Source organism: Clostridium sp. HGF2, from assembly GCF_964240115.1.
GTDB lineage: Bacteria > Bacillota_I > Bacilli_A > Erysipelotrichales > Erysipelotrichaceae > Clostridium_AQ > Clostridium_AQ innocuum.
Map to the genome: position 1 here is coordinate 230,687 of NZ_CAXSSO010000006.1, position 57,671 is coordinate 288,357.

61 protein-coding genes and 1 pseudogene (1 of these 62 cut by a window edge) are annotated in these 57,671 nt (G+C 42.1%); 10 read left to right on the forward strand and 52 right to left on the reverse strand.

Going from position 1 to position 57,671, the window contains the following annotated elements; genetic code table 11:
- Positions 1–399 precede the first annotated feature (399 nt).
- Genes atpC through upp form a run of 11 tightly spaced genes read right to left on the reverse strand, consistent with a single transcriptional unit; the run spans position 400 to position 7,850 of the window.
- Entirely contained in the window at positions 400–792 is a 393-nt protein-coding gene (gene atpC / locus ACESPQ_RS12370) for an ATP synthase F1 subunit epsilon (RefSeq protein WP_002606934.1), read from the reverse strand.
- Between the two features lie 2 nt (positions 793–794).
- The gene (atpD, locus tag ACESPQ_RS12375; RefSeq protein WP_257271011.1) at positions 795–2,195 is read right to left on the reverse strand and encodes a F0F1 ATP synthase subunit beta; all 1,401 of its coding nucleotides are present in this window, start codon (positions 2,193–2,195) and stop codon (positions 795–797) included.
- Positions 2,196–2,206: 11 nt separating this feature from the next.
- Complete coding sequence (gene atpG / locus ACESPQ_RS12380; RefSeq protein WP_002606932.1) at positions 2,207–3,046, reverse strand: ATP synthase F1 subunit gamma; 840 nt, start codon at positions 3,044–3,046, stop codon at positions 2,207–2,209.
- Positions 3,047–3,049: 3 nt separating this feature from the next.
- Positions 3,050–4,570, reverse strand: a complete 1,521-nt coding sequence (atpA, locus tag ACESPQ_RS12385; RefSeq protein WP_373144415.1) for a F0F1 ATP synthase subunit alpha — start codon at positions 4,568–4,570, stop codon at positions 3,050–3,052.
- A gap of 12 nt (positions 4,571–4,582) precedes the next feature.
- A complete protein-coding gene (gene atpH / locus ACESPQ_RS12390) occupies positions 4,583–5,134 on the reverse strand; it encodes an ATP synthase F1 subunit delta (protein WP_373144416.1) in 552 nt (183 codons plus the stop codon).
- The gene (atpF, locus tag ACESPQ_RS12395; RefSeq protein ID WP_373144417.1) at positions 5,122–5,640 is read right to left on the reverse strand and encodes a F0F1 ATP synthase subunit B; all 519 of its coding nucleotides are present in this window, start codon (positions 5,638–5,640) and stop codon (positions 5,122–5,124) included. Before atpF ends, atpH begins: the two co-directional genes overlap by 13 nt.
- Before the next feature lie 45 nt (positions 5,641–5,685).
- A complete protein-coding gene (gene atpE / locus ACESPQ_RS12400; protein ID WP_002606928.1) occupies positions 5,686–5,931 on the reverse strand; it encodes an ATP synthase F0 subunit C in 246 nt (81 codons plus the stop codon).
- Between the two features lie 30 nt (positions 5,932–5,961).
- Entirely contained in the window at positions 5,962–6,669 is a 708-nt protein-coding gene (gene atpB, locus ACESPQ_RS12405; RefSeq protein WP_257271012.1) for a F0F1 ATP synthase subunit A, read from the reverse strand.
- Entirely contained in the window at positions 6,669–7,043 is a 375-nt protein-coding gene (locus tag ACESPQ_RS12410) for a hypothetical protein (RefSeq protein WP_373144418.1), read from the reverse strand. The genes atpB and ACESPQ_RS12410 overlap by 1 nt, the downstream gene beginning before the upstream one ends.
- Entirely contained in the window at positions 7,036–7,227 is a 192-nt protein-coding gene (locus ACESPQ_RS12415) for an AtpZ/AtpI family protein (protein ID WP_257271014.1), read from the reverse strand. The genes ACESPQ_RS12410 and ACESPQ_RS12415 overlap by 8 nt, the downstream gene beginning before the upstream one ends.
- Positions 7,228–7,229: 2 nt before the next feature.
- A complete protein-coding gene (upp, locus tag ACESPQ_RS12420) occupies positions 7,230–7,850 on the reverse strand; it encodes a uracil phosphoribosyltransferase (RefSeq protein ID WP_373144419.1) in 621 nt (206 codons plus the stop codon).
- 419 nt (positions 7,851–8,269) lie between these two features.
- Here upp and ACESPQ_RS12425 point away from each other — a divergent pair, with 419 nt between their 5' ends.
- Positions 8,270–8,962 carry a hypothetical protein gene (locus tag ACESPQ_RS12425; protein WP_373144420.1) on the forward strand — a complete coding sequence of 231 codons (693 nt, stop codon included), beginning with the start codon at positions 8,270–8,272 and terminating at the stop codon, positions 8,960–8,962.
- A 41-nt stretch (positions 8,963–9,003) separates the two neighbouring features.
- On the opposite strand, the gene ACESPQ_RS12430 is transcribed toward ACESPQ_RS12425, so the two are convergent.
- From ACESPQ_RS12430 to ACESPQ_RS12445, 4 genes are all read right to left on the reverse strand, one after another.
- Positions 9,004–9,315: a hypothetical protein gene (locus ACESPQ_RS12430; RefSeq protein ID WP_373144421.1), complete on the reverse strand. Its 312-nt coding sequence runs from the start codon at positions 9,313–9,315 to the stop codon at positions 9,004–9,006.
- A gap of 72 nt (positions 9,316–9,387) precedes the next feature.
- The gene (locus tag ACESPQ_RS12435) at positions 9,388–10,065 is read right to left on the reverse strand and encodes a PAQR family membrane homeostasis protein TrhA (RefSeq protein WP_373144422.1); all 678 of its coding nucleotides are present in this window, start codon (positions 10,063–10,065) and stop codon (positions 9,388–9,390) included.
- Between the two features lie 493 nt (positions 10,066–10,558).
- Positions 10,559–11,890 (reverse strand): sensor histidine kinase, encoded by a 1,332-nt coding sequence (locus ACESPQ_RS12440; protein WP_373144423.1) that lies wholly within the window; start codon positions 11,888–11,890, stop codon positions 10,559–10,561.
- A 2-nt stretch (positions 11,891–11,892) separates the two neighbouring features.
- Positions 11,893–12,609, reverse strand: coding sequence for a LytR/AlgR family response regulator transcription factor (locus ACESPQ_RS12445; protein ID WP_373144424.1), 717 nt, complete (start codon positions 12,607–12,609; stop codon positions 11,893–11,895).
- A gap of 187 nt (positions 12,610–12,796) precedes the next feature.
- Between ACESPQ_RS12445 and ACESPQ_RS12450 the strand changes: the two genes are divergently transcribed.
- On the forward strand, positions 12,797–14,545 hold the full coding sequence (locus ACESPQ_RS12450) for a hypothetical protein (protein ID WP_373144425.1): 1,749 nt from the start codon (positions 12,797–12,799) through the stop codon (positions 14,543–14,545).
- Between the two features lie 445 nt (positions 14,546–14,990).
- On the opposite strand, the gene ACESPQ_RS12455 is transcribed toward ACESPQ_RS12450, so the two are convergent.
- The 6 genes from ACESPQ_RS12455 to ACESPQ_RS12480 all read right to left on the reverse strand — a co-directional run bounded on the left by ACESPQ_RS12455 (position 14,991) and on the right by ACESPQ_RS12480 (position 19,620).
- Positions 14,991–15,674 carry an HAD family hydrolase gene (locus ACESPQ_RS12455; protein ID WP_373144426.1) on the reverse strand — a complete coding sequence of 228 codons (684 nt, stop codon included), beginning with the start codon at positions 15,672–15,674 and terminating at the stop codon, positions 14,991–14,993.
- Between the two features lie 290 nt (positions 15,675–15,964).
- The gene (locus tag ACESPQ_RS12460) at positions 15,965–17,239 is read right to left on the reverse strand and encodes a class II D-tagatose-bisphosphate aldolase non-catalytic subunit (protein ID WP_373144427.1); all 1,275 of its coding nucleotides are present in this window, start codon (positions 17,237–17,239) and stop codon (positions 15,965–15,967) included.
- Between the two features lie 38 nt (positions 17,240–17,277).
- Positions 17,278–17,706, reverse strand: a complete 429-nt coding sequence (locus tag ACESPQ_RS12465) for a hypothetical protein (protein ID WP_373144428.1) — start codon at positions 17,704–17,706, stop codon at positions 17,278–17,280.
- 29 nt (positions 17,707–17,735) lie between these two features.
- Positions 17,736–18,824: a PTS fructose transporter subunit IIC gene (locus ACESPQ_RS12470; RefSeq protein WP_373144429.1), complete on the reverse strand. Its 1,089-nt coding sequence runs from the start codon at positions 18,822–18,824 to the stop codon at positions 17,736–17,738.
- A gap of 24 nt (positions 18,825–18,848) precedes the next feature.
- The gene (locus ACESPQ_RS12475; RefSeq protein ID WP_002606910.1) at positions 18,849–19,163 is read right to left on the reverse strand and encodes a PTS fructose transporter subunit IIB; all 315 of its coding nucleotides are present in this window, start codon (positions 19,161–19,163) and stop codon (positions 18,849–18,851) included.
- Positions 19,164–19,176: 13 nt separating this feature from the next.
- A complete protein-coding gene (locus ACESPQ_RS12480) occupies positions 19,177–19,620 on the reverse strand; it encodes a PTS sugar transporter subunit IIA (RefSeq protein WP_002606909.1) in 444 nt (147 codons plus the stop codon).
- A gap of 278 nt (positions 19,621–19,898) precedes the next feature.
- On the opposite strand from ACESPQ_RS12480, the gene ACESPQ_RS12485 reads away from it, so the two are divergent.
- On the forward strand, positions 19,899–21,860 hold the full coding sequence (locus tag ACESPQ_RS12485) for a BglG family transcription antiterminator (protein ID WP_257335041.1): 1,962 nt from the start codon (positions 19,899–19,901) through the stop codon (positions 21,858–21,860).
- A gap of 253 nt (positions 21,861–22,113) precedes the next feature.
- Here ACESPQ_RS12485 and ACESPQ_RS12490 read toward each other — a convergent pair whose 3' ends face one another.
- Positions 22,114–22,944 carry a hypothetical protein gene (locus ACESPQ_RS12490; protein WP_233108897.1) on the reverse strand — a complete coding sequence of 277 codons (831 nt, stop codon included), beginning with the start codon at positions 22,942–22,944 and terminating at the stop codon, positions 22,114–22,116.
- Positions 22,945–23,149: 205 nt separating this feature from the next.
- The gene (locus ACESPQ_RS12495; protein ID WP_373144430.1) at positions 23,150–24,424 is read right to left on the reverse strand and encodes a cation:proton antiporter; all 1,275 of its coding nucleotides are present in this window, start codon (positions 24,422–24,424) and stop codon (positions 23,150–23,152) included.
- 103 nt (positions 24,425–24,527) lie between these two features.
- Here ACESPQ_RS12495 and ACESPQ_RS12500 point away from each other — a divergent pair, with 103 nt between their 5' ends.
- The gene (locus ACESPQ_RS12500) at positions 24,528–25,415 is read left to right on the forward strand and encodes a LysR family transcriptional regulator (RefSeq protein WP_257271024.1); all 888 of its coding nucleotides are present in this window, start codon (positions 24,528–24,530) and stop codon (positions 25,413–25,415) included.
- A 333-nt stretch (positions 25,416–25,748) separates the two neighbouring features.
- Here the strand turns inward: ACESPQ_RS12500 and glyA are convergent, their stop codons facing one another.
- From glyA to ACESPQ_RS12585, 17 genes and pseudogenes are all read right to left on the reverse strand, one after another.
- Positions 25,749–26,978 carry a serine hydroxymethyltransferase gene (gene glyA, locus ACESPQ_RS12505; protein WP_373144431.1) on the reverse strand — a complete coding sequence of 410 codons (1,230 nt, stop codon included), beginning with the start codon at positions 26,976–26,978 and terminating at the stop codon, positions 25,749–25,751.
- A 48-nt stretch (positions 26,979–27,026) separates the two neighbouring features.
- Entirely contained in the window at positions 27,027–27,401 is a 375-nt protein-coding gene (locus tag ACESPQ_RS12510; RefSeq protein WP_002606903.1) for a phosphate-starvation-inducible PsiE family protein, read from the reverse strand.
- Positions 27,402–27,417: 16 nt separating this feature from the next.
- A complete protein-coding gene (locus ACESPQ_RS12515) occupies positions 27,418–28,146 on the reverse strand; it encodes a phage Gp37/Gp68 family protein (protein WP_257335037.1) in 729 nt (242 codons plus the stop codon).
- Between the two features lie 11 nt (positions 28,147–28,157).
- On the reverse strand, positions 28,158–28,487 hold the full coding sequence (locus ACESPQ_RS12520; RefSeq protein WP_233105667.1) for a hypothetical protein: 330 nt from the start codon (positions 28,485–28,487) through the stop codon (positions 28,158–28,160).
- A 1-nt stretch (position 28,488) separates the two neighbouring features.
- The gene (rpiB, locus tag ACESPQ_RS12525) at positions 28,489–28,929 is read right to left on the reverse strand and encodes a ribose 5-phosphate isomerase B (RefSeq protein WP_038274267.1); all 441 of its coding nucleotides are present in this window, start codon (positions 28,927–28,929) and stop codon (positions 28,489–28,491) included.
- Positions 28,930–29,033: 104 nt separating this feature from the next.
- On the reverse strand, positions 29,034–29,510 hold the full coding sequence (locus tag ACESPQ_RS12530; protein ID WP_002606899.1) for a signal peptidase I: 477 nt from the start codon (positions 29,508–29,510) through the stop codon (positions 29,034–29,036).
- Positions 29,511–29,514: 4 nt separating this feature from the next.
- Positions 29,515–29,691, reverse strand: a complete 177-nt coding sequence (locus ACESPQ_RS12535) for a hypothetical protein (RefSeq protein ID WP_002606898.1) — start codon at positions 29,689–29,691, stop codon at positions 29,515–29,517.
- A gap of 14 nt (positions 29,692–29,705) precedes the next feature.
- Positions 29,706–30,275 carry a hypothetical protein gene (locus ACESPQ_RS12540; RefSeq protein ID WP_002606897.1) on the reverse strand — a complete coding sequence of 190 codons (570 nt, stop codon included), beginning with the start codon at positions 30,273–30,275 and terminating at the stop codon, positions 29,706–29,708.
- A gap of 16 nt (positions 30,276–30,291) precedes the next feature.
- Complete coding sequence (locus tag ACESPQ_RS12545; protein ID WP_002606896.1) at positions 30,292–32,322, reverse strand: hypothetical protein; 2,031 nt, start codon at positions 32,320–32,322, stop codon at positions 30,292–30,294.
- Positions 32,323–32,363: 41 nt separating this feature from the next.
- The gene (locus tag ACESPQ_RS12550; protein ID WP_373144432.1) at positions 32,364–33,302 is read right to left on the reverse strand and encodes a hypothetical protein; all 939 of its coding nucleotides are present in this window, start codon (positions 33,300–33,302) and stop codon (positions 32,364–32,366) included.
- On the reverse strand, positions 33,292–34,062 hold the full coding sequence (locus tag ACESPQ_RS12555) for a hypothetical protein (protein WP_002606894.1): 771 nt from the start codon (positions 34,060–34,062) through the stop codon (positions 33,292–33,294). Before ACESPQ_RS12555 ends, ACESPQ_RS12550 begins: the two co-directional genes overlap by 11 nt.
- Positions 34,063–34,073: 11 nt before the next feature.
- The gene (locus ACESPQ_RS12560; protein ID WP_373144433.1) at positions 34,074–34,676 is read right to left on the reverse strand and encodes a hypothetical protein; all 603 of its coding nucleotides are present in this window, start codon (positions 34,674–34,676) and stop codon (positions 34,074–34,076) included.
- Positions 34,677–34,882: 206 nt separating this feature from the next.
- Positions 34,883–35,359, reverse strand: a pseudogene (gene tnpA / locus ACESPQ_RS12565) (IS200/IS605 family transposase).
- A 163-nt stretch (positions 35,360–35,522) separates the two neighbouring features.
- Entirely contained in the window at positions 35,523–35,933 is a 411-nt protein-coding gene (locus tag ACESPQ_RS12570; protein WP_257377258.1) for a hypothetical protein, read from the reverse strand.
- A 5-nt stretch (positions 35,934–35,938) separates the two neighbouring features.
- On the reverse strand, positions 35,939–37,156 hold the full coding sequence (locus tag ACESPQ_RS12575; RefSeq protein WP_002606891.1) for a BTAD domain-containing putative transcriptional regulator: 1,218 nt from the start codon (positions 37,154–37,156) through the stop codon (positions 35,939–35,941).
- Positions 37,157–37,206: 50 nt separating this feature from the next.
- Positions 37,207–38,394 (reverse strand): AfsR/SARP family transcriptional regulator, encoded by a 1,188-nt coding sequence (locus ACESPQ_RS12580; protein ID WP_002606890.1) that lies wholly within the window; start codon positions 38,392–38,394, stop codon positions 37,207–37,209.
- Between the two features lie 184 nt (positions 38,395–38,578).
- Positions 38,579–39,193 carry an L-threonylcarbamoyladenylate synthase gene (locus ACESPQ_RS12585; RefSeq protein WP_002606889.1) on the reverse strand — a complete coding sequence of 205 codons (615 nt, stop codon included), beginning with the start codon at positions 39,191–39,193 and terminating at the stop codon, positions 38,579–38,581.
- A 215-nt stretch (positions 39,194–39,408) separates the two neighbouring features.
- Here ACESPQ_RS12585 and ACESPQ_RS12590 point away from each other — a divergent pair, with 215 nt between their 5' ends.
- From ACESPQ_RS12590 to ACESPQ_RS12600, 3 genes are all read left to right on the forward strand, one after another.
- Positions 39,409–40,833, forward strand: a complete 1,425-nt coding sequence (locus tag ACESPQ_RS12590; protein ID WP_065530417.1) for an APC family permease — start codon at positions 39,409–39,411, stop codon at positions 40,831–40,833.
- A gap of 284 nt (positions 40,834–41,117) precedes the next feature.
- Complete coding sequence (locus ACESPQ_RS12595) at positions 41,118–42,434, forward strand: M18 family aminopeptidase (protein ID WP_002606887.1); 1,317 nt, start codon at positions 41,118–41,120, stop codon at positions 42,432–42,434.
- Positions 42,435–42,440: 6 nt separating this feature from the next.
- Positions 42,441–43,097, forward strand: coding sequence for a hypothetical protein (locus ACESPQ_RS12600; protein ID WP_002606886.1), 657 nt, complete (start codon positions 42,441–42,443; stop codon positions 43,095–43,097).
- Positions 43,098–43,326: 229 nt separating this feature from the next.
- Here the strand turns inward: ACESPQ_RS12600 and ACESPQ_RS12605 are convergent, their stop codons facing one another.
- Entirely contained in the window at positions 43,327–44,301 is a 975-nt protein-coding gene (locus ACESPQ_RS12605; protein ID WP_373144434.1) for a PD-(D/E)XK nuclease family transposase, read from the reverse strand.
- Positions 44,302–44,482: 181 nt separating this feature from the next.
- Here ACESPQ_RS12605 and ACESPQ_RS12610 point away from each other — a divergent pair, with 181 nt between their 5' ends.
- Complete coding sequence (locus tag ACESPQ_RS12610; protein WP_257337957.1) at positions 44,483–45,289, forward strand: C39 family peptidase; 807 nt, start codon at positions 44,483–44,485, stop codon at positions 45,287–45,289.
- 212 nt (positions 45,290–45,501) lie between these two features.
- On the forward strand, positions 45,502–45,918 hold the full coding sequence (locus tag ACESPQ_RS12615; protein WP_373144435.1) for a YjdF family protein: 417 nt from the start codon (positions 45,502–45,504) through the stop codon (positions 45,916–45,918).
- Between the two features lie 78 nt (positions 45,919–45,996).
- On the opposite strand, the gene ACESPQ_RS12620 is transcribed toward ACESPQ_RS12615, so the two are convergent.
- Genes ACESPQ_RS12620 through ACESPQ_RS12635 form a run of 4 tightly spaced genes read right to left on the reverse strand, consistent with a single transcriptional unit; the run spans position 45,997 to position 50,063 of the window.
- Positions 45,997–46,359 (reverse strand): YbaN family protein, encoded by a 363-nt coding sequence (locus tag ACESPQ_RS12620; RefSeq protein ID WP_009270174.1) that lies wholly within the window; start codon positions 46,357–46,359, stop codon positions 45,997–45,999.
- Positions 46,356–46,676 (reverse strand): nitrous oxide-stimulated promoter family protein, encoded by a 321-nt coding sequence (locus tag ACESPQ_RS12625; RefSeq protein ID WP_002606881.1) that lies wholly within the window; start codon positions 46,674–46,676, stop codon positions 46,356–46,358. The genes ACESPQ_RS12620 and ACESPQ_RS12625 overlap by 4 nt, the downstream gene beginning before the upstream one ends.
- Entirely contained in the window at positions 46,676–48,331 is a 1,656-nt protein-coding gene (locus ACESPQ_RS12630; RefSeq protein ID WP_109770638.1) for an amino acid ABC transporter ATP-binding/permease protein, read from the reverse strand. The genes ACESPQ_RS12625 and ACESPQ_RS12630 overlap by 1 nt, the downstream gene beginning before the upstream one ends.
- Complete coding sequence (locus ACESPQ_RS12635; protein WP_118002415.1) at positions 48,324–50,063, reverse strand: ABC transporter ATP-binding protein/permease; 1,740 nt, start codon at positions 50,061–50,063, stop codon at positions 48,324–48,326. Before ACESPQ_RS12635 ends, ACESPQ_RS12630 begins: the two co-directional genes overlap by 8 nt.
- Positions 50,064–50,223: 160 nt before the next feature.
- On the opposite strand from ACESPQ_RS12635, the gene ACESPQ_RS12640 reads away from it, so the two are divergent.
- Entirely contained in the window at positions 50,224–51,852 is a 1,629-nt protein-coding gene (locus tag ACESPQ_RS12640) for a GGDEF domain-containing protein (protein ID WP_002606878.1), read from the forward strand.
- Positions 51,853–52,299: 447 nt separating this feature from the next.
- On the opposite strand, the gene ACESPQ_RS12645 is transcribed toward ACESPQ_RS12640, so the two are convergent.
- The 7 genes from ACESPQ_RS12645 to ACESPQ_RS12675 all read right to left on the reverse strand — a co-directional run.
- A complete protein-coding gene (locus ACESPQ_RS12645) occupies positions 52,300–52,548 on the reverse strand; it encodes an orotidine 5'-phosphate decarboxylase / HUMPS family protein (protein WP_002606877.1) in 249 nt (82 codons plus the stop codon).
- Between the two features lie 106 nt (positions 52,549–52,654).
- Positions 52,655–53,419: a glucosamine-6-phosphate deaminase gene (gene nagB, locus ACESPQ_RS12650; protein ID WP_373144436.1), complete on the reverse strand. Its 765-nt coding sequence runs from the start codon at positions 53,417–53,419 to the stop codon at positions 52,655–52,657.
- Positions 53,420–53,956: 537 nt separating this feature from the next.
- Positions 53,957–54,850: an AEC family transporter gene (locus ACESPQ_RS12655; RefSeq protein WP_373144437.1), complete on the reverse strand. Its 894-nt coding sequence runs from the start codon at positions 54,848–54,850 to the stop codon at positions 53,957–53,959.
- A 23-nt stretch (positions 54,851–54,873) separates the two neighbouring features.
- On the reverse strand, positions 54,874–55,275 hold the full coding sequence (locus ACESPQ_RS12660) for a PTS sugar transporter subunit IIA (protein WP_002606874.1): 402 nt from the start codon (positions 55,273–55,275) through the stop codon (positions 54,874–54,876).
- Positions 55,272–56,501 (reverse strand): neutral/alkaline non-lysosomal ceramidase N-terminal domain-containing protein, encoded by a 1,230-nt coding sequence (locus ACESPQ_RS12665; RefSeq protein WP_109770532.1) that lies wholly within the window; start codon positions 56,499–56,501, stop codon positions 55,272–55,274. Before ACESPQ_RS12665 ends, ACESPQ_RS12660 begins: the two co-directional genes overlap by 4 nt.
- 3 nt (positions 56,502–56,504) lie before the next feature.
- On the reverse strand, positions 56,505–57,311 hold the full coding sequence (locus ACESPQ_RS12670) for a PTS system mannose/fructose/sorbose family transporter subunit IID (protein WP_002606872.1): 807 nt from the start codon (positions 57,309–57,311) through the stop codon (positions 56,505–56,507).
- Positions 57,298–57,671, reverse strand: partial view of a PTS mannose/fructose/sorbose/N-acetylgalactosamine transporter subunit IIC gene (locus tag ACESPQ_RS12675; RefSeq protein WP_002606871.1) — the 3' end only. It continues 400 nt past the right edge of the window; only the last 374 of its 774 coding nucleotides appear in the window; the start codon falls outside the window, past its right edge — the gene reads right to left on this strand; it ends in the stop codon at positions 57,298–57,300. The genes ACESPQ_RS12670 and ACESPQ_RS12675 overlap by 14 nt, the downstream gene beginning before the upstream one ends.

A 57,671-nucleotide genomic window follows, 5' to 3' on the forward strand; every position in this document is an offset into this window, starting at 1 on the left:
TGAATATAGATACCCGTTTTAAGCTTAGGATATTGCTTATTGAACAGAGTGATATCCTTTTCAGTAAGACTGCTTTTCCCGGATATAAATACAGACTTCTACATTCCTTTCTTTTTTTGCGGGAGGATTCAGCAAACATACATCAACTTAATGAACAATCAATGCTTTTATCAGCGCTTTGCATGATATCCACAAACCTGAACGTATCATAAATCTGCCCGTCAAAGAACTCACTGCATTCTTTACCATAGAGTCTTATACATTGCCTATAGCCATGGCATAAACTATAATTTTGCAGGTACGCTGAAAAGTAAACAAATCATGAATTTTTATAATATATATTCAATTGCTTCATTTCACAAAAAAGAGATACCAGATGATTCTGATATCCCTATAATTTTAACCACCGTAAACCTTGATACGGTTAATTGCTTTTGCCAATGCGACCTCAGCACGTTTCATGCTGGTGCGGTTATCCATTTTCTTCAAACGCTCTTCAGCACGTTGTTTTGCACGTCTGGCACGCTCGATATCAATTTCCTCACGACCCTCAATCGCATCTGCAAGGATACGCATCTCATTGTCCGCAAACTGAAGCAGTCCGCCGGCAATTGCATAATCCTTATATTCACTGCCTTCCATAAGAGAACATTTGCATGTTGTCAGCATTGCAACGATTGGCATGTGGTTGGGAAGAATTGTCGTTTCTCCTTCCACCGTCCGTACATGCACGCCGCCGACTTCGCCTTCCTTGTAAAGACCCAGCGGCGTAATGATCTTGATTTTGATCATACTCAGTTTTCCAGAGCCTTGGCTTTCTCGACAACTTCTTCAATCGTTGATGCGAACATGAAGGCCTGTTCCGGAAGATCATCGTATTTCCCATCCAGCAATTCCTTAAAGCTGCGTACCGTATCCTCACGGGATACATAGCAGCCCTTAATTCCGGAGAACACCTCCGCAACATGGAATGGCTGTGACAGGAAGTTACGGACACGGCGGGCACGGTTGACAATAATCTTGTCTTCCTCACTCAGCTCGTCCATACCCAGAATGGCAATGATGTCCTGCAGCTCCTTATAGCGCTGTAAAATCGTCTGTACTCCGCGGGCAACTGCATAATGCTCTTCACCAACAACAAGCGGATCCAATATACGGGAGCTGGATTCCAGCGGATCAACAGCCGGATAAATTCCCAGTGCCGCAATATCACGGTCCAGAACTGTTTTCGCATCCAGATGGGTAAATGCGGTAGCCGGAGCCGGGTCTGTCAAGTCATCCGCAGGAACATAGATTGCCTGAACAGAGGTAATGGAACCATCCTTCGTGGATGTAATGCGCTCCTGCAGCTGTCCCATTTCTGTCGCAAGTGTCGGCTGATAGCCTACTGCACTCGGCATACGTCCCAGCAAGGCACTTACTTCACTTCCCGCCTGGGTAAAACGGAAAATATTATCAATAAACAGCAATACATCCTGATGGTCGTGATCACGGAAATATTCCGCCATCGTCAGCCCGGTCAGACCGACACGCATTCTGGCACCCGGTGATTCATTCATCTGTCCGTACACCAGTACGGTCTTATCAAGGACACCGCTGTCCTTCATTTCATGATACATGTCGTTTCCTTCACGGGTTCTCTCCCCTACACCGGTAACGACGGACATTCCACCATGTTCCTTGGCAATATTATGAATCAGCTCCTGAATCAGTACGGTTTTACCTACTCCCGCACCACCAAACAAACCAATCTTACCACCCTTGGAATATGGACATAGCAGGTCAATGACCTTAATTCCTGTTTCCAGCATTTCTGCGGATGTCTGCTGCTCCTCAAAGCCCGGTGCCTGTCTGTGGATCGGCAGTGTGTTATCCGTTCCTACAGGTCCAAGACCATCAATTTCACGTCCGAGGACATTGAACATCCTTCCCAGAATTTCTTTTCCCACCGGTACACGGATCGCAGATCCTGTATCAATGGCTTCCATTCCACGAACCAGACCATCTGTACCGCCCATAGCGATACAGCGGACACGTTCATCACCGATATGCTGAGCAACTTCGACAATCAGAGATTCACTGTCTTTCAGAGGAATTTCAATAGCGGTCAATAGCTGCGGCAAATCTCCGTTCTCAAATGCAACATCGACTACCGGGCCAATGACCTGTACGATTTTTCCTGTATTCTTACTCATGGCTGCTCCTTTCATTCCATAGCGTTGACACCACCGACAATTTCCGTTATTTCCTGGGTAATTGCGGCCTGTCGCGCCTGGTTGAATTGTAATTCGAGAGTTTCCTTCAACTCCTCTGCATTATCCGTTGCACTTTCCATTGCCATACGTCTGCTTGCCTGTTCACTCGTTTTCGTTTCCAGGAAGTAGCTGTACAGCAGGGAACGCACGTACATCGGTACCAGGGTATCCAGAATCCGGTCACCCGCAGGTTCAAAGATGGTTTCTGCAGTCGTTGCTTTCTCTCGTTCCTCCTTTTCCACCGGAAGCAGCGTAATCAGCTTCGGTTCAAAGGTTACAGAATTAACAAAGTGTGTATATAAAATACGTATTTCCGATATTTCCTGTTTGCGGTACAGTTCCAATGCATGATCAGCTACACCGACCAGCTCACTGTAACAGTCCTCTTCCAGATCCGTTTCACTCTGCACAACATGAAAATCCTTATTGTGAATCCAGTTGGCTCCACGAGCTCCGATGATGACAAAGTCACCCTCATTGCCGATTTCATGCTGCAGCATACGGAAGATGTTGGCATTATAGCCGCCACACAGCCCCATGTCACTTGTAAAGACGATGGTATACGGTTTTCCTTCCTGCTTCTGCAGATACGGATGTCTGGAATGCTCGATGGAAGACAGAATTTCCTGCACGGTTTCTTTCAGATAGTGTGCATATTCCCTATTTTCTTCCATGTACTGTTTCTGTTTCTTCAGCTTACTGGTGGCTACCAGCTGCATCGCCTTCGTAATCTTTTTGGTAGATTCTACAGAGCGGATGCGCGCCTTGATCTCCAGTTTACCTGCTGCCATACATTATCCTTCTATCATATTCTTGAATTCAGTCTCAAACGCCTGTAATGCTGCCTTGATTTTCGCACTCAATGCATCATCCAGCGCCTGCTTCTCTTCGATTTCCGTTAAGATGTCCGCATGGTTTCGCTCCATGTACTTCAGCATTTCTTTTTCATACAGCTGAACATCCTCCACCTTAACCGACTTCAGGAATTTGTTTTTCGCCGCAAACAGAGATAAAACCTGATGGGTTACCGGAAGCGGATCATACTGATTCTGAATCAGCAGCTTCGTCAGACGCTCCCCGTGTGCAAGGGTTTCCGTTGTCGCCGCATCCAGATCACTTCCGAATTTCGCAAAGGCCTGCATTTCACGAAACTGCGCCAGCTCCAGCTTCAGGGAACCGCTCACCTGCTTCATCGCTTTGATCTGTGCCGCACTACCAACACGGGATACGGACAGACCGCTGTCTACCGCAGGACGTACACCACTGTTGAACAGCTCCGTCTGTAAGAAAATCTGTCCGTCCGTGATGGAAATAACATTTGTCGGAATATAGGCGGAAATATCTCCGGCCTGTGTTTCAATGATCGGCAGGGCCGTCAGACTTCCCGCACCAAGCTCATCGTTCAGCTTAGCCGCACGCTCCAAAAGACGGGAATGCAGATAGAAGACATCTCCCGGATATGCCTCACGTCCGGGCGGACGCTTCAACAGCAGGGACATGGTACGATAGGCAACCGCATGCTTACTCAAATCGTCGTAAACGATCAGCACATCATCACCGTTTTCCATCCATTCCTCACCGATGGCACAGCCTGCATATGGCGCAATATATTGCAGCGGAGCCGGTTCACTCGCCGTAGAGGATACGATTGTCGTATACTCCATGGCACCGTGGGAACGCAGCTTCTCTACGATCTGTGCTACCGTACTGGCCTTCTGACCAATGGCAACATAGATGCATTTTACATTGTTATTCTTCTGATTGATAATGGTATCAATGGCAATCGCCGTTTTTCCGGTCTGGCGATCTCCGATAATCAGCTCACGCTGACCGCGGCCGATGGGAATCATGGAATCAATGATTTTCAAACCGGTCTGAATCGGCTGATGTACACTTTTTCTTGTCATAACACCGGGTGCTACACGCTCTACCGGACGGAACTTATCACTTTTGATTGGTTCTCCTCCGTCGATTGCCTGTCCCAGCGCATTGACAACACGTCCCAGCATACCGTCCCCGACAGGAACCTCAACGATACGACCGGTACGTTTTACTTCATCTCCCTCACGGATGTTGGAGTCATCACCCATCAAAACAGCACCGACATGCTCTTCCTCCAGGTTTAATACCATACCATATACATCTCCGGGGAAACGAAGCAGCTCACCGGCCATCGCATTCTGTAAACCGTAGATCAGGGCGATACCATCACCAACGGTGATAATCGTACCAGTCTCATCGATTTCCAGATCCTCATCATATCTGCGAATCTGATCCTTGATCAGCTTACTTATTTCTTCTGGCTTTAAGCTCACTCGCACTCACCTCTAACTTTCCTGCACAGGTTCACTCTGTGCCAGTTGTTTCAGATTATCCATACGGCTTCTGGCAGTATTATCCAGAACCATATCATTGATCTTTATGCGCAGTCCCGCAAGCAGATCCGGATCCTCCTGTATTTTTAATTCCACAGTTTTCGAAAGCTTTTCCTCCAGCATGGATTTCAGACGGATTATTTCCGCAGCATCCAGCTTCTTTGCCGTACGGACATGTGCCACTTCGATATTGTTCACCTTGTTATACTGATTTACAAATTCTCGGGTAATATCATGAAAACTCTGAAAACGGTTTTTATCGATCAAAAGCTTCGCAAAATTCAAAACCATGTGATCGACTTCACTGCCGAATACAGACGCAAGCGTCTGCTTCTTTTCTTCCTTGTGAATCTTAGGATGTGTCAGTACCCGCATGAAATCAGGATTCGTCTTCAGCTGTTCATCCATCATACATAGGTCTGCCTTGAATGCATCCAGCTTCTGCTCCTCCTGTGCAAGTGCAAACAGTGCATCACTGTAGCTTTTCGCTGCTATGCCTGCCATGACTCATCACCTGCATGCTCGATGAAATCATCCACATACTGCTTGTGTGTACTTTCATCCAGTTCTTTATTTACAATCTGTTTTGCGGCCTCAAACGCCACGTCCACGATTGCATCCTTCATTTCTGCACGTGCCTGTACCTTTTCACGTTCAATATCCTTCCGTGCTTTTTCCTTCACTGCTTCGGCTTCTCCTCTTGCGGCTGCCAGAATTTCACGTTTTTCCTGCACGGCATTGGCTTTGGCACTTTCCAGTATTTCATGTGCTTCACCGCGGGCATTGGCCATCTGTTCCTCATACTGACGTTTGTATTGTTCTCCTGCTTCCCTGCTTTGCGTACCTGCATCGATATCTGCCTGAATGGCATCCTTACGTGCATCGAGATAGGCAAGCACCTTGTCCCAGAAGAAATGCTTTGCGACAGCGACGATGATCAGTGTCGATACACAGACCATGATCATATCCATCGGATTCAGCCGCAGATAGGCATTTATATCAAAATCCATACTATGCGAATACCTCCTTTCTTGAAAGCTTCATGACGAATAACATTACCCTTTCATGAAGATCAGAATCAAGGCAACAATCAATGCATAGATACCGGTTGTTTCCGCCAAAGCGATACCAAGTACCATGATGGAACGGATCTTACCTGCAGCATCCGGATTGCGTCCAACACTTTCCGCACCCTTGCTGGCTGCAATACCCTGTCCAATACCGGGACCTAAACCGGCGATCATCGCAATACCTGCACCTAACAGTGCCATACCCTGTACAAAATATTCATTGAATTCCATAGTTTTTTTCCTCCTGTTAAAATTTACTTGTTATTCTTCCGGGGCAACCTGTTCACTTAGGAAGAAGCTTGCCAGCGTGAAGAAGATATAGGTCTGTATCAGACCCGAGAAAACATCAAAATACGCATGCAGAAACGGTGTCGCAATGTAGCCGAGCACTCCGAACGGGAGAAAGCTTCGCATCATTGTATACACCAGCAGCATAATAATGGAGCCTGCCAGTATGTTTCCAAATAAACGCATGGAAAGCGAAATCGGAAGTGCCAGCTCACCGATCACATTCAACGGCGTAAGCAGCCACATCGGCTCCGTCAGCTCCTTCAGACGTGCGCCAAGCCCGCCTTTTTTGATACCGTTGTACTGAATGGTCAGAAACATCATCAGTGCAAGGGTAACATTGAAGCTAAGATTGGATGTCGGCGGCTGCAGTCCGAGAAGTCCCAGAAGATTGCTGATGGCCATCATCATGGTCAGTGTACCCAGAAACGGAAGATACCGCTTTGTTTCATGCTTCAGGTTATCACCGATGACATTGGTACATAGACCGGTAATCATTTCTGTAATCAGAAGTATTCCTGACGGTGCCTTTCGGACATCAGCCTTTTCAAACTTTTTGCCGGCCCAGATAAAGAATATGGAAAACAGCACACAGAGAATCAGCCAGTTGATTATCGACTGCTGAAATTCGATGTTGTGTCCAAACAGTGTCAAAACGATTCCGTCAAATTTATCGTCCACTACTCATCCTCCTTTCTGTGTTTCCAACTGAAAATCAGAATACTGCATTTATGCAGCAGCATTCCCACCAGCAGAGCCGCAATATGCGCCCCTGCAACGGCGCTTAAGGCGAAGATAACGGCATATAGCATATATCTTCGCGTATAGGAGCGAAATGCACGGGATTTGATATCCGCCAGTTCCCCGTCGATGTGCCCAACCATGTTCTGGATCATGTTGAAGCCCATAATACCGGTTAAGGAGCCGATCAGAATACCCATCACGCCCTGCTTCCAGGCTCCGGGAAACAGGATGATGCAGACCACACAGCCTGCCGCACAGAGCAGCAGGGTAAGTATACGGATCTCCATCCCCATTTTCCTTGTTTCATTCATGATCATCACCCAGCTTTCGAATCATCATATACAGACTGGAGATGATGGCGTAGGCTAACAATATCAGAAGACACCATGGCGAGGTATGAAATACATCATCCAGCCAGGCACCGATCCATACTGCTGCTCCACAGGCAAGTGCCATGGTAAACATCAGCCGCATAGCCTGATACGCTTCCTTCATGACTACTTCGTACCGAAAATACGGTCTCCTGCATCTCCGAGTCCGGGTATGATATACCCTTTTTCATTCAGTTTTTCATCCAGTGCCGCGAGGTAGATGTCCACTTCCGGATGTGCTTCTTCTACAGCTCTGACTCCTTCCGGAGCCCCAACAAGACAAACAAGGCGTATATTCTTCGCCCCCTGCTTCTTCACCATGTCAATGGCCGCGATAGCACTTCCACCGGTTGCCAGCATCGGATCAACGATCATGACAATGGCATCCTTTACTTCCTTCGGATACTTTTCAAAATATGTATGAGGCTCCAGTGTTTCTTCGTCACGATACAGCCCCACATGTGCAATCTTAACGGTAGGGATCAAATCACAGATTCCATTCACCATTCCAAGACCTGCACGAAGAATCGGTACCAGTACGATTTCCTTCGCAAGCTCATAGGTTGTGGTCTTTGCGACAGGCGTTTCAATTTCGACTGGCTGAAGCGGGAAATCTCTGGAAATTTCGTAAGCCATCAGGCCTGCGATTTCGTCCAGATTCTGACGGAAATCCTTTGTTCCGGTTTCCTTCTTACGCATCTGTGTCAGCTTATGCGTAATCAATGGATGTTGTAAGACTTTCAGCATAATAATCTCCTTACATAATCAATACGGATATAGCGTACCATAATCCGTCCCAACAGTAGACAGACAATTCAAATGAATTGTATAAATTCTGGCCACGTTGCTTTTATTATACCATGAACACCCTGCTTTTTCCCCCTTTTGTGCATTTTTTCACCACCTTTTTCAAGTGCTTTCCTATATATTATGTATGTCCTGAAAATGTTTATTCTTTGCATTTTTTCAATCCCTGAATCCATAAGCATCATGTAAAAATTCTAAGCGGTTTTATCTCTTTGAATTTAAGTAACAGGTTTGTTCGATTCCAGTGACATTAATTCCTTTAAAAGACATCTCCTCTTTACAAATCGAATTATTAAATATATGATTTTAAGGACAGGCGCATATTCGAACGTAATTTAACTATTTGCGAGGAGAATACCATGAAAAGAATATTTATTTCTATAAGTTTAATATTGTTGAGTGGATGCTCAATGAAAGCTGAAAACGCTCCGAAACCTTCAATCACTGAATATCCTACCTCCACCTTTATCTCTGATGAAATACGAAAGAATAGTGAGCTGAATGAGCTTATGCGCTGCACTTTATCCCGCGATGAAAAAGACTTAAAAAAAGCAGCTACCGATATTGCAATTATAAAAGTCATTAGCATTGATTATTCAGATATGAACTTTTTTGATGCTGCACCGACTACATATGGAAAATTCCTTGTTGATAAGACAGTACATGGGACTATAAAAGAAAATAACATTTACACGTATGCAACGGAAGGTGGTTTTATTCCCATCAATGAATATGAGCAGATAAGAAATCCTGAATTTTATAATAAAACAACACAGGAATACCGAAAAAAAAGAGAAAATCGCTATTATAATGCGACATTTGAACCTACTATGGAAATAGAGGCAGGGAAATGCTATCTCGCCCTAATGAAACACTATAAGGATAAGAATTTATATGCTTTTCTTGATATGGGAGACGGTTTAAGAGAGATTGATTTACCTGCTCAGAATAAAGTAAAGCACAAATCTTACGATTTAAACAAATTAAACGTCCGTAATAACGTCACTGGTGAGATGGAGTCTCTGATATCAGTGATAGAAAAATTAAAATAAATGATACGGAAGGGGAACAGCTACGGTAAATGCATGCATACCTAAAAAAACTGCTGTTTTCTGAAGGAGATAATCAAAATATTTTTCAGAATAGATAAGAAGTCAGCTGCTCGCTTTTGAGCAGCTGCATGATGGCTATGATTATATCCGTCTGCACAATCAAATTCGAACTGTTTATGACGGGATGCTGCGAATTCATACAAAGTATCTTCTCTTGTAATACCATCACTACCATAAAACCAGTCATCACGATGACTGGTTTTATATTCTGCATAGATTATCAGTTCATGAAAGCACCTAATAAAATGCATTACGCCATATATAGCAAGGATGGCAATTAACATTCCTGTCAACGGCATCGCACCCCAAAAGAAATCTGCATAAATGGCAGCCTGTTAAGAAAAGGGCCAAAAAAAATCAAACCATCAGTACAAAAAGAAATAAATTCCGATCCAGTGCAAAAGTGCTCCGGAAAGTACAAACAGATGCCATAAAAAGTGCGCACCCTTGTGGTGCTTGGAAAACGGAATCATTCCGAGTGTATAGACCACTCCTCCCATCAGTATCATACAAAGCAGCTGCTGATTATGCTGATACATATCCCCAAGAAAAAACACACCGCTCCATCCTATCACAAAATATAATGTATAATGCAGTGCCGGCCATTTTCCGGGTCCATATACCAAAATCATAATAATCCCAACCAGTGCCAGGAGCCATTGTATCGCAAACAGAAGCAGAGCCAGTGAATTGTTCGCAAACACAAGACAGATTGGGGCAAACGTTCCATTGATTAGAAAATATATGGAAGTGTAATCAAATCTGCGCCATAACCTTTTTACCTTGGAATCACTTTTAAACGCATGATACAGACAGCTCATCAGCATCAAAAGAAACATACTGCCGCCGAAAATGAGTGCAGCCGCTATCTTTGCATTACTGTCTGCTTTCAGCAGCAGTAATATCATTCCAATCAGAGCCGCGGCAGCTCCTGCACCATGACTGATGGCATTGCCAATTTCTTCAAGAATACTTAAATGCGGTGGAGTATTCCTTTCTTTGAGCAGTTGCTTTTTCTGTTCCTTCGTCATTTTTTCTTTCACGCAATCACCCTTTTATTCATATGCATAATTCAGTAGAAGTTTCCTGCCCATGTGATAATAGATACAAGCAGACAATTCTCCTGCGCTTTATCTGCCTATATTATAACACTGTCATAGAGAATTTTTTAGAATTTCATTATTACAAGCTCAATGGTGTATGAAATGCTGTCTGTGTAGATAATGTATAAACACTAACGTTTTTTAAGGCTTTATTTATTAGCCTTTTCAGCGTTTTTACGCAGAAATACAGCGGATTTATATAATGTTCAATTATATACAATCGTTGACCTTATTAAGCGTACAAAAAGAAGAAGGAGGAGCAGCAGCTTGTTCGTCTTATCCTGTGAACAGCTTTATAAAATTTTCCAAATAAATGCACCCTCAGCTTCTAATTGTGATTTGAAATTTTGTGTTATCGAAGAAACTGCGAGCGTTTCCTGAATATGTTATTTGATTTCACCTTTACGACAGCCTGATTCTCAATGATTTTTTCCTACTCATGGTCAGTGCTATACAGCAGTACTGAGGCTGTAAAAGTATCATCTGTATACGTGAATTCCGCTAGACCGCCGTATTTCTTTGCAACCGCTCTGATACTGCGAATGCCGATGCCTTCTCTATCCATTCTTCCCTTTTTTGTAGAATAAAATTTATCTTCTTCAAAATGAATTTCTCCGACGTAGCCATTTTGCATGCGTATGAGTACCTTGTCCTTCTGTGTTTGTATCCACAAGCAGATAAAACGTTTTGCATCCGTACAGTCCAAAGCAGCAGTGATTGCATTTTCCCACAAATTCCCCAGTATGATAGCAATATCGCTGCCGGCAATGCCTGTACTCTGTGGAAACACCACTGTAATTTCCACGTGAATATCTGACTGCTCAGCCAGTGCAGCATACCTTCTGCACAAGGTATCTGCGACGAAATTCTCACAAAGTGATGGTTTAATAGCTTCTGCCATACTCTGCTCATAATCCGCAAGATATTCGAGCGCCTTCTGAATATCTTCATGCTCAAGCAATCCCCGCAATACCTGTACATGCTGGCGGCGGTCATGGCGAATATGCCGGATTTCCTCGGCATGGCTTTCCAGCTCTGAAATACGTGTATTCTCAATATTCAGCTGATAGGAGAGCTGCTTATGAAACTCTGCTTCCTGTACTGCCTTAGCAGCATTGATTACCGCCTGAATCATTTGGGAATATGTCATAAAAGCACAAAGAATTACGATAACTTTCATAAATAATACAAACACATATTCATCAACCGGATACAGATTTATCTGAAATGCAGCTAAAAGATAGAAAAACAATGGAACCAGATACAAATAGTTACTTGATGTATGAATAAACCTCAGTTTCTGATAATAGCGACTTGTAATATACGCACATCCGGATGTAATGAAGATATTGGGAATCCCGTAACCGGCGATATCCATCCATGTGTATTCACCCTGCAGGAGTTCAGGAGAAATAACATGATAAATCAGCAGCGTCGTGCTTCTGCTTAGCAGCAATACATTCATGGATAAAAAGAGAAGGAACAGCACCCGATCCCGCGGTTCCTCTGTTGCGTAAGATATGGCAGCATATGCAATCAACAGCCATACCATACCTGTCAGAGTTGTATAATCAAACGGGAGCAGATAACTGATCGTATTGGAAAAAGCCGTATCAAGGATACTTATCATCGATACAATAACAGCCGCCCCAAGCATGGTGTTACTTCTGCCTGTTTTCAAATGATCCTGCAACACATATAGAACAAATCCTGCAGTCATGGAAACCTCAATGAAGGTTACGATTAACTCCCATACAACGTGCACACTCACTTCACCTCCACTTTATCAAATACATAGGACAGATAATGCGTTCTGATTTCTCTGCGATTGTCTCTTGAAATCGGTATCAGTTGTTTATTTGTCATAAGAAATCCCTGATCATTTAAACGTAAAACATGATCCATATTGATAATATAATAACGATAACATCTTAAAAACGGATCTCCACCCAGACGTTCCTCTATAAGAGACAGTGATTCACGATTGACGATATTATGACGGGTGGTATGCAGGATCGTTTTCCTTCCTGAAACTTCTATAAAACAAATTGTATCCAATGGCACATCTAAGAACATGGCTCCATTGCTTACCCGAATCGTTTTCACATCCCTGTCTGCATGCTTTCTCACTCTGCGAATTGCTTCTAAAAAGTTTTCCCATGTCACCGGTTTATTCAGATAATGCAGTGCTTCCACCTTATACCCCTGTGCATAATGCTCCTGACTTGTCGTAGTGAACACAATAGCTCCATCAAATCCCTTATTCCTTAATATATGTGCGGCATCCATACCACTGGCACCCTCCATGTAGATATCAAGAAAAATAAGATCTGATGCTCTGGCCTGCTGACTCTGCAGCAGTTCACCGGCATTCGCAAACTGCAGAATATCCATTGGCATTTTATATTCATCTTTATATCGTTTACAATAGCTCACCAGCACGTCACGATCAGCCTGCAGATCATCACAGACAGCTACAATCATATCGTTTCTCCTTCCAAAAGAAAGATTCTTCTTCCTTCAAATTATAGCACGTAATTTACCTGCTTTCTTCCGGCTTATGCATGGATTTTACGGCTCATGCACATTTTATAGTATTATGATGAAGTTTTTGAAATAATGAAGCTGTAAAACATCGGATAATACATAAACATAAAGGGAGGAAGCCGTGATGTATAAAAAAATTCGAATTGTTCTAATTCTTATCTTCATTTCCATATGGACATGTCCGGCCGGTATGCATACTGTTATTGTGAGAGCTGCGACTGTACGGACACAGAAACTTGATTTGTCAAAGGCAGCGGATTCCGCTCAAAATGCCACAGAAGGCTGGCAGTGGATAAAAAATTCAGATGGCTCCTATACGCTTATTTTGCAGGATTTCACATTGGATACCACAGATACTAACGGTATCATACTGCCTAGAGATAAGGATGTATCCATCATCCTGAAGGGCCGTAATGCCGTCACCTGTACCCAAACAGGCTTGGCAGAGAATTGGGTGATTCTTTTTCCCGGAGAGTACAAAACAAAAACAGTCGAAGGCGATGGAAGTCTTGAATTAAACGCCCCCTGCGGTTTAAATCTGGATAATCTGATTTTGAACAGCGGGTCCCTTGTCATTGATTCTGAAAACGCTTTTCTGGGAGGGCTTGTTACCAATGAGTCTTATATACAAAATGGTGGTGCCGTATCCGTTACTGTGACAGGGTCGGAAGGCCTGTATCTGGTAGGTGAATTTCAGCTGCACGGCGGTACCCTGGATATTAACGCACCGGATGGTATCGGTATTTTTACAGATGACGGCAGTGCTGTATATAATGCAATCACCATTGACGGGGGCGCCTTGTCCATTCAGGCAGACCGCGGCCTGTATCGAAACCGCAGAGAACAGGTGGATGCGGATATCACGATGTCTAATGCTGATATCTCAATACACTCAACAAGGACAGCAATATCCAATACACTGGGGAATATCATCATACATGACCTTACCTCATGGGATGTAAAGGCTCCCCAGCTATACGGAGGAAACGTAACTTTGCAGGTGCAGCCGGCTGATTACATAAGACTGCATGCATTACTGAAACAGGTAAACGATCTGAATGAAGCACTCTATATGTCCAATGGATGGAACGCCCTGCAGGAGAGTATGAAGGCTGTCAAGATGGATAAACGCTTTTACGAGCAGGACGAAGTAGATGCTATGTATACGGATATTAAAGCAAAAATAGATGCACTGGTTTATCTTTCTGCGGATTATACGGGAATACACGATGCTCTGCAGAAAGTACCGGCACAGATAGAGTGCTATACAGATGCGTCCAGACAGAAGCTGTATGATCTCATACTGAATATTCCATGGGATAAAAATATCACTGAGCAAAAGATACTGGATACCTATGCAAAATCGCTGGCAGATGCAATCAATCAGCTGGAATTAAAGCCGCAGCCAGCACCCGTCATTCCTGCATTAATCGTACAGGGTGCCAATCAGAGTATACGGCAAGGGGAACAGGCTTCATTTACAGCCAATACCGCTTATGAGGAATTCATTGCACTGGAAATAGACGAAATTATCATTTCACCAAATCAATACACGGTTAAGGAAGGCAGTACCGTAATCACTCTGTTACCGGATTGCACGAAGCAGCTGCAGCCGGGTATGCACACCCTACGAATCATTTCTTCAACCGGTATTGCGGAATGCAGCTTCACAATAATTACGGCAGCTGAGAAAGATCAGGAGCAGCCGGTTTCCCCTTCAAGTGATGCTAAGGAAATCAAGAAAGAAAAATCTAAAGCTCCGTTTACCGGGAATACGACATACATAGAGTTATGGTATCTGTTGTCCACAGTCACACTGACAGGTATGGGATGTCTGCTCTTAAGAAGAAAATATCAAAAAGATAAAATGTAACAGATAGCTCTAAACAAATAGAAAAGTCAATGACTGTATGCAGAGGTTCTTACTCGATTGTGGGTAAATAAAAACATGGAGAAATCAACACTATCGTAACTATCAATAGAAGTTGATTTCTCCCTGTTTGCAAACACCCTAACGTAAGAAAGAACCTATGCAGAGCATTGACTTTTTTCATATAAAAGCAAGGTACTGCCTGTTTGCGATAAATGAATATATGAAATCATAAGCTATCAGACACCATTGTATAAATATTCATATGCAACCCTTTTTCTTTAAAAATACTGCCTGCTGTTGTACCTTCATACAAATGGCAAACCCTTTGTACCCCACATGATATATGAGTCATGATAGTTCAGCCGCAAGTGAAAAGCCGCTGTTTCAGATTCGTGCCATCGCGGTTACTTCGTTTGAAATCAACTGAAGTACAAGCGGCATGACTTCAAATAAGCTGCCTAATCAGCTGCAGAAGTTCTCCGTCATTCTGTACGATATGATCCGCCAGCCCTTTTTCATCCGGCAGTCCGTACTTATTCAGCCAGATAACATCCCATCCGGCCCCTTTCGCCCCGATGATGTCATTTTCATAGGAATCTCCAACATACAGAGCGCTTTGATCCGCCATATGAAAGATGCGTGAATCCGGTTTTGAAATACCAACTGCAGATGAAATAAAGATATCCTTTTCCTCAATCCAGCTTTGCAGACCCAGACTCTTTATTTTTCTTCGCTGGTGTTCTTCCGGCCCGTTGGTGATCATACTGATTTTCACACCTTTGCTGCTTACATATGCAAGCAGCTGTACAGTGTCTTTGCTTAATGAAATCGCATACTGTCCCTGCTGATAATTCAATTGAAAACATTCTGCTTCCTTATCACTTATCGAAATACCATGATCTGCCATTGCTAGCTGTATCCGTTTTATATGCATGGTCTGAAAGGAAATTTCCTTTCTCTGATGCAGGAAAAACAGTTCATTGCTGTGCATGCGAAAGCTTGCATAGATTTCCCGCAGCAGCTCCTCTTGCACAGGCTGTACCGAAAGCAGAGCCTGTTTAAAGGGCGTGATCTGTTCATACAATGTATCATCCAGATCGAAGCATATATGTGTTATCTGTTTTATCATCGTCTTACCTCCTGCAGGCTTTCTGCACATACATTTTCTTTCACAGAGATTGTATCCAACAATCATACAGCAGTCAAGCGTGATTTATGCAGGTATGCCATATTTGTAAAAATCTGTTCTCTAACAGCAGGATCGGATTTTTTCCTTCTATTTTCTGTCGGCTGTTTGCCAGCCAATTACATAGACCAGGTTTTCCAAGATCGATCCTGTTATACCCTATGCGTAGTCTATCTTATCCGCTTTAAAATTAAAACAGAAGCCAGACCTTCCTTTCTGACTTCTGTATCATACTATTCTTTCATTGCTTTACGGATGCGGGTTGTGACACCCTTTAGATGATAGCATTCCGCATACTGCTGCAGCGGACGCTTGATATGATCAACAACAAACCGCTGTCCGTCAATGTGATGCTTCGCCAGATTTTCATACAGCACATTGAGCTCTTCAATGACATCTGCATCATGAAAAGCATAGTGGCCTGCGATATCCAGAATATCCAGTGACAGTGCTTTGTCCTGTAAGATATCCTCTACCTGCAGATTGCGCTGTTCGCCCATCATCCATTTTCTCCAGCGCTCTGTTTTGATTGCCTTAACCAGCAGAGTATTTCTCAAATCAGAGGTTTTTTCTATCAGACCCTCCTTTTTCAAAATATCCTCCACATCACACAGCTTCAAATATGCTCTTGTTTCCTCTGTACCATATTGCGGAGCGACATTGCTTGCGGTCACATTTGCAGGAATATGCTCCAGTAACGTCACATCATCCAGATAATCCGCATTATGCTCCTTCAATCCAACACCGTATTTCTTAGCCATAGCAGCAAGGTCATACGCATTGTGGAAATGATAGGTGCCCACCTGCTCGGTTTTTCTGGTCAGTGTTCCTGTCTGTCCAACGATAAAGGTCGGCATCGGCAGACCGTTTGCCTGCAGCTCCTTCTCCAGCTTTTCAATAAATTCATGATATTTTTCAGTGGATGTCAATCCGCCGTTAGTTTCCTCTGTACCTACCTCATAACCGATTTCCGGCAGTCCAAGACGTTTACGCTCTGCTTCACAGTAAGCAATCAGTGCAACCGTTCTCTGTAAAACCACATCCAGCGGAATCACCTTTCCGATTTCAAACGGATCCTTTGTCGGATCAATCATCAGAAGATCAAACCCGTTTTTTATATCCGCAAGATAGGACTGACGTGCCAGCTTCATAGCTTCTTCTTCACATAGATGGGCATTACGTTCATTATCTCTCTGCCATGGACCTCCATGATCTCGGCAGAGGTAGTAAAGACCGTCAAAGCCTACCTGATCCGCAATCTTACGGATATCCTCGCGAAAGCGCTTCTGATTCCAGCCATTGACATAGCCGCCCCCCAGCTCATCTGCATCAACCTGATTTCTGCTTGCGATAAACATGAGCGGAAAATCATAATCTCTTGCAATTTCAAAGCTTGCCTGTAACAGATTCGGTGACATTGGCCCAATGCCAAGAAGCGTTGCACTTTCCCCTGTATCCTGCAGTTTTAATAGTCCTTCTACGACTTTTTTTATTGGTAATTTATTCATATCGATCCTATCTTCCTTTCCCGCCTGCCGGCTATTTATTAAAATGACGCCAATCCTTTTCTTGTGACCATACGGTAATACCAGAAAGCTGCTGACGGACACAAATGCTGTACGACTTTATTTAGAAAACACTGTACGGCTTGTTCTGCTTCCTTTTCATATAAAATCTGCAGCGGCTGTCCAAAATTCGTCTGAGCGCGCATGCTGAACACAGCTGTAAGATAGTCTGCATACAGCTTTATCTGATCTGTGTCATTCACCAGCATTACCTCATCCGCATAGACAAGTGCATGACAGTCCTGCGGCTCCATTTTCCTGAGCAGATATACGCTCGATTCCCTATAAATATCGCTGTTATCTTCCTTCCGCCTGTATTTATTCTCTGCATTCTCATCCCCGATGAAGGTGAACTGCCTGTGGGATTCCATGTTACGGGTTTCATACAATACAGCCCTTTTATAATCCATACCCAACACGACTGTGTGCAGAATACCGGCTATTTCACAGGCATACTGCCCTGATCAGCGGCTGTTCCAACCTTCTTTTTTTCCTTATCCTCAAGATTCGGTTTGAGAATCATGAGCAGGAGTGCAGTCACAATGACACCAATTGCCATATCCAGCGTATACAGCAGCGGCTTATTCGTCGCAGCAGCAACAATCATTCCGCCGTGAGGTACATAGCACTCAATGGCGTGCATCATTGCAAGACCCGCTCCCACGGCACTGCCTCCCATAATTGCCGGAAGCACATGCTTGATATCCTTTACGGCAAATGGTATCGCTCCCTCAGTGATTCCGATCAGTCCCATAAAGGCACTGGTAACTCCCAGCTGTTTTTCAGCATTATCATATTTTCTGCGTGAAATAAAGGTGGATAATGCCAATCCAAGCGGTGGGATTGCCACGGCAACACGGAATGCGCCGTTTGGTCCATACAGCCCCTCAGCCATAAGTGCCATTGTGAATGCTGATGCCGTTTTGTTAATGGGACCACCCATATCAAATGCTGTCATCAATCCGATTACAATTCCAAGCAGGATTGCGCTGCCCCCCTGCATACCGCTGAGCATCTCTGTCAAAGCCTTCATCAACGCCCCCAGAGGTCCAACCAGAATATATAGATACGCCAGAGTGCAAATCAACGCGGATATGATTGGAATAATCAGAACCGGCATAATGGACTTGATCGTCGGTCCCACCTTCCAGCTTTTGATCCATTTGCATACATAGCCAACCAGAATCCCCATAATCATCGCCCCCAGAAATCCTGTAGAAACATTGTTATCTCCAGCCGGATTGTTTGCGATATAACCGATAATCATACCGGGTGCCAGTGCAGGCTTTCCAGCCAGAGAGTATGCGATATACCCTGCTAGCATCGGAATCATCATCGCCATACCTGCAGAACCGATGGTATTTATATTCTGCATAAAGGAATTTGTTATCTTCATGCCGTCGCTGCCTGCCTCACCGGTTGCCAGCGCAAATGCAAGGAACACACCGCCGATGACAACAGCCGGAAGGAAATAGGATACTCCGGTATTAAACGCCTTAACTAAATCTTTTCCTATAGTTTTAAACATAAGCTCTCCTCACTTTATTTAATGTTATAATTTCTCTGCCCGATCGATGATTTCTGCCGGATCTCTGATCACTACGGACGGATCGATTTTAATGATTTTTCCGGCTTCCTCTTTTTCCTCAAAACGTTCTTCTCCCTCAATACCGATGGCAATGGCAAGGATGACAGCATCTGCCTCCGCTATTTCATCCTCATCCAATTCATTTTCAATTCCCATACCGCCCTGTGTTTCCACTTTACATGCATACCCGCGTTTTTTACATTCCTGTTCAATGGCCTCCTGTGCCATGTATGTGTGTGCAATACCGATGGTACATGCAGCTACTGCAACGATTTTCATAACCGTTTCCTCCTTATCTTTCGTTTTCTAAAAATTTAATCCTTTCATAAAATTCATCATCCGTTTTCGCTTCACGCAATTCTCTGCGGAAGTCTTCCTTCATCAAGTGACGGCTCAGCATTGCGAGAATACGAAGATGCTCTTTGTTTCTGCTCGACAGCGGCACTCCGATCATAAATACAAGATCGACCTCATCATGATCCCACACAACGGGATGCTTCAGCTGAACACACGCAACAAAGGTTTGCGTGACGGCATCTGATTCCCCATGCGGTATCGCGATTTTGAACCCCACCGCAGTTGATGCAGTTTCCTCACGCTGCAGCACTGCTGTGATATAGCGGTCCATATCATCGATTTTTCCTGCAGCTGCAGCGAGCTGTGATAAGTAGGCTATGATTTCTTTCTTTGTCCGGAATTTTCTTTCGGACACCTTCACAATCGACTGTTCAAACATTTGACCACTCCTTTCTACGCCCTCATTGTATCTGTGCGGGTCTTTTTTTGAAATACCAACTCTATTCCACAAGTTGTGGAAAGAAAAACACACGGCAGATATATCCGTGCGATATTCATCCTTTGCTGGTTTTAACTGCACCCCCGCTTCTGCCTCACGCACAGGTGTATTTTATTTTCCACTTTGAACAGAAGCAAGTTGCTATTTCAATTTTTATGAATTCGTTTTATGATGTTGATAGGAAGTTTCTGTCTTAATGAAGCAGGAGGAGAAATCATATGAAAGCATCTGCTCTTACAAAGTTTCTGAATCTCTTACTTGAAGAAAGCGATTATCGTAAAACCGGATATTTCGCAGAGAAGCTCATGGTATCAAATAAAACAATTTCCAATTATATAACAGAGCTGCGCTGGTATATGAGAGAATACGGATTGGATATCACGGCAAAGCACGGGGTGGGTATCCGTATGGAGGGTGATAGAAACGCTCTTGTAAAGCTGCAAAAATCCATGCAACAGGAGATGCAGGAAACCTTTACAAGTGAAAGCAGAAGAAAGAAAATTATGGAGAAGCTCTTAATGTTTGACGAAAGCATTTCCGTACGAAGGCTGTCGGATGAATTCCGTGTCAGCTCCACATCCATCGTTAAGGATTTGGAAAGGGTGGAGGCAGAGCTGGGACAGCTGGATATTCTGCTGAGTCGCAGTAAAAGCGGCACGAGGATCACCGCAAAGGAGCAGCGTATACGCAGTGCAAAGCGCAAGTTTATATTTGAGGAGCTTAGCTCTCTGACGCAACAGGATCAAATCATGGATTTCAGCCTCTGTCGTAAGATCTTATCCAGATATGTCGATGAGGACACACAGTCAATCGCAAAGAAAATGATTGATATAGCGCAGGAAAAGCTTGGTTTCCATCTGGATACCAATTATTACGCACAGATTTTCATATCGTATTCCATTTTTATTCAAAGAATCAGAAAGGGCTGTGAGCTGACAGAAGCTCCTGTCAGACCGGTGGTTACAGAGCTTCACGTTTTAAAAACCTATCCAATCACAGAAGAAATCATACAATGGCTCGTGCATACCCAAAGCATTACCATCAATGACCTTGACACCCGATGGGTCAATGCCCGTCTATCTGGTGTATATCATGAGGAGCAAAGCGCAAAAGCCGGGTATTCCCCTATCATTCAGGAAACCGTCGATGAGCTGATATCCTCAATCGGCGATATATTCAATGCAGATTTCTCATCCGATGATATATTAAAGACAGGACTGTCGAAGCACTTCATTCCGATGATCGCCCGATTAAAAAACAATATCAAGATTACACATCCCTTTATTCTGCAAATCAAACAGCAGTATACCGCCATGTTCTCGGTCGTTTCTCTTGCCTCCAGTATTCTGGAGAAAAAGCTTGGTTTCACATTATCCGATGATGAGATAGGATTTATTCTCATTCACTTTCAGGCTGCTTTGGAGCGTCATAACCTCTCGAAAAAAATAGCTATTGTTTATAACTGCGGACAGGCGAATGCGATGCTGATAGAAAATCAAATAAAAATCAATCTGCCGACCTTTGACGTAATTGAGCTTATCAGCATCCACGATTTAAAAACAGAGTACCTCCGCCATTTTGATTTCATCATATCCACCATGGATCTGGATATCAGCGATATCCCCTCTGTTGTGATTTCTCCTGTTGCGGACAGGTTGGATATACAGAGAATCTCGCAAGCCTATGAAAGGCTTATTCGGGATGTCAGAGAATCCCGCTTCCATTATCTGCTGCAGGCAATCAGTACCGATGCGATTCTGGTTCATCAAAAATGCAAAACGAAAGAGGAGATTCTGGAGAAGGCAAACAGTATATTGCTACAAAAGGGTTATGTGGAGCATGGCTTTTTCGACAGCGTAAAGAACAGAGAAAAGGTTTCCTCTACGGAAATCGGAAATGGTATCGCAATACCGCACGGATCTGATAAGTATGTCAACCGGACCGCCATCGTGCTGGTTACGCTGGATGATCCGATTCTTTGGCGTGACGGTATGGTGAGCGTGGTATTATTCATAGCTGTTTCCTTTGAACAAAAGGATACTATGAGAAAGCTTTTGAAGGATCTATATCACCTCATCAGCTCTGAGGATTTCATCGGGAATATCCAGAAAGCATCTACAGCTGAGGAAATCATCGGTGTGCTGTATGGAAAAAGCATGAAGCAGGAGCACTGTCAATAAAACTCTGACCATAATGAAAAAAGCAATGCTTTCTTTCTATAAAATTGGCCGTCCTATGGTTTTTAATCCAACAGATATAGGAAGCAAAACGAGAGGCCTAAAAAACAGACGATCTTTGTATCGTCTGTTTTTATGACCGTATTTACTAAAGCTGAAAGTTAAACAAAGCGTTTTTATTTTCATGAAGCAGTTATCTTTATAAAATTAGAATTCGCCTATACATTTTCATCAGCCACCATAAAGCGCTTTTGTCCTAATATGTTATCGCCTCTTCAAATACACTGCTATCAAATGTATCAAAGGTTTCATAGGAAGCGGTATACTTTACTTCTTTTTTCACATCATTGATCTGCCATGTCGTTGAAGCTTCAACCAAGCTCAGATAACCGTCTGTATTTACATGATATACGAGCTTCTGATCAATGATTTCATTTGTATCCAGTGTACAATTATCAATACGCATTGCATCCTCTCCCCGCTCCTGCGCATCCTGTTTATACCGCTGATTTGTCTGATCCTTATCCGACATTGTCAGCGTATAGACAATTTCCTTATCGTTTTCTTCCTTTTCGATATGAAAATAGTCCTTATCAACATCCCGGACAATCATGGCAAAATCATTTTCCGTATATGGAAATGCTTCCTTACGTTTATTTCTACGGTTTTCTGCCTTTTGAAAGGTTCGTTTTCCCTGTACTTCCGCAAAGCTCAGTTCTACATAATAGCCGTTGATGTAGCTGCAGGCCATACCGATTTTATCTTCCACCTGCGGGTCGGCATCTTCAAGCGCATAGAAATAGGATATGCTTCGCTGGTGCTTAAAATCATATAATGTTATGTTTCTTGACGGCCCCACATTGATTTCCTCCAGCTCTTTGCCATCGCATTTCAAATCCTGTTGTCCTGCATACTGCCAGTCGATCTGCAGATTACCGCGTTCAACGCACTTTTCCGCCGCACGGTTCAGTTCATTAAACAGGGTTTCCTGTTGTTCCTTTGCCGCTGTGCTGTTACCTGAATTGTTGCAGCCGCTCACCAGCAGACACAGCATACCTGTCATAAATACCCTCGTAATTTTCTCCATTGCTTCCCTTTCCTTTCTCTTCCTATAGTATACCATTGTCAGCTTCAATATTTAAGAAGTCTATTTCATAAAGAGGAGATTACAGAATAGTTTTTTGCATCTCATTATATGGGAATCATGAATTACGAAATACGTGATGCTCATCAAGGTATGTGCATCCCTTTTTTTCCTGGGAAGCATGCGGAAGGTGGGCAGAACGTGAAAGTTATTGATTTCCATGCAGCTTCTGTGAAATCACTTTGAGATGATTTGCACCATTTCCCGTTTCCCGTCCTTCATCATTTGCGATACTGTCGGAAAGCTTTAGTGACAGCTTAGCGCATGCGGGACCGATCATCTCATACAGGACTGCACTCGATAGAATAATGAGCGAAAGCATTGTTCCTTCCGCAGATGGAAGAAGTCTTTGTCCGAGAATAGCCAAGCCGATGGAAACGCCTGCCTGCGGTATCAACGCAAGACCCAGATATTGCCGTACTGATGTGCTGGCATGTGACAGACTTGCCCCTGTCCATGCACCGACTGCCTTTCCAAGAATACGTGCAAAGAAATAAACGATGCCAATCAGACCACAGGATACAAGAGCGCGTAAATCCAGACGCATACCGGATAACACAAAGAACAGCAGGGTGATGGGCGGAGTAAAGCCGTTTACCTGACGAAACAGGTCTTTGTTTCCGGATAAATTGATATAAACAGCACCCAGCACCATGCAGGATAACAGTGGTGATATAGCAAAGCAGCTACAGATTCCTGTCAGAGAAAGAATGATAGCAATTACCAAAACAAGACGATGATCACTGGAGCGCTTTTCACTGATGATATGGTTCAGCACCCATGCCAGTAAAACAGCAAGTCCCACAGCAAGAACATTCCACAAAATCGGAAGCAGGATCAGCGACCATTCCAGCACCTGATCCGAATGCATGAATTCCACAAGTGCTGTGCAGACACTGAACGCAATCAGAGCAACCGCATCATCCAGCGCAGTGACCTGCAGAATAGTATCCACAAAGTTGCCTTTTGCATGATACTGGCGTATCGTCATTATGGTTGATGCAGGTGCTGTCGCACACCCGATGGCACCGAGCAGAAGCGAAAAGGACCAGGGCAGATGAAAGAACGTCACCATGGCAATGGTGATACAGGCACCGGCAGTCAGTGCTTCAAATATCGTTATCGTTAGAATCTTTCCTCCCTGCTTCAGCAGAGCATCCTTTCTGAAATACTTACCTACGCCAAAGGCGATAAAGGCCAGAGCGATATCCGTCATGAAATCCATCCCCTGAACAATCTCAAAGGGTATCAGATGCAATACACAGGGACCGATCAGTATCCCCGAAATTATATAACCGCTCACATTGGGGAAGTGCAGCTTTCTTGTAACCCTGGAACAAAGAAAGCCAGCGAGCAGAATAATGGCTATAGAGAGAATGATTCCTGCATTCCCTTGTTTCTGTAAAACCTCAGCTATCATCATAACCGCCTCCTCACACCATTGATTATATGAGAAAACAATGATAAAATCTAATTATAATAATTTAGCTTATTATCAATATAATTTATTATAAGGAGGATATCCTATGCTTGATACAAAAATTGTGTCGCTACTGACGCTGATCACCTGCAAGAGCTATACAAAAGCAGCAAAGCAATTACATCTCACACAGCCTGCCATCAGTCATCAGATTAAACAACTGGAAGAAGAATTCCAAATCAAAATCTTTCACAAGAGCAGAAAACATCTGATTTTGACGCCGGAAGGTGAGATACTGGTGAAATATGCCCACCGCATGATGGCAGTATACAACAATACACACCAGGCATTGGAGGACGCAAAAAACAATCTGCATCGTTTTAATATCGCTACAACACCGACCGCCGGTGAGTATTACATTCCTCAGCTGCTTGCGGCATACTGTCGTGAACACAGCGATGTGCATATAAATTTGATTACAGATTCCATAAATAATATTTATAATAAACTGAAATTATATGAAGCAGATTTTGCGATAATCGACGGACGGCTGACATCAGATAAATATCAATCCATTCTTCTGGATACCGATTACCTCTGTCTGATCATATCACCGCAGCATGCGCTGGCAAATCGCAGTAGTGTGAATATGAATGAGCTGCTTGAAGAAAGCTTTATTCTACGTTCCAAAGAAGCAGGAACCAGAGAGATTTTCGAGAATTATTTGGAATCACAGCGTGACTCAATCCGCAATTATCGGATTCTGATTGAAACAGATTCACTCGCCACCATAAAGGAACTTGTCATGAGCAACATGGGCGTATCCATCATGTCACATAATGCCTGCAAGGAGGATGAACAAAAAGGACGGCTCAAAACCATCCCCATCACCAATTCCACAATGATACGGGAGATCAATCTGGTATATCCGAAGGATTTTCAGCATGTGGATGTGCTGCTTGAGCTGAAAAAGACCTACAGCAAGCTACAGTAAAGCGTTTCTATCCGATTCTGCTTCCGCGTCTTCATATGAAAAAGAGTGGACTTCATATTCGGATGCTACGCAAGAGTATTATAAAAAAATAAAGAAGCTTCCCGTATGCCTGTATACATCAAGCATTTGAGAGGCTTCTTTTCCTCTATATCCTGGCATAAGATGAGAGGCTGGACGGTATTATGTGTAATTACGGTTATGGCTGGGAGTGTATTTAGATCCTCCAGCCTCAAGAGATGTTTGACCTCTTGTCTGATTTTTTGGTGCAGCTGGCAGATTTTTTAGATCCACCAGTTTCAAGAATTCTAAACCACTCCTATAGCATCGTTACAATTATCCTTCATTTGGCAGTGGAAACTGAACAGTAAGTGCACGCACTTCGTTTCGTACTTCGTCACGCACCTTTTCATCCTCTGCATTTTTCAATACACGGCTGATCCATAAAGCAACCTGACGGAATTCATTTTCTTTGAAGCCTCTTGTTGTCATAGCCGCAGTCCCCAGACGGATACCACTCGTTACAAACGGTTTTTCCGTTTCAAATGGGATTGTATTCTTATTGCAGGTGATACCGGCCTCATCCAACAGCTTTTCTGCCAGCTTTCCACTCATATCCAGAGAGGATTTCACATCGACGAGAATCAGGTGATTATCCGTTCCTCCACTCACAATGCGGAAGCCTTCTTCCTTTAGCGTATTGCTCAACACTGCACAATTCGCGATAACCTGTTTCGCATAAGCCTTAAACTCCGGCTGCATCGCTTCCTGCAGACAAACTGCCTTTGCCGCTATGATATGCATCAGCGGTCCGCCCTGCATTCCGGGGAACACCTTTTTATCCAGCAGTGCCGCATGCTCCTTTTTACTGAGAATCAATCCACCGCGGGGTCCGCGCAGTGTTTTGTGTGTCGTCGTTGTCACAAAATCCGCATAAGGTACCGGGCTTGGATGTTCTCCTGCCGCTACAAGTCCTGCGATATGTGCCATATCCACCATGAAATATGCACCGACTTCATCCGCAATCTCACGGAATTTTTCAAAATCAATCACTCTTGGATACGCGCTCGCACCGGCAACAATCAGCTTCGGCTGTTCCTTTAATGCGACTCTGCGCACCTCCTCATAATCGATTGTTTCACTGTCCTTTGTTACACCGTAATCCACAAACCGGTACAACGTTCCGGAAAAGTTTAAAGGATGTCCGTGTGTCAGATGACCTCCTGCTGTCAGATTCATACCCAGTACCGTATCACCCGGCTGAAGAACAGATAAATATACCCCCATGTTTGCCTGAGAACCACTATGCGGCTGCACATTGGCATGCTCAGCGTTAAACAGCTGCTTTGCCCGCTCTCTTGCGATTTCTTCTATCTCATCAACATGTACACAGCCTCCGTAATAACGCTTGCTCGGATAGCCTTCTGCATATTTATTTGTCAGTATGCTTCCGGCAGCCTCCAGTACATCCCTTGATACATAATTTTCTGATGCGATCAATTCGATATTATACAGCTGGCGCTCTGCTTCTCTTTCAATGGCTTCCTGAATTTTCTTATCGTTCATACGCTACCTCCGTTTAATGCCTCTATTTTACCACAGATTTTTATATTGTCATTTCTTTTGTTCTGCGTTCATCAGGAAATATTTCTTTACAACAAAAATCAGTGCCACTGCCAGCACTCCTACCAGATTTTCCATGGCGCTTTCATGCGATATAATGATCTGACGGGCAACCGCATACAGCAGTACCTCGATCACTGATTCCGGTGTATGCAGAATCAGCATCTTTACAAATTCCACCCCGACAACCAGAGTCAGTGCCTTTTCCAGTATGGCATCCAGCTGAAAGCTCTGATTCATAAGAGACTCCGCCCCAAAGCATACCGTTGCCAGCGTTGATATTGCGATGGCGATCATTAACAACACGGCAATCACAAGCTCAACGGCCTTCATCATTTTAACAAGTCTTGTGTTGATTTTGTGCATGTCTTCCTCCTTAGCATTATAAGATAATTTCCGGATTCAGGTTAATATCCGCTTTTTTAGCCTGCAAATGCTGCTGCCTGCGCGGTATGCGGTAATGAATATTGTCCTTCACAAAATTTGCACCGGTCTGCTTAAACCAGAAGGATATGCCCTTTTCCTCACACTGCTTGCGCAAATCGAGAATCCACTCATACCGGCAGACCCTTGCCTGTGGTCCGCTTTCTCCTCCGACGATCAGCTCTTCAATGCTATCATCCAGCCAGGGCCTCAGGTTTAAGGGCTCCAGCAGCGGTTCACATACCACATACTTATGACGCAGAGGTGCTGCCTGATAAATGGGAAGACGATACGCTGCGCGCTCCATCGTTTCCACCGTACAGGCGATTCCCACATGATCCCATCCCGTTCCCCAGTCATACGGAATGCATTTCATCAGCCTGTCGATTCGCTTTGTAATCATAAAGAAAAATAAATCCCTGCGCTGTCGCATGATATTCCATGCTTCATCTCTCCATGCATCTGCTTCCTCTACAAAAAAATCGCTGGTAAAACAGGTATAGACGATTTCATCGGATGCTATCTTGTATTCACCTTTGCGATTTTTGTGCAAAACCTTATCAAAGTCCTTCAGACGGGTAACAACACCGGTTTCTTTGCCATGTCTTTCGTCCATCCGGTATACATAGCAATGCTCACATCCGGCACTGATCTTATGACAGCCATGCCAGGGGTTCCAGTTTGCCATAGACTTCATCCTCACCTGTATGTATGCAGGACACTGCCATCCGCAGAAAGCTGCTGAAGACTCTGCGCTGCATATCGAAAGCAGAGAATACCGCCGTGCCTGCGCAGTCTGACATGAAATTTCCAGATATCCTGTTCCATCTCATCACAGCTGCTGATATAACCGAATACCTTTCTCTGCCCTTTCTGAATAGAAACGACACCGGAAAGACGTATTTGTATGATTTCTTCATCTCCATGCCAAACCTTATAAAAGGGACAGGCAGCCTGACGCTGCTTCAAACGGTATCCGTATACATACAGAACGGCCAAGGACAGCAGCATTTCTGCAGTTTTCCTCATATTATTTTTCCAGAGCCATTACCTTATTAATTCTTCTCTGGTGGCGCTCATCATGGGAAAACTCGGTATTTACCCAAACACGTACAATTTCCTTCATTAGCTCCACACCGATGATTCTTTGTCCCATCGCCAGCACATTGGAGTTATTGTGCTCTCTTGTCAGTTTGGCACTAACCGGATCACTGCAAAGCGCACAACGGATTCCCTTAATCTTGTTGGCGGCAATGCTGACACCGATTCCTGTCCCGCAGATAACGATTCCCTTATCGTTTTTACCATCTGCGACACTCTGTGCAGCCGGTCCTGCGTAGTCCGGATAATCCACAGACTCACATCCATGACATCCGAAGTCTTCGACCTCATGTCCCATTTCCGTTAACATTTCCTTCACGATTTCCTTATACTCAAAAGCACCGTGATCACAAGCTACCGCTATTTTCATATACATTCTACACTCCTTTTCTTTTTAACATCTATATTATAGCAAGAAAACACTCTAAGTCATATGAAAATATTCATATATGAATTCTTTATAAAAAAGCCGTTTTAACTTAACGACTTTTTCTTTATACTCATCATATCTCCAAGTACCCAGAGCATCAAACCAAGGGCGAGTATAATCACACAGACAGAAATGCCCGCAGCAGAATTCAATCTTAATGCCAAATATCCCAGTAAAGGAACCGTAAGTGCAACTTTTCCCTTAATTTGTTTATAGGCTACTGGTTGTATGTCATTGGCATTATTCGCATCACCTTTTGTTATCAGCTCCTCTTTTTGAACATCATTTTTTACTACACGGTGAGTGATTACCAGATTACCTTTTTGAAATGTGACAATATCCTTTTCCTGCAGACTTTCAGGGTTAACGGACTTTACATATACCAGAGAACCTGTAGGACATGCTGGGTCCATACTTCCTGTAAGGATTCCATATATTTCAATTCCAAATATTCTAGGCAGTGTGAAAGGAAAAGCAGCAAGTATTACCAGAACGACACAAATAGTTCCAGCGATACTCATCAGTTTATACTTCTTCATTCTCATTCAATGTTGAATCTATCAGCTTAATCATTTCAAGTGCACTTCGGAAGCATTCTTTTTTATTCGTATCTGTCCAAGTGATGCATCCTTGCCAGGATTGATTTTCTGTACCTTTTATTTCAATGATAAATGTTTGATTCTTCCTTCGTATTTGCTCCATGGCTATGCCTCCGCTTATCTTTGATTTTCGTAAATTTCCCATATACGACTGGCAGTATCCATATTGATCGTACCATCAGCATTTTTTGCATCTAAATACTCCTCATTGTTACTGATCTTGTACTGAATGGATTCCTGTGTAATTGATACATCAAAATCCTCTGTCAGCTGATTTTTATCTTTAATGAAAATCCCATTTATTACACTACTCGTTGTTTCTCCTGGTTCCAGCACCTTATTATAATAATAGTAATCATCACGCTTAATCCATTCGCCGGTATTTACATCCAGTTCCAATGCTCCTTGCTTAAATAGCCTTTCAGGGCTGGCGTTAAGTCGCACTCTTACCATACAACCGGTGTCTCCATTATTTCTGATACTTGGTCTTTTGATAATGTAGGTCGGCTGCAGTTCTGGCTGCGGCTCTTCAATTTCTGTATCTATATTTGCAAAAGTGTATTCTGTTTTTGCTGTATCTCTTGCTGTAAAATATGCATAGGAGGAAGGTACCACAAGCATCGCAAGCAATGCTACAGCAAATACCGCTATCAGTATGCGTACTTTATTCGTTCTATTTTTATTCATTCTGACACCTCCAGTTCTATTTTAAATAATCTTGTGTTACAGTGCTTACTTCTCCATTTTCCACTCGAAATCTGTTGACAACGGTATCACTATCAGACAGATACGTATCGTTTACTCTAACATTAGAGAATGTAATATCCGCTGCAGCCTCTTCTTTATCTGCTACTGCTGCATTCAGATCAACCGTCACGGATTGACCGTCTATTACAGCACAATTTTCTCTGCTTGTAACGCTGACATTACCAAAATCATAGCGGATGCCCATCATTTCGCTTATACGATATGTACCGATGGGAAGATTATGAAAGCTTACACTTTGTGTAGCAGCACTATTCTCATGAAAGCGAACCAATTTGTAATAGGTATCTTTTGTATTTATGTTTTCAGCTTTCAATATAAAGATTGGATCACCCTGTGCAAAATCAACAGCTTCCTTATTGATAGTTTTATTTACTTGTATATTACCAACAGGTTCTTCTGCCTCCTCCAAGGTGATGGTATTGTACCATGCAAATTGATAGCTCATATATGCATTCCCCATATGCGGTCCATCTAAAGCAAATGCTGAATGAAGAACCATTTTTGATCCATCGTCACTTCCAAGTATCTGATCCGCTTTTAAGCTATCATTAGTATTTAAAACAGCATTGTCTCTCATGTATTTATTTACACTATCTCTAATTCCATTTGTATTTGCCATATAATTTCCAATTGCAGTGTTATTACCTGTCCATTTGGGACTTTTTGATAAAAAGTCTTTTACAGTAGATTCACCACCATAAGCAACATGCAACAATTCTCTATAGAAAAATGTATAACCGGTTGCTGAAAGCTGAGGCTCCATTTCTTTTAACTGAACTGATACATTTTTTGATGAAACGTTTTTTACAGCAAGATACTTATCTATGATTTCACCATACTCCGATTCCAATGAATTCAATTCTGTTGTCGTGATCGTAACCCATGTTGAGTTTGCAATTCCATATCCACCTTGAATATCAACAATGGCATCTGTTGGAAGTTCATATAATTCTTTTGCAGCACTTCCATATTTATTATTGTAGAAGTCAAGATAGAAGCGTGATAATGCTTCAGAACCTGTGTATGTTTTTCCATAATATCCATCGGTTTCCAATTTTTTATAAACACCAAGTAGATGTCTTAAACTAAGCTGTGCTGTCCCTGAAACACCATAGAGTTTCACCAATGCATCATTGTATGCTCTGGCAGCAAGAAATTTAATCGGCAGCTCCTGACCGTCGAAGCCAATAACTTGATAGTTTGGATCAGGTTTTACACCATAGCCCTCTGCATTTGGCGTTGTCACAATAAATGAGTTATCTTTATACTTATAAGATTTACCCGAATGATTTTCAATAACAACTGAATAGCTTGCACTGTCCCCAGGTGAATAAATTTCTTTATCGAAAAGTTCAACAGCTTTTGTACCTAAATCAATAATTTGATCGCCAACGGCTCCTTCCTGTATTGTTACATACAAAGTATATACAGTCTTCCCATTTTCAGTTTTCTTACGGATTTCAGAGGATACGGTATCTGACTGATCCTGAAAAACCAGGTTGCCTGAATGACTAGAACTCATAGCAGCACGGAACCTATTTATATTCGCTGCCTTTTCTTCCTGCTTGTCCGCTTTATCCTGCTGCTCACCTGTATTGCCTTCCAATGTGCTTCCTACTGTACTATCCTGCATCTTTTCCGTCAGTGCAGTATCTTTCTCCTCAATGCTGCTCTCTGTTTTTCCTACAGGTTCAAGTGATTCCTGCTTTTCATCCTCTTCTTCTGTAGCTGCAGACGTTGACTGATTTTCTGAAACAGGTGTCTGTTGTTGTTCCTCCGTTGTATCTGAAACAGTCTGTTTTTCCTGCTCACCTGCAGCAGTCTTCTCTTCTGCAGACTGGTCCTGACTGGGTGTGAATACTGTTTCATCATCTTCTGCATGCATTACCCCTGTTGACATCAGGCACAGTACCAATGATAGAATTGCAACGCTGGTAATACCTTTTCTTATATTTTTCCCTTTCATAAGAACCCTCCTCTTACTGATTTTTTTCTATGCACAGGTTCTTACTCCTGTTCATTTAATTTCTTTTTCTTTATAAGCCAGAATGCTGCAAACAGCACTGACAGGATACCGATACCACCTGCCGCATAGGGCAGAACATCCTTTAATTCGGTTGTTCCACCGGCTTTTGGTGTTTCATTATTTTCCACATCCGTTCCATTATCTTTATTATTTTCTTTACCATTTGTTAACGGAGTATCTTGATTATTCTCAGTGGTTGTATTATTTTCATTTGACGTATTATTCTCATTCGATGCATTATTTTGATTTACTTCAGACAATGGATTATTAACAGTTACAGGTGCAGCTTCTGGTTGTGAATTTATCATATCTATAATTGGTGTTTCTGCATTTGTTATTATTTCTTCTGTCCGTGTCGATTCCTCCACCCGTACTACTGCCTCTGTGGTAGATGTATAATGGAATATAATTTCCGTTTTGTCTTTGTCGATTCTCATCGTTTTACTTTCAGCATCTGTCTGATATCCCTCGATTATTTTCGCATAAGCTGTTTCTTCCATTCCTTTTTCCGTAGTTCGAATGATTGGTGCTGTTAAATCATTTTCAGATTCATCAACATAACGAATCAAATATTCCAGACCATTTATAAGCCTACTGTATTTTGCAACAACGACCGTTCTTTCTTCTACCGTCTCAGAAGGTGCACGATAGAAATCAGATTTCAGACGATATCCGCTTTCCACACTGACCTCCGGTGCTTTTGGGAATAATGCTCCTGCGTTTATCAAGCATACAGCTTTTTTACTATTTTCTAATTCGCATCTGCTATCGAGTGAATTTTGATTAAATGTACCATGGAGCGCTGCTTTAAATACCACTTCATACTGTTTTTGTGCTGCATGCAAAGATCCACTCGAAATCACCATTCCGATCATGACAAAGGCTGCTGTTACTGCACGTCTTATCTGTTTATTTTTCATGCTGCTTAACACCCTTTCTTTTTATTATCAATATCCCTGCTGCTCCACTGATAAATACGATTACTGCCAGCAGCCCTACTGCTGTTGTATCTCCTGTACTTATCCTTTCTAAAATTGTTTTATCTTTTTTCTTTTCTGTTGTTTTTTTAACCGGTTTTTCTACATAAATCACATTCTCTTTTTTTATTACTACATCATCCGGTGTAGCAACTTCCCCTTGCTCTACATTAAACTCCAGCCGCAGCTGACCAACTGTATTTTGATAATCGTTATTCATTGACTCTCCGTCGATTCCTATTTTCATTGTTATTCTGCTGCTTTCACCTTTTTTCAGAGATGCAATCAGTTGATTCTGACTGATATTTCCACTATTCAGATCTTTGAGAGTTCCTTCTACCCCGCCAATTATACCACGATAAAATTCTTCTCCATCTCGTAGCAAAGTAATCGTATACACAGCACCACTTGCTGATATATTGTCATTCGTAAGATCCGAAAGCACGGAAGCATTAATATAAAATCTCAATTCCCTATCATCTTGATTAGAAAGAGTAAACTCCTCACTTCTTGTTTCTCCTGGTATCATTCCAGTAAATTTATTAGAAAACTCATTCTTATCTACATTGAAGCTGAAATAATTTTGAGAATCACCGGTGAATACAATTCCCGGATTTTCTTCTTCTACAGCTTTTAAAATAGTGGTACCGCCTATCAGCATAGCAGCCATGATTACTGCGGCCAATTGTCTTCTATGTTTCATACTACTGCCTCCTATTCATTCTCAATGCTCAATATACCATCATCACTGATATTCACATCAAGACCCCATTCAGCCATCATTGCGTTTTTTACATCGATATTCTGTATGGCATCAACGGTACAATCCACATTTAATTTTAAAGTGCGATCCTTAACAGATACGTTCTCTGAGACTGCAACCTGACTAATAAATTCTGAACTCGTTTTATTAGGTTCAATCGGCTTTCTACTATAAAAATATACAACCTCTTTATTATTCGTATCGGTTTCATCATCTATAATCCAATCATCCCCGTTTTTATTGAGTAGTGTAATCAAACTAGAATTACCGTTATAATATTTTTTATTGTCTTCACTCCAGTATTTTTTTACCGTTATTTTTGCATAGAGTGGATAATCACCTGTATTCTTCACTTTCACCGGATAATCAATTCGCTCACCAGGTACCACCTTTGCAGCTTGTTTTTCTGACTCTATCAGTTTTACATTTAGATTACCTGCGCTTACCTTATGCTCTGCATCTGTATTAGCAACCATATAAGAAATTGTTCCACTGACGGCAAATGTGCCCAGTAATAGAATAGCGGAAATCATTAATACCATTTTCTTATTCATATCATTCACTCCTCATCTTAATTCCTATCTTATGTTTACATTATATATATAAGAGGTCTCAATATGGTCACAACTATATAAATCATAGCCACTAATCGAACTAATGGATTGTGTAATCCCTATAAGGGTTTGTTACCAGCGGCGTTATTCACGCTCTGAAGGCCTACCAAATATACTATCTTTAATGGCTGGCTCTAAAGTGCCTTTTACCTGCCTTCTTTTACGACTTTTCCACCCGTAAACGGGTCAACTAATTCTTTCTTACTCATTTGATTTACAAGTTTGTCTACCGCCAATTGTTGTTGTATATATTCTTGTATCATTTTCGTGTTTTCCATACTGTGTCTGCGAAAAATCCTCCTGCCCTAAAATGACCGATATGCATTTTTATTTTAAATTTGCAAATCGGTCATCTATCATAAGATTCCTTTTAGTTCACCCATGAACGCTGATCCGCTATTTTGGTGGTATTTCCACTAGCATATGGATATGAACCGGACATAATTCTGCCTCTATTATCGTTACTCCCTTTCTTTCGCATATCGTTCTTAAAATCTTTCCTATTTCTTTTTATAATTTCCGCATATCATCAATCTTATATATTAGGGTGCAAATACAATGTGATATGTACATCTCCATTTGCTGTATGATGAACTATGTATGTCCGTTTTGGGCCCCCTTATTATTTAAAAATGGTTTGGTAGACCTTCTTCTATTATGATAAGGAGTTTTATTTTTTTAATTACTTTTTAAATCTTAAGTTTTTTGTCCCACCAGTATAACCGATGGTTTACTTTTTCAAAAAAAAATCTGATTCTACAAGGAATCAAATCTTTTCAATCTGCTTCATATCAATATATACATTAATTCCAAAATACTTTTAAATTCTCCTAAAATCTTATTTCTGCATTTCACGATACCTTGCCAGTCACTTTTTTGTCTTGTTGTGATAATAATATCATAGGTACCTGCTTTTCCTGATTGTTCATATATATAAGAGCAATCCTCAAGAATCATTAGTTGATCAATACATAAATGTCGTTTCTTTGTGTTAAAAGTTCTTCTTTCCTGAAAGGACTGCGGTGTGCCTAAATAATCAAGAATTTCATCTGTTAGCATAATAAAAGAAGTAAAATTTGAAAAAGCAAAACCCTCTTTCCTGACACAGCTGTATAAGATGCCGTCAAAATGCTCTTGTTTTTGATTAGCAAGACACAATCGTATTGCGTTTTTGGGATAGAATATATTCTTTTGCATTCATTTCACCCTCTCAGTGTATCATTATCAAATACTTGCAGTTCATCATATGTATAACTTAAATCTATTAAATGATGCTTATTCAAAGAAGCATACGTATTCAAAATACGTTCAATTACACGTTTAGCATTCTCTGCATTGCAGCTGTGCAACATAAAAATGAATTGTGACCCGCTGTATTTTGATACGACATCTCCATTGCGCAAACATTTGCATAAAACAATTCTCAAAGCTTCCATTTCTTTTGATAACAGATGTAAGCCTTCTTTTGAATTCGCATCTATAAATTTTTTTGGTTTTAATGTCATCAACACAACATATTCAGAAAATCCTTCTCGAACCATTCTTCTTAATTCAAGATGATATATTTCTTTAAAGACACCAAACTCACAGTAAAAAGCCTGTTCCATTTTTTTCTCAGCGATACTGTCCTGGATAGCATCCAGATTTACATTCACTTGGTTGTTATTTTTTATCAGTTCCATATATACTTTTTGAAGAAACTGTGACTGTTTGATTCCAAGTCGCTCATAGAGAAGACTACACGCCCTATGATACTGCTCCTTTGCGACATCATAATGTTTAAGTCGTATAAGAGAAATAATAAATAAATATTGCATTTCATCATCAAGGGGATCCTGTACAAGTGCATCCTTGCAAACCGAATTCATCTTTTCATATTCATCCAGGTCTTCATATTTTATTGCAAGTGCCTTGGCACAGCGTAAATATAACGAGTGATAATAGGTAGATAGAGATACCACCCATCTTTTGTCACTAATACAAGGAAGAAATTTTCCTTTATAAAGCTTTAAAATTGAATTTAACTTATCAACATCTTTGCAGGTAGAAAAGTGTTCTTTTTTTAATAGTTTATCCAGCTCTTCAAAACTGTCTGTATCCAAGTGCACCTTTATTTGCGGATTCCAGTAATAAGAGCCTTTTCCTGTAATAATCATATCAGCTGTTTTAAATTCTTTTTTTAAAAGACTGCGAAGCCTGTACATTAGATTTTTTAAAGCACTCAGCGGATTACTGATATTAGAATCATCCTCCCAAAGTATATCATTTAATTCCGTTGTAGATATCTTGCGGTCATTATATATCAGAAAATATGATAAGAGTGCCGCCATCTTACTTGAGTGGATACCCTGCTCATCCAGACATATTCCATGATAAGTAATCTGAAAACTTCCAAACAGAGATACATCCATATTATCCATTTTCTATTTCCCCTTTTTCACAAAATCAAAACAATTTATCACCATTATCTTCAATTTATATGCTTATACTCATACATTAGCTTTGTTTCCGGTATCGTCTTCTTTTGTTGGAATCTGTCCAGAATACGACTAATTGCCTTATCACAACCCTCCATCGAGGTTGTCGCAATAATCAGGGAATACTGAAACGGACTGCATTTCGTAAACACATCGTTTTTTCTCAGCTCTATCGTTATAACATCGCGCAGAATATCCGACTCTCTCTGCTGAGCATCTTCCTTAACACCCTCCGGCTGCCGCATGGTCAACAGCACCAGATAACGGGAACGGGAGGATCGTCTCGCAGAACGCAGATTCATCTGATAAATATTTTTAAATACATCAAAGTCGCAATAGAAGGTTCCTTCATTTCGGACATGCTCCTTCAGCTGCTGCTCCAGCTCATCCACATCAACCGGATTGCTGGCAATACACTGTACAACCTCAGCATAAATTTCTCTGCAGAGCGGTGTTACCTCGATCCCCAGTCTTCCGTAATACATATCGGCCACCTTGTGGTAATACGAAATCGCCAGCGAATACTGATGGGTCTGTCGATATGCCTCCAGCTTGTATTCATGAATATGGTTATTCGCATAATGCTTAAAGCCCAGAATATCACACAGCTTGATTACTTCATCATAATATTCTTTATCCATCAACAGCTTGCAGCTGCGGTTGGTTGCCCGCATTAGATTGTTGTCATAATAGGTTTTCTGCAGCTCCACCCAGTCCTGCGTATGAAATTCAAACATGAAGTCTTCCATATAATTGCTGAGCAGCTCTTTGCAATACTGATAAGAGGCTTCCGGTGCTTCCTCCTCTTCGATTTTTTTGCACAGCTCATCCATCTGCACGATGTCAATCTCACATGGTATTTCAGAATTCCATGCATACGTATTGCCTTTTGACAGAATAAAGGAAAGCTCGGGATTATCCGGATAAAATTTCTGCAATTCCTTTCTTGCACGATACACAAGATTGCGCAAGGCACCCTCCGGCTTATCCGATTCATCTTCCTTCCACAATATTTTAATCAGCTTTTCCTTGGATACCACCGTATGCCGATACATCATCAGATAGGCGATCAAAAGGATCAGCTGTGTACTCTTCTTTGTTTCCTGCGGAAACCGGTAATTCTTGTTTTCCATATAAAATTCACCCAGCAGATGAATTTTCAATATATTTTTCTTTCTCATAGGATATCCTCGCTGCTTTCTATGATTTCATTTTATCACAAATCCATCTCATGAAAAGAGGGCTGAAAAAAATCAGAAATCATGAAAAAACAAAGCCATTAACGGACAGTGATTTTCAATTTTTCTGATTTTCCTGTATTTATCTTGACAATATAACTATATGAAATTCAGCAGAAGCTATCCCTTATGCGTTATGTAACACCCTTTTGATATCATCCGCAGAGATTGGGCCTTCACGGACAATGCGCGGTTCTTCTTCGCTCATATCTACGATCGTGCTCGCCAGCTTGCCTTTTGCTTCTCCTAAAACAATCGCATCAATTCTGCCGTCCAGCTGTTCCAGCACCTGCTCATCCCGAACACCAGTTTCCTCTCCGGAACGGTTTGCACTCGTTACCAGAAGCGGCTTTCCGCATTCCTTAATCAGACGCAATACAAATGGATCATCCGGCATCCGGATTCCCACGGTAGGAAATCCGTTCGTCACATAATCCGGCAGCGTCTCCTGTTTTTTCAAGATCATAGTGAATGCTCCCGGCATAAAGGCATCCGCCAGTGCCACAGCTTCTGCAGGCATTTGTGCGATACACTTCATCTGCTCCACATCCGCAACCATGGTGGGAATCGGCTTATTCTCCGGACGTCCCTTGCTTTCCTTCAGTTTGCGCAAGGCTTCCTCATTTTCATAAATGACCCCCAGACCAAACACCGTATCTGTAGGAAATGCCACAACCTTCCCGTTTTTCAACAGCTCTGCGACTTCCTTTACATCCTTTTTATCAAACCGTCTGGTTTCCATGTTCATCATTTCCTTTCTGTTTATCAGCATTGTAGCACAGAATTTCCACAAAACATACAGTGGATAGAAAATGATGGAAAGTTAATGGAGAATCATAAACAAAATCTGGAAATTGTAGTATATTTTGCGAACAAAATGTTGAAAAATCATGGAGTTTATGAACTACCTATGGTATGATAGCTAGGCTCGACATTTATATTCTAAGGAGGGTAAAAATGGAAAGTTCAAAGAAAATAGTCTGGTATAACCTTGCGTTTATGGCATTTTCTACCGTTTGGGGTTTTGGAAATGTATTAAACGGCTTCGTATACTTCAATGGTATTCAGGTTATATTCAGCTGGATTCTGATGTTTGCTCTGTACTTTGTGCCGTATGCGCTCATGGTCGGAGAACTGGGATCCGCATTCAAAGACTCCGGTGGTGGAGTCAGCTCATGGATCAATGAAACAATTGGTCCGAAATTCGCCTACTATGCCGGGTGGACCTACTGGGCATGTCACATTACATACATCGCAAGTAAAGGCAGCGGTGGACTAAAAGCACTTAGCTGGGCAGTGTTTCGCAATGCGGAAACGTATGACACATTTCCAACCGTTTATGTACAGCTGGGTACGCTGGCAGTCTTCCTGTTCTTCTGCTGGGTCGCAAGCCGCGGTTTAAATCCGCTGAAGAAGCTGGCGACGATTGCCGGAAGCAGTATGTTCATCATGTCCATACTGTACATTCTTATGATGTTTGCCGCACCGCTCATCAATCCAAACGGCGGCTTTGTCACTCCGGATTTCAGCTGGGACAATATCTTCCCGCAGTTTAATCTGCAGTATTTTACATCGCTGTCCATTCTGGTGTTTGCCGTGGGTGGCTGTGAAAAGATCTCCCCTTATGTTAATAAGGTGGAAAATCCAAGCAAGGGCTTCCCGAAGGGTATGATTACACTGGCAATCATGGTTGTTGTATGTGCCATTCTGGGTACGATTGCAATGGGTATGATGTTTGATCCTGCCGTAATTAACGGAACACAGGAATCCTTTAATTCCTATGTATCCAACGGCTCCTACTGGGCATTCCAGAAGCTGGGCGGCTACTATCACATGGGAGATGCACTGCTGATTATTTATGCATTGTGCAACATGATCGGTCAGTTCTCAACCCTGGTATTAAGTATTGATGCTCCGCTGCGTATGCTGCTGGACAACGAGGAAGCCAGAGAGTTTATTCCATCCGGACTGCTTAAGAAAAACAAATATGGTGCTTATATCAACGGAATCTGGATGGTTGTCATTTTGTCCGGAAGCATTATTCTGATTCAGTCCTTCGTGCCTGGTGCTGCCAGCGTGCTTGCACAGCTGAACAAGCTGAATTCTGTCACTATGCCTATGCGGTATCTATGGGTATTTGCCGCCTATATCGCACTGCGTACGGCACGAAACAAATTTCAGCCAGAATACCGGTTTGTTAAGAATCAGGGAGTCGCTATGACCTTTGGTATCTGGTGCTTTATTCTGACTGCTGCATGCTGTATCATGGGTATGTATACACCGGGAGACATGTTCACCACAGCACTGAATGTCATCACACCAGTCGTACTGACAGCACTTGGTGTGATTCTGCCGGTTATCAAAAGAAACGAAAAGGCATAAACCTTAAGACAAGATCAGCCGGTCTTGTCTTTCTTACTATTGGCTCATCCTATGAATTATACCTTTTCCCTTTACTGCTCACCCTTCTTGCAGGAGGAATGTGGTAAATCGTCTGAGAGGTTAGCATAGACTCCAAAAAATATTTATAGAAAATGCTGTGCACAGGGTATGATTTCCTTGCAGGAAATCCCCCTTCCGCTGATCTGGTATATCATTGGGCATGTTTACCCCGTAAGCATACCATGCTATACTGTACGTGTAGATTACAGGAGGATAAATCAATTATGTATAAAGATATTGCGAACGAATTACTAAGCTTCATTCAGAAAAGTCCAAGCTGTTTTCATGCAGTGAACACTATGAAAGATATGCTGCTAGAAGACGGCTATACGGAATTACGGGAATGTGAAGCCTGGACGCTGGAAAAGGGCGGAAAATACTTCACTACAAGAAACGGCTCCAGTCTGATCGCCTTCCACATTGGAAGCAGTCTGGAGGATTACCACTTTCAGGTTACTTCATCCCATTCAGATTCACCAACCTTTAAGGTTAAGGAAGAAGCAGTGCTGAAGGGAAAGGGCGGCTATCTGCAGCTGAATACGGAAGGCTATGGCGGTATGCTGTGCGCAACATGGATGGATCGCCCGCTGTCTTTAGCAGGACGTGTTCTTGTGAAAGAAGGAAACACCTTTACAAGCAGGCTGGTAAGCTTTGACCGTGATCTGCTTCTGATTCCCAATGTTGCCATTCATATGAACCGTGATGTAAATAACGGTATGAAATATAACAATCAGATAGATATGCTGCCGCTGTTCTCAGCCGGAGAATGCAATGAGGGTGATTATGCCCAGCTGCTTGCCGATGAACTGGGCTGTGCAAAAGAGGACATCTTCGGGACAGACCTGTATCTGGTGAACCGCATGACCCCAAGCATTTGGGGAGTGAAGGAGGAATTCATCTCATCACCGAAGCTGGACGATCTGCAATGTGCATTCACATCCCTGAAAGCCTTACTGCACGGGACAAATGAACAAGCAGTCAATGTGTTTGCCTGCTTTGACAATGAAGAGGTCGGTTCCGGAACCAAGCAGGGTGCATGCTCAACCTTCCTGTATGATGTTCTGCAGAGAATCAACGACAACCTTGGTTACACAAAAGAGGATTACTACCGTGCTGTTGCGAAAAGCTTCATGGTATCCTGTGACAATGCACATGCAGTACACCCGAATCATCCGGAAAAGACAGATGATACAAACTGCACCTATATGAATAAGGGAATCGTTGTGAAATTCAGTGCGAATCAGAAATATACAACCGATGCAGTCAGCTCGGCAGTCTTTGCGGGAATCTGTGAAAAAGCAGAGGTTCCTGTTCAGCATTTTGCTAACAGAAGTGATGCAGCAGGAGGCAGCACACTTGGAAATCTCTCCAGCCAGAAGGTATCCATGCATACTGTGGATATCGGACTGGCTCAGCTTGCCATGCATTCCTCCTATGAAACCGCAGGTATCAAAGACAGTGAGTATATGATTCGTGCATTGACAACCTTCTATAACACCAATCTTCATATTACCGACAGCGAAACGATTGAGGTCGCATAGGTCTCCATGAAAAATCAAAGCAGTCAGAAAAAAATTCATATTGACAATCTCTACCTGATGAAAAAGCTGGATGAGGATTATCATAAAGAATTTATGCGTTTCTATGACTATGTACTGCACAGCAATACATCCGATGCGGATATCAATATCATTGTTAATACCGCCCTTGAACAATGTCTCGAGGGCATGAAAAACAGAAAGAAAGCAACGCTGGTAATTCCCAGGGATCTGAAAGAATATACGACAAAGCTATCCCGTGGCAATGTATATAAGGATATGAAACGAAAAATACGCAATCAGGATTATGAGAAAATGCAAATCAGCAGTATCTGGTATGTTTTCTCACTCTGTATCGTGCTGTTCTTCTTTAAAAATCTGATGGATCAGAAATTTATTGTGAATTATCTGGTAGATGTCATCGTTGCCTGTATCGCCGGTGGAATTGCAATGAAAAATTTCCTGATACGCAAAAGAATCGTGAAACGCTACCAGTTCGGCAGCTTCTATATGCGTATGGATATCATTGCAATTGTCGCATGTGTATTTATAAAAATCGTGACACCTGCCGCATATGCTAATTTTGATATTACCTATCTTCTGCTGGTGATTTCCTTTTTCATTATGAAACGAAAAATCAAGCCGCAATTTGAAGCAGTGATATAGCAGACATGAAAAGCCCTCAGCAAATCATTGTAATTACGCTGAGAGCTTTTTTATCGCAGCCGTTAAATAAATAGGCTGCAAGGTATGTATGGATTTGTAAAAATTTTCGTATTGCATCTGTTGATTCCTTTATTATAAATATGCTGTTCATGACTTCTTTCGGTTAGACACATAAATAACCATTACTTTGTACAGACATAGGTATAAAGGTGCTGTTGATGAAGTATTCTTATATGGTGTTGCGTCTATTTAATTGTTTTTTGACTGACTCTAAGGTATCACATTCCAAAAGTAAATTGGATACGATATGCAGTTGGTCCTCGGTTAATGACTGTAGCCATGCTGTACAGTCTTCCTGAAATTTGGCTTCCATGAGCCTATGTAAGAGTTGTCTCTCTCCTTCAAGCTTGCCTTCAATCATACCTTCCGCCTTACCTTCTGCTTTACCTCTTATGATACCTTCCTTCATCCCCTCCTCAAAGCTGTCCTCCAAGCCGTAGCGATAACGTGCCTCCCCCATCTGAATCGCCATTGCGGTTGACCACAGCTCGTCATCCTTCTGCATTTCCTCGTACTTGTTCACGAATACCTTCACCAGCCTTTCCTTTGATTCCAGTATATCATTTTTCGCATTGTTTTCAAACAAGAAGCACAGCTGTTCAAAGTCATCCATTTTCTGGATGGCCTTTTTCTTAGCGATTTCATTGATAACAGGCAGATGGACGTAGGTTCTTCTAATCAGTGGGTGTTTACTCTCATCTTCCCCCTGCTCATTGCGCATCTGATAGTGGTTGATCAGATTTTTATTATTCCATGCGCGTTTTTCAATGAAAATAATCTGATATACCGGCTTTAAATCCCTGTACTTCTCACTGCTATCCAGCTGGTTGTTCAATGCTCTGGCCCCATAAAATTCAAAGCGCATCATTTCCGCTACTCCTGCATAGGTCGTCTGCATTTCCAGATTAAAAAAACGACCTTGCTCATCCTTCACATGGACATCCAGAATAATGCGCTTCTTTCCGATGATGCCCGGATCCAGATTCGGATTGAGGACCGTGCTTTCCTTTACCCGAATTCCGGTAACACGTTCAATAATGGTGTTGCGGGCGTACACAGATCCTTCATCCTCACGGGAAAGGGCGTACTTGAAGAATACATCATTGCAGTAATCCAATACAGTATTTGTTTTCGTATTTTCCATGACGAAAACCTCCTTCTGTAAGCTCATCATCACTTACATACTTCTATACGTTAAGAAGGTATAAAATTCCTAAAAAATCCACATATTCTTGATTTTTTTAGGTTCTGATTTCTTTATTGCAGTGAAATGAAATATATACTATCTCTGCCTCGTATAGATAATGAAAGGAGAACGTACCTGTATGAAACGAACCTACGGCAGTATCCTTATTCTGTTAACTAGTATCATTGTTTTTCTATTTGCATACATTATGCGCACAGCGTGCACACAGATACCGGTTTACGGAACGATTTACACCGGCCTATCTGCACAGCATTTTGACAGAAACGGCGCTTTTGCAGCTGCTGACAGACAAAAGGAAGGTTCTCTTATGGAAAGTGATACGGAGAACATGCCTGAGAAACGTGAACAGAGCGAAACGGATGATGAACATATACAGAATAAGCTTCCTATTGTTCAGAGTATGCAGGAAACTTCATATTACTGTGTACCGGCTTGTTTACAGATGGCACTTCGCTATCACGCTATAGAAAGCACCCAGCAGCACCTGGCACAGCAGCTTCATACAGATCCTGTAACCGGAACGGAATATGTGGATATGGCAAGAGTCTTAAACAGCTACCTGTTTCCCGGCACTAGCATACCCTCAGCTGATGAGCCAGGCTATCATGTACAGACACTGTCGCCAGATGACCACACGCAGGATGCTTCAGAAACATTTTCACGCCGCTGTATACAAAATATAGATGACGGATATCCAGTTTTTGCCGCAGTTGATTTAAATGCTTTATATCCTGCACTTGCACATGCAAACCATATGGTGATAGTGATCGGTTATGAAAAAAATAAGGATCAGATTACGTCCTACTACATCATAGATCCATATCCGCCTGTTCAGGATGAGGTACACAGGGGGTTGAAGCAGTTTACTGCTCAGGAGCTGGTACGTGCCATCCTGGTAAATGAAGAACCTGCCTATATATGGTGATTTCTTAGAAGGCCTGCAGGAAAAGATTCTTGAACTATACTACTTTAAAACTATACAGCACGGATAATCTGTTGACGATTGCGTTCACTCCTGATAGTATAATAACGGAATAAAAACACAGTCTGGTTGGTAGTCCAGACGCAATGAGAATTGTCAGTAACCTGCCTCCTTGGTTGTCCGTTTCCTTATGAAGTATATAAGGAGGAAGCATTATGAATCAGACTTCGCTAAGCTTTACTGTCTTCTTTGAAGACCCTTTCTGGATTGGCTTGTTTGAATACCGTGAACAGCAGCTGCTGTATTTGAAGCGAATCGTATTTGGAAGTGAACCCAGTGAACAGGTGGTATATGAATGGCTGAAAGGCTGCTGGTATTCCATCAGTTTTCAGGCTCCTGTGGAAACCGTGCGCTCAAAGGCAAGCCATCGAAATCCCAAACGCATGCAGCGTTTAGCCCGCAAGGCACAGGATACAGGGCTTTCCCTTACAAAATCACAGCTTGCAGTAAAACAGCAGCAGGAGGAACGCGCAGAGCTGAAAGCTGAAAGACGAAAGGAGAACAGAGAAGGACAGAAGGAAGCGTTTCGTCTGCGGCAGATGAAGAAAAAGGCAAAGCATAAGGGCCGTTGACCCTTTACGTTACCAACTAACAAAAGGTATGCGCGTGCATACCTTTTTATCTGATACATACAATGCTTTAATGAAATCTTATTCCCGTATCGTTTTAATGCGAAAGAGGAAATAGTAATACTTAAAGAGCATGAGTGCAAGCAAAAACAGACGCAGCCACAGGTTACTCATAAAATACATGGCAAATAACAGCATAGTACTGGCAAATGCCAGTAGGGAAAGCTTGGTTCTCCATGTCATGGAGCGGTGCTGTACAAAGGAATCCAGATGATTTTTATAAAGTGCTGTTGAGATAAACCAGCAGTGAAAGCGCCGGGAGCTTTTCGCAAAGCACCAGGCGGAAAGAAGCAGAAACGGTGTCGTAGGCAGAACAGGAAGCACAACACCGACGGCTCCCAGCAGCATAGATACGATACCGATGATAAAATAAACAGGTTTCATGTATGTCTCTCCTTTCGTGACAGCCACATATGCTGAATGACCATGAGCGGTCTGTGCAGAAGCATCCTTGGTCCGCTGAAGCGCATCACCCTGCGGATTTGTTCACGCCGTTCCTTTTGATAGCAATGCACGCTGCAGTTGCTGCAGAAGGTCTTGCTTTCCATAAACGGACAGCAGTCTATGCGCTGATGTGCATACCTGCAAAGCGTTTGACATTCCTTACAGAGGCTTTGTCCATGATGCTGTTTCCGGCAGTACAGGGATATCATTTCCTGTATGACCTGCTTTTCCTTTTCGCGCTTGGCTGCGGCTTCCATCAGCTGACTCTCCCGGATTCCACAGAAAGCACCGTATCCGCAATGCGCATGGTAGTTGGTCTGTGCGATACCAGAAGAATCGTTTTATCCTTCTGTGCCTGAATGCTTTTCAGAATAACTGCTTCGTTCAACGCATCCAGATTACTGGTTGGTTCATCCAAAAGGATACAGTCACAATCATGTAGAAATGCTCTGGCCAAGCCAATCCTTTGACGCTCTCCTCCGGAAAGAGAATCACCAAGCTCTGCTACCGGTGTCGCATAATCCTTTGGCAGTGACATGATAAACTCATGAATTCCCGCTTTGCGGCAGGCTTCTTCAATCTCATCGACAGAGGCATCCAGCTTTGCAATTCGAATATTATTGAAAATAGTATCATGAAACAGAACCGTTTCCTGTGTTACCAGGCTCTGCATATTACGCAGATCCGAGGTATTGATATCTTTTAAATCAACGCCGTGCACAGAAATACTGCCCTGTGATACATTCCAGAATCGCATGATCAGCTTCAGCAGTGTTGATTTCCCGGAACCGCTTTTTCCGTGAATTCCGGTAATCTTTCCCTTTTTGAAGGTTGCCTGCACATTGCGCAGCACCTCTTCCTCCTCATAGGAAAAGCTCAGATTCTCCACTTTAATATCCCCGCTGACTGCCTGTTTTTTTCCGCTGATTTCTTCAACCTCTTCTTTTTCATCCAGCAGCTGCAACACACGTCTCGCACTTGCCATGGTAATGAGTAGATTATTGGAAAGACTGGCAAGCGCCAGAACCGGCGCAAAGCTGGATACCATCAGCACGGTACTCATCAACACCGTTGTAAAGCTTACCGCCCCCTGCAGATACAGCAGACAGCCGCCCAGCAGCATAAGCAGAGTAAATAGCGTAACAACTGCATTTCCGAGTATCGAAGAGGTCCCTTCGTGCAGCTTCAGACGCTTTGCTGTATCGTGCAGCTCTTCACTTTTTCTCTGCATTTCCTCCATACGTCGACTTCCGATACGATATTGCAGCACATCCTGCATTCCGCGAAGAGATTCCAGCACATAGCTGCTCAATCTTCCAAACCCCTCCCGGGATTGACGGCCCTCCTGCGTTCCCAGCTTTGTTATGATGAGAGGCAGCAGGACGCCACAGAACAGATATCCGAGCAATGCTATCATAAAGAACAGGATGTGCATTTTCGCAAACTGTATCAGCAGTATGCCGGATGTGACAACTGCAATCAGCACAGGAGAAATCGTATGTGCATAAAACACCTCCAGTGCTTCAATATCACTGGTGATCAGATAAATCAGATTTCCCTTGTCCTGCCCCTCCAGCCGCGCCGGAGCAAGGCGACGCAGAACGGTGAATACCCTATCCCGCAGAATGGCAAGCAGCTTAAATGCAATATAGTGGTTGCAGGCCTGTTCCCCATAATGTAAAATACCGCGAAGAAATGCCAGCACCAGCATAATGACAAAGAACACGCCAATTGGGAAATCCGCTGCCTGTATGGCAATATGGCTGATGAGAAGTGCACTGAAATACGGAATGTAAATCGCACACAGAAAACCGGCTACACCAAGAAACACAGCCAGCAGCATATGGGGGGCAAGCGGTTTTACAAGCAGACTCATACGTGCCATCAATCGAATATTTCCTGTTTTATGCATACTGTTCAGCTCCTTCCATAGCTTCCAGCTCCTGCTGTTTTTCATACATCCTTGCATAGGTTCCCCGCAAACGCAGTAACTCCTCATGTCTTCCGTGTTCCTGACAGGTACCCTGTTCAATCACATAGATCTGGTCACAGCCTTTTATGCTTTTTAACCGGTGCGTAATCATGATTACCGTTTTTGTTTCTGCCAGCTTATGAATAACGGAAACAATTGCATCCTCACTCTCTGCATCGATATTGCTTGCGGCCTCATCAAAGATATAAACATCCCGCTGTGCAAGCAATGCTCTTGCAATGGATAAACGCTGTTTCTGTCCGCCCGATAAATTATTACCCTGTTCCTGCAGTTCCATATCCAATCCGCCCTGTTCCATGACGAAATCAAGCAATGCCACCTTACGTAGTGCCTCCAGCATTGCTTCCTCACTTAGAGAGTCCTTTGCAATTGCCAGATTTTCACGAACACTGCCCTTGAAGATAAACGGCTGATGACTGACATACAGAAAGGATTGATAAAAGGCATCATCATCAATGTCTCTTCGCTGTGTATCCGCAATCAGCAGCTGCCCGTGGTAATCCTTGATAATGCCCGCTATCAGCTTGGCGATCGTACTCTTACCCGAACCGCTTTCTCCAACGATAGCAGTAAACTGACCAGGCTTAAGCTGCATATAGACATGCTTCAGGATAGTGCGCTGTTCATCATAGGAAAAGCTCAAATCACGCAGCTGAATATCCACTGTCTCTGCTTTCCATTGCTTTTGTTCTGCCTGCTTCTGCGGTTTGTCCAGAATACGGAATACTTTATCACTGGCTGCTATTCCATTCATTGCAATGTGAAAGAAGGAGCCCAGCAGACGCAGCGGTATAAAGAATTCTGAGGATAGCAATACAATACAAATCACCTGAAATAATGACAGACTGCCGTTTTGAAAACCAAGAATTGCGACAATGCTGCCCAGAGCAGCACCGCCATATGCAATCAGATCCATGACACTGACAGAATTTAACTGCATAGTCAGTACCTTCATCGTAATTTTACGGAAATTTTCCGCTTCCTTATTCATCTCCTGCTGCTTCCATTCATCCGCCTGATATATTTTCAGCGTGGTAAGACCCTGCAGATTTTCCAGAAAGCTGTCTCCCAGCGTCGTATAGCTGCTCCAGTATTTGGATAGCAGCTTCTTTGCGAATTTCTGTACTGCGATAATAGACATTGGAATGAGTGGTACACAGAGTAAGAGTACAAGTGCACTTTTTACATCCATCCATACAAGAATCAGGAATAGTGTAACCGGGGCAAGCATACTGTAGAAAAACTGGGGAAGATATCGGCCGAAGTAAATCTCCAGCTGGTCAATGCCTTCTACGCTCAACTGCACCAGCTCGCTTGTCGGTGCGCTTTCGGTATAGCTGCTTTTCATTTCCAGCAGCTTTTTGAACAGTCGCATGCGAAGCTGCTCACGCACATGACAGGAAGCTTCATGGGAATATAAGCTCGCTTTTCGGACACAGACTGCTCTTAGTGCGATGCACAAAATGACTCCGCACGTTGTCAGAAGCAGAAGCTGTTCATTGACGGTTTTATTAAATATGTGTGAAAGTACATTTGCCAGCAGTGCCACAAAGACAATATTGCATAGCAGAGAGAACCACTGCATCGCTACCTGCTTCATGATATATGGCTTTGTTTCCGGCATCTCTTTTAAAAGTCGTTTGTCAATCATAGTACCTCCTTGTTAGTTTAAGATAACTTATCGGATAAAAGTTTACCACAGTTAACAATCAGTGTCAATGTGAAACAGTTTTTTATGTGATAATTTAACAAAAAATATAATGTGCATGAAAAGTATGTTAAAATTATCAGGATAGAAAGGATGTGGAAGGATGACAAGAAAGAAAATGCTGCTTCTTTACATATGCCTGTGGATTATTGGCTTATGTCTTGTGGTATCTGTTATTTTTCCGCAAAAGACACCGCCGGCAGCTGTTATACCACCGAAATCCAATGATATTGAGGTATTAAAGAACGGCTGGAAGGATGGAGCCGCTCAAGCTGAGGCAAAGACAGATATACGTGATAAAACCTTCAGTAGAAAAAGGACACTGCCACAGATAGCGAAGGATACTATGCTTGTGATCAGAAACAACTACCGCGGTGTACAGATTTGTATCGATAACGAAGTCCGCCTGGATTACGGCTATCATCGCGATGATACTAAATTATTAGGTAATGTATATGTGCGTATGCCGGTTACATCAGAAGACAGTGGCAAAGAGCTGCTTCTGAAATTCAAAAACAATTACTCAAATGTTTCCTCTGATATAGAATATCCAATGCTGGTTTCCGCATCCTCTTTTGCTTTTTATATTTTACAGGAGAATGCCGGAATCATTATCACAGTAATCCTGCTGCTACTGCTTGACATCATTCTTGTTTTTTTGATTATATGGCTGAAGAACCGCAGCTTCTGGTTGTCTAAAACATCGCTATATGCGCTTATGAGCTTCATTTTCCTCACAGCACTGTGGCTGCTTACAGATTCTCCTATATTACAGCTGTATGTGAGCGGCAGTCTGCGTATCGTTTTATTATCCTTCTGCAGCTTTATGCTTATGCCAATCCCGCTTCTGGTCTTTATAAATGACGCATTAAAGCTGCGGTGCCGTTCCCTGACCCTGCTTCAGCTTTTACTGTTGGGAAATACCATTGTCCAGTGTATTCTTTATCAGGCAGGCATCCTGGATTTTGTACAGATGCTGCCATTTACCCATCTGTTGATGATGGTTAGTATTGCCGCCTTGCTGTTTGCATTGATTCGTGAGGTTCGCCTGTATAAGACGGATTATTCCCGCAATATACTGCTTGCCTTCTTTATCCTTGCCCTATTCTCCACAGTGGCACTAACTGCCTTTTACCTGCATCCAATGGATGACTATAATATATTCTTCATTGTCGGATTATTATTGTTTATCGTCATGCTGAGCTGCTTTTCCTTTCATAAGGTTTATCTGCTGTCTCAGGAGCAGGAACAGATTCAGTTTTACCGCCAGCTTGCCTATACGGATACCATGACAAAAGCACGGAATCGCTCTGCATACGAACAGCGCTGTCAGGAAATGGCAAAGCTAAAACCAGATGCTCCTCTGACGGTCTTTATGTTTGATATCAATAATCTAAAGCATACCAATGATACCTACGGACATCATGCCGGAGATACCATTATTCGAAGTGCTGCCGACCTCCTGCATACCGTGTTTACAGATATCGGACAAATATATCGGGTAGGTGGGGATGAATTTGTAGTTCTCAGCGAGAAAAATTATATGTCCGCACAGGCAGTGTTCAGCCTGCTGGATCAAAGACTGAAAGAATATAATCAAACGGCTGAGCTTCCTTTATCAATAGCAAAGGGATTTTCCAGCAATACATCCCGGAATAAGGGAATTCAGAAGCTGTTGGTCATGGCAGATCAAGCTATGTATGAGGATAAAAGGAAATCCCGGAATTTGTAAGGATGCTGGTAATATTTAAAAATCTTTGTTTTCCCATCCTGTGTCAGCATACTTAGATGGTTTAAATAATGTCGCTTTTAGAAATATAGGATAAAACTTTCTTATGGGATAATAAAGCAGGATACCTCCTATTGAGCGATGATTCTGATTCTCCCAAGAAATATTATATTTTACATGATCATCTTTTACCTGAATTTCTATAGGAAACCAATTCATAACCAATATAATGCAGCTACAATATTGCACGAAAACGGTCTCTATCAAGAGACCGCTTTTTCATATGGAAATGGAATATTATCATTAAAAAAATCATACAAGCACATAAGCCAGAATTTATTCCCTATGTATAGCATCTGTAAACCGTCTGTCATCCAAATAAAATTAACGACTTGTAGTGGTTCTCTGTATCAACAACCTCTTTCATTGTTGCAGTATCTGCCATTGCCCTTACATTACGATATCCGCATGAGCTTTACAGGCATCCTCACATTCCATAGCTTCGCCATCAATGATATTTGTATCGGCAAACACACACAGATTCGGATATCTTAGTTTTACATGGTATACAGGTACTAGTCCTTCCTTCGTGATTACCGGTGTTCCAACCTCAAGTATGTCAATAACATCATGGACTGCATCCGCTATGCTGAATACTGTCTCGGTATTTGCAATATCAGTTGCAATTTGCAGCTTCATATCTTTCCTTTCCCTTTGAAATATTCTGATTTGTTTTCTATGCTGTATAGTATCAAAGACTTCATAAAATGCCCATTTGATGTGAGAATCAAATGAGCCGTTATGTTTATTTCTCTCTGTAATATTCCAGTGCATCCTCCTGAATTTCTGCAGCAGTTGCCTCATCTATGATAAATTCAACATCCGGGTGCATACGTAGCCAGGAAACAGGAAATTTAGGATCCAGCCTTTCATTTTCGAACAGCTTATGCAATAGCTTTCCTTTGTGGGTGCCAGAACAAACGACATAATATTTTTTGGCTTTCATATGTTCTTCCATACCGGTTGTAATCGCATATTCCGGAACACCTCCTGCACAGTCAGCAAATGCTTTTGCATTCTGCTGTCTGGTTGCCTCATCCATTTTAACGACATGTGTGCGTGGCAGTAAATACTCTCCCGGTTCATTGAATGCAATATGCCCATCATCACCAATGCTGGTGATTGCGATATCCAGACCGCCCGCATCAATGATTTCCTGCGCATACTGTTTACACTCCGCATCCAGATCTGCTGCATCTGCTTTCGGATAACGTACATTATCCATATTGATATTGACATGATCCAGAAAGTGCTGATGCATAAAATAAATGAAGCTGTGTGAATCGTCCGGAGTCAGCCCTGCATATTCGTCCATATCAAATGTTCTCAGCTGTGAGAAATCAGCCTTTCCCTCTTTGTACATCTGAACAAGATATTTGTACATCCCGATAGGAGAGTTCCCCGCAGGCAGACAGAATACCAAATTAGGTTTTTTACGAATTTGTTCGACCACCTTTTCTGCCATAACTCTACTGACATCATCATAATCCTTACATACGATAATTTTCATGTTTGTAGCCTCCTTTTACAACTATATCATAACGCCATAAATTATTATAGTCAATAATTTTGTAATCAAATTTTTCAATTTTAATAATTATTGTTCTATATCCGTCTATAATATTAAAAAATTTTATTGTTTATATGAATTTCGGCAATCCTAAGACTGCTTTTCATTATGATGAATATATCCTTGCACGTATTTGATATGCATCTATCACCTTTAAAATTGAAAAAGGAATCCGGAAGCAATACGCGCTTACTGTATACAGAAGTAACGTAAAGTCAAAGTCAACAGCCGTTCAATTATACGAACCTCTGATAAACATACAATGTTCAGATTATGCAATGAACGAGGATAAGAGATAAATAGATAAGTAATAGATAAAAAAAGGTTCTTTCTCGATTGTGGGTAAACTTAACATAGGGAGACTTCCATACTATTGTGGTTAACAATAGAAGTTGAAATCTCCCTTTTGCAAACACCCTTAAGTAAGAAAGAACCTAAAAAAATCCCTGTCTGGGATTTTTTATGCAAAATGTATATTTATAAAACAATCTGTGCGGCATAAACAATCAATGGAAGTGTTACAACAGACATCAGTGTTGATAATATTACTATTTCTACTGCATATGTATAATCCTGATGAAATTTCTGAGCAAACATAGCTACATTAGCACCCACAGGTGCAGAAAGTACAATACATATCGCTACTTTCACCTCATAACAATCTAAGGGAATCACAGCAAGTAAGCCAAGAGAGGCCAATGGAATCACGAAAAGGCGACACAGGCTGCAGATATAACTGCTTTCTCTTTGTAACATTCTCATAAAAGAAATCTGCGACATATAAACACCGATTATGATCATCGCCAGCGGTGAATTCATATTTGCTACGGTATTTGCTATATCCTTTATAAAAAGGATATTACCCAAGTCGCATAAATATAGAGTAAAGCCTGTTATAAAGGATAACAGAACAGCATTTTTAGCAATTACCTGAAAAGAAATCACCCTTCGTTCCGCTCCCATAACATAAGCACCATAAATCCATTGGAATATATTCAGAAAGGCTACAAAGCCTGCAATATAAAATACTGCGCGTGGTCCAACAGTTGCTTGTACCAGTGGGATACCAATGAAGCCCGCATTACTGAATGCTGCTGAGAAATTTTCAACTCTTTTTCTTTTCCCATATATAATGTAGGATAACAGCATAGAAACAGCGAAAACTGCAAGACTCAGCAACAGTGAATATAAAAGAAGCTGTGTTTTTTCCGGTGTCTTTTCGACCAGAAAGGAGTTAAGTACAGTCAGTGGTATGACCGCATACAACAGAAGATTTACGAGCTCTTTACAGCCCTCATAGCTAATAAGCTTCAACTTTGCCAGCAAGAATCCAATACCTGACAGTGAAAACATAACAAGCAGCTGCTTCATAATTAGGATAGAAAGCTCCATGTTTATTCGTCTTCCAGTTCCTCTGTACTCACAACCAACTGCAGCTGTGCTCTTGCTGTTTCCACAATACGCAGGAGTTCTTTCTCACTCAGTTTTTTATCCTGCGGATACAATAGTATTTCAAGAGCTGCCGGTATGTTGAAACCTGTCATAAGGAATACATGATCATTACGATAGGGAATACATGCCTGATTTACACTCCCGGTTAACATATCTGTGAGAATTACAATTTCATCCTCTGTTTCAAATTCTTCAAAAACAGATTGTAGCTGGTTCTCCAACGGTATCTGTGTAGTATATGCATTTACAGCATATACGGAGAAACTGCTATTTGTTATGAAATCCAATGTATTTTTTACACCTTCCGCCATACGTTCATGTGATGCGATAACAAGTCGTCTCATAATAGTTCCCCCAGTTTTTTTATCATTTTTTCTGTCTCTCCCTTTGGAATTAAAGTAGCAGTTGCTTCATAACACCTTCCATATTGATCCTGCTCAATAAAATAACCATGATGATCATTGGTACAGGTCATTATACAGGTAAAGGGAGTTTTTGCTTGTTCTTTTATATATTTACCAAACACGGATGTTAGTTCTCCTGGAAAGGTTACCAACAAGAGTTCTGGAAAGCGCAACAGTGACAGCTTCAGTTCCTTATGTACCTTATGAATAAGCAGCTTGCTTTCGAATTTGTCTTTGGATGAAAGAAGCAGCTTTCTTTTTGTTTTATCCGTTTCCGCCTCCAGATTTTTTTGTATTTCTTCCAGTTCCTTCTGATAACCGGAAAACAGCAATGTATTGTCGTAGGAAACGGTATAGGAAAAGGTATCCAGCTTAAGTGTGTGCATATCAATCTCAGTAAAATTTTGTATTTCCAGCAATTGATTGGTGATTCCTTTCGCAGTACGATTAAGCTCTTTAAAATCATCACCCTCGCGGTAATGGCGATTGCTGATATCTGCCGAGGTACCGATACAGAGTAAAGGATATATATTCTCTCTTTTATGCAATTCCTCACGTATCGTACCGATAAGATCATAGGATATCTCCATATTAGTAGGACCAAGTACAGTAGAATGAACATTAAGATTCACAAGCTCAGCAATCAGCTGATCATCGCTTCGAAACTGAAGCCTGTATGCATCTGCATCATAATACCTGTTCCTGTCATTTCGATTATCATAAAAGCCATGAATTTCTGTTTTCCCCATAAATGCACGAGCTTCTTCAGCTTTTGCAAAAACAGGTTTTAATCCTGTACATATTCTGGATATCACATCCTCTCTATATGTAACATTATCCTCATATTCTTTCCCCATAGCATCTGCACTGAATCCACTTGGTCCGGCATGTGTATGAATTGCATGGATGAATATTTCTTCTTTTTTTATGGAATATGCCTGTGTTATACTATCCTTTATTTGCTCAGCTCTGTTTTTCATAATACTAAGGATATCCATTGTCAAAATCAGTAGCTGACTGTTTTCAAGGACAAGACGCAGTGCTATTGCATAAATTGGAGCATGAGCGGTCTGTGTTCTCTGGGCAAGTCTTATGTCATTGATATAACCGCACAGCTTTACGGGACAATGCGGTGTTATATCAATTGCAGTGGTTGATACAAGCATAAATCAAGCCAGAATTCCAAAAGCTGCACAAATCCAGGAAAACACGATGATAATCAGGATAAGCCATGATATTTTTACATTTCTTCCCAACAGCTTATAGGAGATGAATGTGAATATTGCAGGTATCATCGCAGGCATAATGGTGTCCAGAATTGTTTGAACCTCTTGTGTTACCTCGCCCATTTTAAATACAAGAGGTGTTGTCACTTTCACAAGGGATGGTATTAAAGCACCGACAACAGTTAATCCCATTGCTGATATTGAATTCGTAAAAACAGACAACTTTTTGCCAAGCTCATTCACAAGCTTTAGTCCGCCCTTATATCCCCAGGATACAGACTTAATCCTGATAAAACCGATTACGATACCATATATACACCATACAATCATGCCCAAAGGATTTCCATCCTGTGCCATATATGCTGTAATCGAACCCAAAATTGTTGGTATCAGAATAAAGAAGATACTGTCACCAATACCGGAAAGCGGTCCCATCAAAGATACCTTAAGGTCCTGAACAGCATCCTTAGCCTGTATACCCTGATTATCCTCTAATGCTAGAGTAGCCCCCAGAATCAAATTTGTCAGCCAAGGCATACAATTGAAATATTTAAAATGGTTATCCATCGCTTCCGTCAATTCGCTATCATCCTTATAAATTTTACGAAGTGCTGGCATTACAGCAAAAGCATAGGAACCGGCAAGCTGGGTTTCGTAATTGAAAGTTTCAATGGACATGAACCATCTTATTCCTACCTGATTTAAATCCTTGTTTGATAAAATCGCTTTCTTTTCATTATTCGTCATCATACTGTTCACCTCCTGCAGATACCGCCATTTCCAAAGATCGATTCTGATCCTTATACAGCTTGAAACCTAATGCAGCTCCAACAATTGCCACTCCCAAAACAGGAACATTTAAATATGCCGCAAATACAAACCCAATCAGCAGATATTCGATATTCTGTTTAACTGGCATATATTTCAGCAAAACAGCAAATCCTACAACCGGTAATATTTTACCGGCAAGTGATAAACCGGAGGTGAACCAGACCGGCATGGCATCTATAATCGTGGTGACAAGCACATCACCAAATGCTACAGCAAGAAAGGTAGGTAATCCAGTCGTTAATGCGGTTATGATGATACAGATAATATACATCATATTGA

Coding starts and splice junctions, on each gene's coding strand:
- ACESPQ_RS12475 (WP_002606910.1), bottom strand. CDS start 19,163: ATGAAAATCGTTGCAGTAGCTGCATGTACCATCGGTATTGCACACACA.
- ACESPQ_RS12495 (WP_373144430.1), bottom strand. CDS start 24,424: ATGATGATAGCTGAGGTTTTACAGAAACAAGGGAATGCAGGAATCATT.
- ACESPQ_RS12450 (WP_373144425.1), top strand. CDS start 12,797: ATGTATAAAAAAATTCGAATTGTTCTAATTCTTATCTTCATTTCCATA.
- ACESPQ_RS12510 (WP_002606903.1), bottom strand. CDS start 27,401: ATGCACAAAATCAACACAAGACTTGTTAAAATGATGAAGGCCGTTGAG.
- ACESPQ_RS12445 (WP_373144424.1), bottom strand. CDS start 12,609: ATGATTGTAGCTGTCTGTGATGATCTGCAGGCTGATCGTGACGTGCTG.
- ACESPQ_RS12640 (WP_002606878.1), top strand. CDS start 50,224: ATGACAAGAAAGAAAATGCTGCTTCTTTACATATGCCTGTGGATTATT.
- ACESPQ_RS12630 (WP_109770638.1), bottom strand. CDS start 48,331: ATGCATAAAACAGGAAATATTCGATTGATGGCACGTATGAGTCTGCTT.
- ACESPQ_RS12535 (WP_002606898.1), bottom strand. CDS start 29,691: ATGGAGCAAATACGAAGGAAGAATCAAACATTTATCATTGAAATAAAA.
- ACESPQ_RS12600 (WP_002606886.1), top strand. CDS start 42,441: ATGAAAAATCAAAGCAGTCAGAAAAAAATTCATATTGACAATCTCTAC.
- ACESPQ_RS12560 (WP_373144433.1), bottom strand. CDS start 34,676: ATGAATAAGAAAATGGTATTAATGATTTCCGCTATTCTATTACTGGGC.
- ACESPQ_RS12660 (WP_002606874.1), bottom strand. CDS start 55,275: ATGAGACGACTTGTTATCGCATCACATGAACGTATGGCGGAAGGTGTA.
- atpE (WP_002606928.1), bottom strand. CDS start 5,931: ATGGAATTCAATGAATATTTTGTACAGGGTATGGCACTGTTAGGTGCA.
- ACESPQ_RS12595 (WP_002606887.1), top strand. CDS start 41,118: ATGTATAAAGATATTGCGAACGAATTACTAAGCTTCATTCAGAAAAGT.
- ACESPQ_RS12410 (WP_373144418.1), bottom strand. CDS start 7,043: ATGAATGAAACAAGGAAAATGGGGATGGAGATCCGTATACTTACCCTG.
- ACESPQ_RS12580 (WP_002606890.1), bottom strand. CDS start 38,394: ATGAGAAAGAAAAATATATTGAAAATTCATCTGCTGGGTGAATTTTAT.
- ACESPQ_RS12620 (WP_009270174.1), bottom strand. CDS start 46,359: ATGAAACCTGTTTATTTTATCATCGGTATCGTATCTATGCTGCTGGGA.
- ACESPQ_RS12425 (WP_373144420.1), top strand. CDS start 8,270: ATGAAAAGAATATTTATTTCTATAAGTTTAATATTGTTGAGTGGATGC.
- ACESPQ_RS12610 (WP_257337957.1), top strand. CDS start 44,483: ATGAAACGAACCTACGGCAGTATCCTTATTCTGTTAACTAGTATCATT.
- ACESPQ_RS12670 (WP_002606872.1), bottom strand. CDS start 57,311: ATGATGACGAATAATGAAAAGAAAGCGATTTTATCAAACAAGGATTTA.
- ACESPQ_RS12415 (WP_257271014.1), bottom strand. CDS start 7,227: ATGAAGGAAGCGTATCAGGCTATGCGGCTGATGTTTACCATGGCACTT.
- ACESPQ_RS12665 (WP_109770532.1), bottom strand. CDS start 56,501: ATGCTTGTATCAACCACTGCAATTGATATAACACCGCATTGTCCCGTA.
- atpF (WP_373144417.1), bottom strand. CDS start 5,640: ATGGATTTTGATATAAATGCCTATCTGCGGCTGAATCCGATGGATATG.
- ACESPQ_RS12485 (WP_257335041.1), top strand. CDS start 19,899: ATGAAAGCATCTGCTCTTACAAAGTTTCTGAATCTCTTACTTGAAGAA.
- atpC (WP_002606934.1), bottom strand. CDS start 792: ATGATCAAAATCAAGATCATTACGCCGCTGGGTCTTTACAAGGAAGGC.
- ACESPQ_RS12625 (WP_002606881.1), bottom strand. CDS start 46,676: ATGGAAGCCGCAGCCAAGCGCGAAAAGGAAAAGCAGGTCATACAGGAA.
- glyA (WP_373144431.1), bottom strand. CDS start 26,978: ATGAACGATAAGAAAATTCAGGAAGCCATTGAAAGAGAAGCAGAGCGC.
- ACESPQ_RS12460 (WP_373144427.1), bottom strand. CDS start 17,239: ATGAATAAATTACCAATAAAAAAAGTCGTAGAAGGACTATTAAAACTG.
- atpG (WP_002606932.1), bottom strand. CDS start 3,046: ATGGCAGCAGGTAAACTGGAGATCAAGGCGCGCATCCGCTCTGTAGAA.
- ACESPQ_RS12490 (WP_233108897.1), bottom strand. CDS start 22,944: ATGGAGAAAATTACGAGGGTATTTATGACAGGTATGCTGTGTCTGCTG.
- ACESPQ_RS12615 (WP_373144435.1), top strand. CDS start 45,502: ATGAATCAGACTTCGCTAAGCTTTACTGTCTTCTTTGAAGACCCTTTC.
- ACESPQ_RS12570 (WP_257377258.1), bottom strand. CDS start 35,933: ATGCAAAAGAATATATTCTATCCCAAAAACGCAATACGATTGTGTCTT.
- nagB (WP_373144436.1), bottom strand. CDS start 53,419: ATGAAAATTATCGTATGTAAGGATTATGATGATGTCAGTAGAGTTATG.
- ACESPQ_RS12635 (WP_118002415.1), bottom strand. CDS start 50,063: ATGATTGACAAACGACTTTTAAAAGAGATGCCGGAAACAAAGCCATAT.
- ACESPQ_RS12605 (WP_373144434.1), bottom strand. CDS start 44,301: ATGGAAAATACGAAAACAAATACTGTATTGGATTACTGCAATGATGTA.
- ACESPQ_RS12470 (WP_373144429.1), bottom strand. CDS start 18,824: ATGTTTAAAACTATAGGAAAAGATTTAGTTAAGGCGTTTAATACCGGA.
- ACESPQ_RS12575 (WP_002606891.1), bottom strand. CDS start 37,156: ATGGATAATATGGATGTATCTCTGTTTGGAAGTTTTCAGATTACTTAT.
- atpD (WP_257271011.1), bottom strand. CDS start 2,195: ATGAGTAAGAATACAGGAAAAATCGTACAGGTCATTGGCCCGGTAGTC.
- ACESPQ_RS12550 (WP_373144432.1), bottom strand. CDS start 33,302: ATGAAAAATAAACAGATAAGACGTGCAGTAACAGCAGCCTTTGTCATG.
- atpH (WP_373144416.1), bottom strand. CDS start 5,134: ATGGCAGGCATAGCAGCGAAAAGCTACAGTGATGCACTGTTTGCACTT.
- upp (WP_373144419.1), bottom strand. CDS start 7,850: ATGCTGAAAGTCTTACAACATCCATTGATTACGCATAAGCTGACACAG.
- ACESPQ_RS12455 (WP_373144426.1), bottom strand. CDS start 15,674: ATGATAAAACAGATAACACATATATGCTTCGATCTGGATGATACATTG.
- ACESPQ_RS12515 (WP_257335037.1), bottom strand. CDS start 28,146: ATGGCAAACTGGAACCCCTGGCATGGCTGTCATAAGATCAGTGCCGGA.
- ACESPQ_RS12465 (WP_373144428.1), bottom strand. CDS start 17,706: ATGGATTATAAAAGGGCTGTATTGTATGAAACCCGTAACATGGAATCC.
- rpiB (WP_038274267.1), bottom strand. CDS start 28,929: ATGAAAATAGCGGTAGCTTGTGATCACGGTGCTTTTGAGTATAAGGAA.
- ACESPQ_RS12520 (WP_233105667.1), bottom strand. CDS start 28,487: ATGAGGAAAACTGCAGAAATGCTGCTGTCCTTGGCCGTTCTGTATGTA.
- ACESPQ_RS12530 (WP_002606899.1), bottom strand. CDS start 29,510: ATGAGTATCGCTGGAACTATTTGTGTCGTTCTGGTAATACTTGCTGCT.
- ACESPQ_RS12540 (WP_002606897.1), bottom strand. CDS start 30,275: ATGAATAAAAATAGAACGAATAAAGTACGCATACTGATAGCGGTATTT.
- ACESPQ_RS12590 (WP_065530417.1), top strand. CDS start 39,409: ATGGAAAGTTCAAAGAAAATAGTCTGGTATAACCTTGCGTTTATGGCA.
- ACESPQ_RS12655 (WP_373144437.1), bottom strand. CDS start 54,850: ATGAAGCAGCTGCTTGTTATGTTTTCACTGTCAGGTATTGGATTCTTG.
- ACESPQ_RS12480 (WP_002606909.1), bottom strand. CDS start 19,620: ATGTTTGAACAGTCGATTGTGAAGGTGTCCGAAAGAAAATTCCGGACA.
- ACESPQ_RS12555 (WP_002606894.1), bottom strand. CDS start 34,062: ATGAAACATAGAAGACAATTGGCCGCAGTAATCATGGCTGCTATGCTG.
- ACESPQ_RS12585 (WP_002606889.1), bottom strand. CDS start 39,193: ATGGAAACCAGACGGTTTGATAAAAAGGATGTAAAGGAAGTCGCAGAG.
- ACESPQ_RS12545 (WP_002606896.1), bottom strand. CDS start 32,322: ATGAAAGGGAAAAATATAAGAAAAGGTATTACCAGCGTTGCAATTCTA.
- ACESPQ_RS12500 (WP_257271024.1), top strand. CDS start 24,528: ATGCTTGATACAAAAATTGTGTCGCTACTGACGCTGATCACCTGCAAG.
- ACESPQ_RS12645 (WP_002606877.1), bottom strand. CDS start 52,548: ATGAAGCTGCAAATTGCAACTGATATTGCAAATACCGAGACAGTATTC.